Annotated in this window: 48 protein-coding genes, 1 tRNA gene and 1 pseudogene (1 of these 50 cut by a window edge); 16 read left to right on the forward strand and 34 right to left on the reverse strand. The window is 74.0% G+C overall.

All coding sequences use genetic code 11. From position 1 onward, the window contains the following. The 5 genes and pseudogenes from G6R13_RS00005 to G6R13_RS00025 form a co-directional block, all read right to left on the reverse strand. A pseudogene (locus G6R13_RS00005) lies at positions 1–531 on the reverse strand (IS21 family transposase); the annotation flags it as partial. A gap of 773 nt (positions 532–1,304) precedes the next feature. Next, positions 1,305–2,999 carry a cytochrome bc complex cytochrome b subunit gene (locus tag G6R13_RS00010; protein ID WP_069941591.1) on the reverse strand — a complete coding sequence of 565 codons (1,695 nt, stop codon included), beginning with the start codon at positions 2,997–2,999 and terminating at the stop codon, positions 1,305–1,307. Positions 3,000–3,004: 5 nt separating this feature from the next. After that, the gene (locus tag G6R13_RS00015) at positions 3,005–4,081 is read right to left on the reverse strand and encodes a Rieske 2Fe-2S domain-containing protein (RefSeq protein WP_069941590.1); all 1,077 of its coding nucleotides are present in this window, start codon (positions 4,079–4,081) and stop codon (positions 3,005–3,007) included. 69 nt (positions 4,082–4,150) lie between these two features. Continuing rightward, on the reverse strand, positions 4,151–4,957 hold the full coding sequence (locus G6R13_RS00020) for a cytochrome c (RefSeq protein ID WP_095695739.1): 807 nt from the start codon (positions 4,955–4,957) through the stop codon (positions 4,151–4,153). A gap of 85 nt (positions 4,958–5,042) precedes the next feature. Next, a complete protein-coding gene (locus G6R13_RS00025) occupies positions 5,043–5,621 on the reverse strand; it encodes a cytochrome c oxidase subunit 3 (protein ID WP_020625607.1) in 579 nt (192 codons plus the stop codon). Positions 5,622–5,871: 250 nt separating this feature from the next. On the opposite strand from G6R13_RS00025, the gene trpD reads away from it, so the two are divergent. Then, a complete protein-coding gene (trpD, locus tag G6R13_RS00030; RefSeq protein WP_101962912.1) occupies positions 5,872–6,930 on the forward strand; it encodes an anthranilate phosphoribosyltransferase in 1,059 nt (352 codons plus the stop codon). Positions 6,931–6,984: 54 nt separating this feature from the next. Here the strand turns inward: trpD and G6R13_RS00035 are convergent, their stop codons facing one another. Together G6R13_RS00035 and G6R13_RS00040 are read right to left on the reverse strand one after the other, a co-directional pair. Then, the gene (locus tag G6R13_RS00035; RefSeq protein WP_002854527.1) at positions 6,985–7,266 is read right to left on the reverse strand and encodes an Lrp/AsnC ligand binding domain-containing protein; all 282 of its coding nucleotides are present in this window, start codon (positions 7,264–7,266) and stop codon (positions 6,985–6,987) included. A gap of 68 nt (positions 7,267–7,334) precedes the next feature. After that, positions 7,335–7,751, reverse strand: coding sequence for a DUF3054 domain-containing protein (locus G6R13_RS00040; protein ID WP_041103767.1), 417 nt, complete (start codon positions 7,749–7,751; stop codon positions 7,335–7,337). A gap of 109 nt (positions 7,752–7,860) precedes the next feature. Here G6R13_RS00040 and G6R13_RS00045 point away from each other — a divergent pair, with 109 nt between their 5' ends. Beyond that, the gene (locus G6R13_RS00045; RefSeq protein WP_141842875.1) at positions 7,861–8,511 is read left to right on the forward strand and encodes a hypothetical protein; all 651 of its coding nucleotides are present in this window, start codon (positions 7,861–7,863) and stop codon (positions 8,509–8,511) included. Positions 8,512–8,702: 191 nt separating this feature from the next. Then, a complete protein-coding gene (locus G6R13_RS00050) occupies positions 8,703–8,948 on the forward strand; it encodes a superinfection immunity protein (protein WP_002854519.1) in 246 nt (81 codons plus the stop codon). A gap of 16 nt (positions 8,949–8,964) precedes the next feature. On the opposite strand, the gene G6R13_RS00055 is transcribed toward G6R13_RS00050, so the two are convergent. After that, entirely contained in the window at positions 8,965–9,513 is a 549-nt protein-coding gene (locus tag G6R13_RS00055) for a hypothetical protein (protein WP_049147365.1), read from the reverse strand. Positions 9,514–9,572: 59 nt separating this feature from the next. Continuing rightward, a complete protein-coding gene (locus G6R13_RS00060; protein WP_049147364.1) occupies positions 9,573–11,678 on the reverse strand; it encodes an NADPH-dependent 2,4-dienoyl-CoA reductase in 2,106 nt (701 codons plus the stop codon). A gap of 149 nt (positions 11,679–11,827) precedes the next feature. Here G6R13_RS00060 and G6R13_RS00065 point away from each other — a divergent pair, with 149 nt between their 5' ends. The 3 genes from G6R13_RS00065 (at position 11,828) to G6R13_RS00075 (ending at position 14,000) form a co-directional block, all read left to right on the forward strand. Beyond that, positions 11,828–12,304, forward strand: a complete 477-nt coding sequence (locus G6R13_RS00065; protein WP_061867282.1) for an NfeD family protein — start codon at positions 11,828–11,830, stop codon at positions 12,302–12,304. A 70-nt stretch (positions 12,305–12,374) separates the two neighbouring features. Continuing rightward, positions 12,375–13,565, forward strand: coding sequence for an SPFH domain-containing protein (locus G6R13_RS00070; protein WP_036315078.1), 1,191 nt, complete (start codon positions 12,375–12,377; stop codon positions 13,563–13,565). 87 nt (positions 13,566–13,652) lie between these two features. Next, the gene (locus G6R13_RS00075) at positions 13,653–14,000 is read left to right on the forward strand and encodes an RNA polymerase-binding protein RbpA (RefSeq protein WP_012750883.1); all 348 of its coding nucleotides are present in this window, start codon (positions 13,653–13,655) and stop codon (positions 13,998–14,000) included. Between the two features lie 76 nt (positions 14,001–14,076). Here G6R13_RS00075 and G6R13_RS00080 read toward each other — a convergent pair whose 3' ends face one another. The 10 genes from G6R13_RS00080 to G6R13_RS00125 form a co-directional block, all read right to left on the reverse strand. Next, complete coding sequence (locus G6R13_RS00080) at positions 14,077–14,808, reverse strand: polyprenol monophosphomannose synthase (protein WP_049147360.1); 732 nt, start codon at positions 14,806–14,808, stop codon at positions 14,077–14,079. 90 nt (positions 14,809–14,898) lie between these two features. After that, entirely contained in the window at positions 14,899–15,993 is a 1,095-nt protein-coding gene (locus G6R13_RS00085) for a hypothetical protein (RefSeq protein ID WP_049147358.1), read from the reverse strand. Between the two features lie 19 nt (positions 15,994–16,012). Continuing rightward, positions 16,013–19,003, reverse strand: a complete 2,991-nt coding sequence (locus G6R13_RS00090) for a DEAD/DEAH box helicase (RefSeq protein ID WP_159833167.1) — start codon at positions 19,001–19,003, stop codon at positions 16,013–16,015. Between the two features lie 74 nt (positions 19,004–19,077). Continuing rightward, the gene (gene tatC / locus G6R13_RS00095) at positions 19,078–19,935 is read right to left on the reverse strand and encodes a twin-arginine translocase subunit TatC (protein WP_061873143.1); all 858 of its coding nucleotides are present in this window, start codon (positions 19,933–19,935) and stop codon (positions 19,078–19,080) included. A gap of 20 nt (positions 19,936–19,955) precedes the next feature. Next, positions 19,956–20,213, reverse strand: a complete 258-nt coding sequence (locus G6R13_RS00100; RefSeq protein WP_002855080.1) for a twin-arginine translocase TatA/TatE family subunit — start codon at positions 20,211–20,213, stop codon at positions 19,956–19,958. A gap of 37 nt (positions 20,214–20,250) precedes the next feature. Then, on the reverse strand, positions 20,251–22,359 hold the full coding sequence (locus tag G6R13_RS00105) for a WYL domain-containing protein (RefSeq protein ID WP_134416993.1): 2,109 nt from the start codon (positions 22,357–22,359) through the stop codon (positions 20,251–20,253). Between the two features lie 11 nt (positions 22,360–22,370). After that, a complete protein-coding gene (locus G6R13_RS00110) occupies positions 22,371–22,766 on the reverse strand; it encodes an FKBP-type peptidyl-prolyl cis-trans isomerase (RefSeq protein ID WP_010078659.1) in 396 nt (131 codons plus the stop codon). 32 nt (positions 22,767–22,798) lie between these two features. Continuing rightward, the gene (locus tag G6R13_RS00115) at positions 22,799–23,890 is read right to left on the reverse strand and encodes an FKBP-type peptidyl-prolyl cis-trans isomerase (RefSeq protein WP_159833165.1); all 1,092 of its coding nucleotides are present in this window, start codon (positions 23,888–23,890) and stop codon (positions 22,799–22,801) included. Between the two features lie 37 nt (positions 23,891–23,927). Next, positions 23,928–25,322 (reverse strand): Pup--protein ligase, encoded by a 1,395-nt coding sequence (gene pafA, locus G6R13_RS00120; protein WP_134416991.1) that lies wholly within the window; start codon positions 25,320–25,322, stop codon positions 23,928–23,930. Then, positions 25,319–25,510 carry a ubiquitin-like protein Pup gene (locus tag G6R13_RS00125; protein ID WP_061867274.1) on the reverse strand — a complete coding sequence of 64 codons (192 nt, stop codon included), beginning with the start codon at positions 25,508–25,510 and terminating at the stop codon, positions 25,319–25,321. Before G6R13_RS00125 ends, pafA begins: the two co-directional genes overlap by 4 nt. Before the next feature lie 124 nt (positions 25,511–25,634). Here G6R13_RS00125 and G6R13_RS00130 point away from each other — a divergent pair, with 124 nt between their 5' ends. Further along, positions 25,635–26,099 carry a pyrimidine dimer DNA glycosylase/endonuclease V gene (locus G6R13_RS00130; protein WP_036336875.1) on the forward strand — a complete coding sequence of 155 codons (465 nt, stop codon included), beginning with the start codon at positions 25,635–25,637 and terminating at the stop codon, positions 26,097–26,099. Between the two features lie 40 nt (positions 26,100–26,139). Continuing rightward, complete coding sequence (locus tag G6R13_RS00135; protein ID WP_159833163.1) at positions 26,140–26,733, forward strand: cyclodeaminase/cyclohydrolase family protein; 594 nt, start codon at positions 26,140–26,142, stop codon at positions 26,731–26,733. 15 nt (positions 26,734–26,748) lie between these two features. On the opposite strand, the gene dop is transcribed toward G6R13_RS00135, so the two are convergent. The 5 genes from dop to G6R13_RS00160 are packed head-to-tail and all read right to left on the reverse strand — an operon-like array spanning position 26,749 to position 33,173. Next, a complete protein-coding gene (dop, locus tag G6R13_RS00140) occupies positions 26,749–28,476 on the reverse strand; it encodes a depupylase/deamidase Dop (RefSeq protein ID WP_061873144.1) in 1,728 nt (575 codons plus the stop codon). After that, entirely contained in the window at positions 28,473–30,227 is a 1,755-nt protein-coding gene (arc, locus tag G6R13_RS00145; protein ID WP_159833161.1) for a proteasome ATPase, read from the reverse strand. Before arc ends, dop begins: the two co-directional genes overlap by 4 nt. Beyond that, positions 30,228–31,292, reverse strand: coding sequence for a tRNA (adenine-N1)-methyltransferase (locus G6R13_RS00150; protein WP_159833159.1), 1,065 nt, complete (start codon positions 31,290–31,292; stop codon positions 30,228–30,230). Positions 31,293–31,308: 16 nt separating this feature from the next. Further along, entirely contained in the window at positions 31,309–32,436 is a 1,128-nt protein-coding gene (locus tag G6R13_RS00155) for a site-2 protease family protein (RefSeq protein ID WP_163720858.1), read from the reverse strand. Beyond that, a complete protein-coding gene (locus G6R13_RS00160) occupies positions 32,433–33,173 on the reverse strand; it encodes an HAD family phosphatase (protein WP_051995261.1) in 741 nt (246 codons plus the stop codon). Before G6R13_RS00160 ends, G6R13_RS00155 begins: the two co-directional genes overlap by 4 nt. 91 nt (positions 33,174–33,264) lie before the next feature. Here G6R13_RS00160 and G6R13_RS00165 point away from each other — a divergent pair, with 91 nt between their 5' ends. Beyond that, on the forward strand, positions 33,265–34,215 hold the full coding sequence (locus G6R13_RS00165; RefSeq protein ID WP_036315178.1) for a PAC2 family protein: 951 nt from the start codon (positions 33,265–33,267) through the stop codon (positions 34,213–34,215). 22 nt (positions 34,216–34,237) lie between these two features. Here G6R13_RS00165 and mshC read toward each other — a convergent pair whose 3' ends face one another. The 3 genes from mshC to G6R13_RS00180 form a co-directional block, all read right to left on the reverse strand. Beyond that, on the reverse strand, positions 34,238–35,506 hold the full coding sequence (gene mshC, locus G6R13_RS00170) for a cysteine--1-D-myo-inosityl 2-amino-2-deoxy-alpha-D-glucopyranoside ligase (protein WP_159833157.1): 1,269 nt from the start codon (positions 35,504–35,506) through the stop codon (positions 34,238–34,240). 64 nt (positions 35,507–35,570) lie between these two features. Beyond that, positions 35,571–36,404, reverse strand: coding sequence for an undecaprenyl-diphosphate phosphatase (locus G6R13_RS00175; protein ID WP_159833155.1), 834 nt, complete (start codon positions 36,402–36,404; stop codon positions 35,571–35,573). A gap of 69 nt (positions 36,405–36,473) precedes the next feature. Next, the gene (locus tag G6R13_RS00180) at positions 36,474–36,692 is read right to left on the reverse strand and encodes a hypothetical protein (protein WP_036315190.1); all 219 of its coding nucleotides are present in this window, start codon (positions 36,690–36,692) and stop codon (positions 36,474–36,476) included. Between the two features lie 93 nt (positions 36,693–36,785). On the opposite strand from G6R13_RS00180, the gene G6R13_RS00185 reads away from it, so the two are divergent. Then, positions 36,786–37,025 carry a DUF5703 family protein gene (locus G6R13_RS00185; protein ID WP_036315193.1) on the forward strand — a complete coding sequence of 80 codons (240 nt, stop codon included), beginning with the start codon at positions 36,786–36,788 and terminating at the stop codon, positions 37,023–37,025. A 52-nt stretch (positions 37,026–37,077) separates the two neighbouring features. Here the strand turns inward: G6R13_RS00185 and G6R13_RS00190 are convergent, their stop codons facing one another. Continuing rightward, positions 37,078–38,403, reverse strand: a complete 1,326-nt coding sequence (locus tag G6R13_RS00190) for a M20/M25/M40 family metallo-hydrolase (protein ID WP_102708390.1) — start codon at positions 38,401–38,403, stop codon at positions 37,078–37,080. A gap of 116 nt (positions 38,404–38,519) precedes the next feature. On the opposite strand from G6R13_RS00190, the gene G6R13_RS00195 reads away from it, so the two are divergent. Continuing rightward, a tRNA-Leu gene (locus G6R13_RS00195) sits at positions 38,520–38,603 on the forward strand. A gap of 124 nt (positions 38,604–38,727) precedes the next feature. Beyond that, positions 38,728–42,198 (forward strand): 4-alpha-glucanotransferase, encoded by a 3,471-nt coding sequence (gene malQ / locus G6R13_RS00200; RefSeq protein ID WP_311768744.1) that lies wholly within the window; start codon positions 38,728–38,730, stop codon positions 42,196–42,198. Between the two features lie 67 nt (positions 42,199–42,265). Here the strand turns inward: malQ and G6R13_RS00205 are convergent, their stop codons facing one another. Genes G6R13_RS00205 through G6R13_RS00215 form a run of 3 tightly spaced genes read right to left on the reverse strand, consistent with a single transcriptional unit; the run spans position 42,266 to position 45,887 of the window. After that, the gene (locus G6R13_RS00205) at positions 42,266–43,159 is read right to left on the reverse strand and encodes a MaoC/PaaZ C-terminal domain-containing protein (RefSeq protein WP_044658921.1); all 894 of its coding nucleotides are present in this window, start codon (positions 43,157–43,159) and stop codon (positions 42,266–42,268) included. Positions 43,160–43,161: 2 nt separating this feature from the next. Then, positions 43,162–44,511 carry a 3-oxoacyl-ACP reductase gene (locus G6R13_RS00210; protein ID WP_036383386.1) on the reverse strand — a complete coding sequence of 450 codons (1,350 nt, stop codon included), beginning with the start codon at positions 44,509–44,511 and terminating at the stop codon, positions 43,162–43,164. Between the two features lie 32 nt (positions 44,512–44,543). After that, positions 44,544–45,887: an acetyl-CoA C-acetyltransferase gene (locus G6R13_RS00215; protein ID WP_061867265.1), complete on the reverse strand. Its 1,344-nt coding sequence runs from the start codon at positions 45,885–45,887 to the stop codon at positions 44,544–44,546. A 118-nt stretch (positions 45,888–46,005) separates the two neighbouring features. Here G6R13_RS00215 and G6R13_RS00220 point away from each other — a divergent pair, with 118 nt between their 5' ends. Continuing rightward, positions 46,006–46,719, forward strand: coding sequence for a TetR/AcrR family transcriptional regulator (locus G6R13_RS00220; protein ID WP_036383382.1), 714 nt, complete (start codon positions 46,006–46,008; stop codon positions 46,717–46,719). Beyond that, positions 46,716–48,839, forward strand: a complete 2,124-nt coding sequence (locus tag G6R13_RS00225) for an acyl-CoA dehydrogenase (protein WP_134416990.1) — start codon at positions 46,716–46,718, stop codon at positions 48,837–48,839. Before G6R13_RS00220 ends, G6R13_RS00225 begins: the two co-directional genes overlap by 4 nt. 79 nt (positions 48,840–48,918) lie before the next feature. Here G6R13_RS00225 and glgA read toward each other — a convergent pair whose 3' ends face one another. After that, positions 48,919–50,115: a glycogen synthase gene (glgA, locus tag G6R13_RS00230; protein ID WP_002855046.1), complete on the reverse strand. Its 1,197-nt coding sequence runs from the start codon at positions 50,113–50,115 to the stop codon at positions 48,919–48,921. 113 nt (positions 50,116–50,228) lie between these two features. Between glgA and glgC the strand changes: the two genes are divergently transcribed. Continuing rightward, positions 50,229–51,473: a glucose-1-phosphate adenylyltransferase gene (gene glgC / locus G6R13_RS00235; RefSeq protein WP_061867262.1), complete on the forward strand. Its 1,245-nt coding sequence runs from the start codon at positions 50,229–50,231 to the stop codon at positions 51,471–51,473. 103 nt (positions 51,474–51,576) lie between these two features. Then, positions 51,577–54,225, forward strand: a complete 2,649-nt coding sequence (gene pepN / locus G6R13_RS00240) for an aminopeptidase N (protein ID WP_159833151.1) — start codon at positions 51,577–51,579, stop codon at positions 54,223–54,225. Between the two features lie 79 nt (positions 54,226–54,304). Here pepN and G6R13_RS00245 read toward each other — a convergent pair whose 3' ends face one another. After that, positions 54,305–54,934: a hypothetical protein gene (locus G6R13_RS00245; protein WP_230277982.1), complete on the reverse strand. Its 630-nt coding sequence runs from the start codon at positions 54,932–54,934 to the stop codon at positions 54,305–54,307. A gap of 388 nt (positions 54,935–55,322) precedes the next feature. Beyond that, positions 55,323–56,281 carry the 3' portion of a biotin/lipoate A/B protein ligase family protein gene (locus G6R13_RS00250; protein ID WP_159833149.1) on the reverse strand. It continues 100 nt past the right edge of the window, so 959 of the gene's 1,059 nt are visible here — the last part of the coding sequence; the start codon falls outside the window, past its right edge; the stop codon is at positions 55,323–55,325.

Genomic DNA, 56,281 nt, shown 5'->3' on the forward strand with positions numbered 1-56,281 from the left:
CAGCCGGAAGCACCGGTCCAGGGCGGCGAACACACTCGGAGCCGTCCTATCACGCAGGGCGATGACGATCCGGTAGCGGGACCAGGCCAGCCAGGCCACGAACAGCACCGTCTTGGCCCCGTCGATCGCCGGCCCATCGCCGAAGTCGTACTGCAGCCATGCGCCCGGCTCGGTGATCCAGGGCCGGTGCACCCGGCGCTTCCCGGCCCGCCAGGCGGCCTTCACCTCGGCCACCGCCCGCCGGGTGGAGCGCTCAGAGCCGGTGTAGCCCATTGCGGTGAGCTTGGCGTGCACGACATCGGCGCGGATCCTGCCCGTGGAGGCCTCGACCCATTCCTCGATCTTGGGCAGCCAGACATCGGTGACCTTCGGGCGGCTGGCTCCGGATCCAGGGGTCTGGCCGGCGTCGCGGGCCCGCACCAGCCGGGCCACGGTGTGATGGGAGCAACCGGCCAGCTCGGCGGCGCCCCGCAATGACTTGGTCAGGTCATAGGCACTGAGTATTTTCATGGTTTCTGCGGCATCCTTCATTCAGGGCCTCTTCCTCGCTGGATTCGATTCGACACCGATATCCAACCCGGGGAGGAGGCCCCCGCCGGCTCACGACGCGGCGGGCAACGAGCAACGCGGGCAAACCAGATGGCCAGCACCGGGCAGTTCCCGTGGCCATCACTGGGCAGTCCTCATGGCCGTCAGCGGGTCATTCCCTGGCCACCTATGGGCAGCTTTTCATGGCCGCTTACAGAGCCCGTGGCCGCGTCCGCACGGGCACCTGCCACGCACTGTCGACAGCTCCTCGGTCAGGAAGAAAGGGCTGGCCGGTGGTTGCGGCGATGGGCCTCATCATCACCATCGGTGCATCGGTGCATCGGTGCATCGGTGCAGCGGAGTACGGCTTGGCTCTGCACCGGTGCCCACCATGTTGACCGTGACGCCGTGGCCTGCATCCGGGCCGTCGTCCATCTCGGGGCCCAGGGGTGGCGGATGGCCACCCTGCCGGGACAGCCCCCGCCGCCAGGACACACCGTCGGGCACGGGCCCGCGGCACCTGGGAGTCCGGAACCGGGCACGTGGCCGTCAGCAGGGGCCGGGCACGTCCCAGGCTGGCGGGAAACGCTGGGCAGGCCCACGGGGGTGGCCCGGGACCGGCGGGCCTGAACCCTTCGCCGTCCATGCGGGCCGATGCGCGCCGCGGCGTCGGGGCTGCTCAGGGCAGCGCGTCCTCGAGGTCACCCTGGGAACGTCGAAGGGCCCCACGCACCATGGTGCGTGGGGCCCTTCGTCAGGGAATCAGCCGCTCGGGATCAGCGATCCAGGTGAGGGGCGTGCGAGCCGTGCTCGAGCTCGACGGGGTGCTCCTCGTGGCCGTGCTGGCCGTGGGTGCGGGCCTCCACCAGCTCCTCGCGGGAGACCGGGGCGACGCGATCCTGGTAGAACATGCGGTTCAGGCCGGCACGGGCCTTCTCCAGCATGCCCACCTTGCCGTTGCGGCCGGGGATGGCCGGCACCGGGCGACGATCCTCGAAGGACACCAGGCGGTACAGCTCGTAGTCGGTGAGCTGACGGTGCCGCTCGTGGAAGCCGCCCTCGGGGGACATCTCGATGACACCGGCCTCGTGGCCGTGGAGCACGAGCTCACGGTCCTTGCGCTGCAGGGAGAGGCAGATGCGGCGGGTGACGATGAAGGCGATCACCGGGCCGAGGAAGAACAGCGCGCGCAGCACGTACAGCACGTCGTTCAGGGAGAGGCGGAAGTGGGTGGCGATGAGGTCCGAGGACGCGGCCGCCCACATGACGCAGTACCAGACGACGGCGGCCACGCCGATGCCCGTGCGGGCCGGGGCGTTGCGCGGACGGTCGAGCAGGTGGTGCTCAGTGTTGTCCTTGGTGATCCACCGCTCGATCCAGGGCCAGGTGCACATGCCGACGAGCAGGACGCCGACCGGGATCAGCGGCACGAGCACGCCCATGGGCAGGGACACCGAGGAGCCCCACGGCATCGGGATGTTCCAGAGGAAGGAGTAGTCGCCGATCATGCCCGGCATGAGGCGCAGGGCGCCGTCGAACACGCCGATGTACCAGTCGGGCTGGGTGCCGGCCTGCACCGGGGACGGATCGTACGGGCCGTAGTTCCAGTTGGCGTTGATCGTCACCGTGGAGGCGATGAGCGCGAGCACACCGAACACGATGAAGAAGAAGCCGCCGGCCTTGGCCGCGTACACGGGGCCCACCGGGTAGCCGACCACGTTGTCCTCGGTGCGGCCCGGGCCCGGGTACTGGGTGTGCTTGTGCACGACGACCATGAACAGGTGGATGCCGATCAGCAGCAGGATGGCGGCCGGCACGATCATGATGTGCAGGGCGTACAGGCGGCCGATGACCGAGTGGCCGGGGAACTCGCCGCCGAAGAAGAAGGCGGAGAGGTACGTGCCCACCAGCGGCAGCGACTTCAGGATGCCGTCGATGATGCGCAGGCCGTTGCCGGAGAGCACCTCGTCGGGCAGGGAGTAGCCGGTGAAGCCGGCGGCCCAGCCGGCCATCAGCAGGAAGCAGCCGACCAGCCAGTTCAGCTCACGCGGGCGACGGAACGCGCCGGTGAAGAACACGCGCAGCATGTGGACGGACATGGCCGCCACGAACATCAGCGCCGCCCAGTGGTGCAGCTGGCGCATGAACAGGCCGCCGCGCACGTCGAACGAGATGTCCAGGGTCGAGGCGTAGGCCGCGGACATCTCGATGCCGCGCAGCGGGGCGTAGGCCCCGTCGTAGACGACCTCCGACATGGAGGGGTCGAAGAAGAGGGTGAGGAACGCGCCGGACAGCAGCAGGATGACGAAGCTGTACAGGGCGACCTCGCCGAACATGAACGTCCAGTGGTCCGGGAAGATCTTGCGGCCGAAGAACTTCACGATCGGCGACATGCCCATGCGGGTGTCGACGAAGTTGGCGATGCGGCCGGTCGTGGTCGCCGGCTGGAACTCATTCACGGTGGTGCTCATAGGTGTCAGCCACGCTCCCAGTAGACAGGCCCGACGGGCTCATGGAAATCGCTCTGGGCCACGAGGTAGCCCTCGTCGTCCACGGTGATCGGCAGCTGCGGCAGCGCGTGGCTGGCCGGGCCGAAGATGACCTTGCACTCCTGCGTCAGGTCGAAGGTCGACTGGTGGCAGGGGCAGAGCAGGTGGTGGGTGTGCTGCTCGTACAGGGCGATCGGGCAGCCCACGTGCGTGCAGACCTTGGAGTAGGCGAAGATCCCGTCCACGTTCCAGTCCTCGCGACCCGGGGTGATCTTCACCTTGGCCGGGTCGAGGCGCATGAGCAGGACGACGGCCTTGGCCTTCTGGTTGAGCTTGTCAGGGCCCAGGTCGTTCAGGCCGTCGGGGATGACGTGCACGGCGGAGCCGAGCGTGACGTCCGAGGCCTTGATGGGGGAGCCGGTGGGGTCGCGCACGAGGCGCACGCCCTCGGCCCACATGGTGTGGCGCAGACGCTCAGGGCCGAAGTTGTGAGCCTCCTGGTCCGAGAAATTGTCCGAGTCGTCCAGATCGCGGAACACGGCGATGAACGGCAGGGGGGCCAGCAGGGCGGCGCCGATCAGGGTGTTGCGCAGCAGGGGGCGGCGCTTGATCTGCGACTCGTCCAGGATCTCGGAGATCATCCCGGTGGCGGCCACGCGGTCGTCCTCCGAGCGGATCTCGTGACGGTCCTCCACGGTCTCGTGGTCCGGCATCAGGGTCTTGGCCCAGTGCACCACGCCGATGCCGATGCCGAACATGGCGAGGGCGGTGCCCAGGCCGAGCAGCAGGTTCTGCAGGTAGATCTTGCTGAACGCCTCACCGTTGCCGATCTGCCCCACACCGAAGTAGCCGATGAAGAAGAGCACCGTGCCCACGATGGAGATGAGGAACATGACCGAGACCTGACGCTCGGCGCGCTTCGCGGCCTTCGGATCCTCATCGGCCAGGCGCGGACGGTGCGGAGGCAGGCCCGGGTTGTCGATCGCGTACCGGGGCGCGTCCTCGCCGGCGTGCTCGAGGGAACCCGAGCGGTGCTCGGTCCCTTCAAAGCCTTTCTCGCCCATATGTCCTGTTTCCTTTACTCGAGTGATGAATGTCGATGACGGGTGGTCGGCGCGCCTGCGCCGATGGGATCAGGAGGATCGGCTGGTGAGCCAGACCATGAAGCCGATGATCAGCGCCAGGCCCGCGGTCCAGATGAACAGGCCCTCGGAGACGGGGCCGAGCGAGCCGAGGGTGAGGCCGCCGGGGGAGCCCTGGTTCTCGATGGTCTTGAGGTAGGCGATGATGTCGCGCTTGTCCTCGGGCTTGATGTTCGAGTCGGAGAACACCGGCATGTTCTGCGGGCCGGTCTCCATGGCCTCGTAGATGTGCTTCTCGTCCACGCCCTGCAGAGACGGGGCGTACTTGCCGCGGGTGAGCGCACCGCCGGCCGCAGCCGCGTTGTGGCACATGGCGCAGTTGATGCGGAACAGGTCGCCGCCACGGGTGATGTCCACGTCCTCGTGGTTCACATCCAGGTACTCGTCCTCTGGGATGGCCGGGCCGGCGCCGAGGGAGGCGACGTAGGCGGCGAGCTGCGCCGTCTGCTCGTCGTTGAACTGGTTCGGCTTGACCTGGGCCTGCGGGCCGTTCATCTGCATCGGCATGCGGCCGGTGCCCACCTGGAAGTCGACGGAGGCGGCGCCGACACCGATCAGGGACGGACCGGAGGGACCCCCCGCGGCACCCGTGCCGTGGCACGAGGCGCAGTTCGCGTTGAAGAGCTTCTCGCCCTCGGAGATGTCATCAGCCGAGGCGGCCGCGGTGACCTGCGTGGCCGCCTGCGCCTGGTTCACGGTGCTCGCGACGGAGTACAGTCCGCCGGTCACCAGGAGTCCCAGCAGGAGGAGCGCCAGCCCCATCAGGGGATGGCGTCGGTTCTGCGAAAGTGCCTTCACGGGGGTTTCCTATCGTTCTCTTCCCGGGCGGGCCGCTCATGCTGCCGGCCCGGGCCTGAAGTCGGTGCGGGGAGTGGGGGTCGTCTTACTTCAGGAAGTAGACGATGAAGAACAGGGCGATCCAGACGACGTCCACGAAGTGCCAGTAGTAGGACACGACGATCGCCGACGTCGCCTCGTGGTGGCCGAAGCGGCGGGCCATGTAGGCGCGGCCGATGATGAAGAGGAACGCGATCAGGCCGCCGGTCACGTGGATGGCGTGGAAGCCGGTGGTGATGTAGAACGCCGAGCCGTACGCGTTCGCCGCGACGGTCACACCCTCGGAGACGAGAACCGCGTACTCGTAGGACTGCACCGCCACGAAGATCGAGCCCATGATGAAGGTCAGGATGAACCACTCGACCATGCCCCACTTCCCGAACTGCAGGAAGCCGCCGGTGCGGCGGGGCTGAAGGCGCTCGGCGGCGAGGACGCCGAACTGGGCGGTGACGGAGGAGAGCACCAGGATCGTCGTGTTCACCGCGGCGAGCGGGACGTTGAGGATCGCGGTGTGCTCGGCCCAGAGCTCCGGAGACGTGGAGCGCAGGGTGAAGTACATGGCGAAGAGCCCACCGAAGAACATGAGCTCGCTGGCAAGCCACACCATGGTCCCGACCTGCACCATGTTCGGCCGGCTCGGGAGCCCCGTGGTGGGCTGATGGAGAGTGGGGTTAGCTGTGGTCACCCAGCCATTATGGCCCCAAACACCGCCCGGGCGGTAAATCGAACCTACCGTGTCGCAGGACAGGTCGTCAGCACCGTCGGGGGGTTTCAGTGACAGTCGGGGGCTGGCGTCCAGGGGATGTTCAGGTTCGCGGTGCGCGGCGCATGACACGACGCGGTGCCGGGTGCGGCCGGGCCGCTAGGCTCAGTGCGTGAGCACCCCCGAGAACACCGCAGCAGTCCTTGGGACCTCCTGGCCGGAGGTCTTCCGCGCCCTCACCGTCGGTGAGGACCTCAGCGACGACGTCGCCGCGTGGGCCATGGGGGAGATGATGGCCGGCGACGCCACCGAGGGGCAGGTGGGCGGATTCCTCCTCGCCCTGGCCGCCAAGGGGGTGACGGTGCCGGAGCTGCGCGGCCTGACCGAGGCGATGGTCCAGGCGGCGAACCCGGTGCACGTGCCGGGGGAGACCCTCGACGTCGTGGGCACGGGCGGCGACCGCCTGGGGACCGTGAACCTCTCCACGATGTCCTCGCTCGTGGCCGCAGGTGCGGGCGCGCGGATCGTCAAGCACGGGAACCGCGGCGCCTCGTCCACCGCCGGCGCGGCCGACGTGATCGAGGCCCTCGGCGTGGACCTGTCCATGCCGGCCCGGAAGGCCGAGGAGTGCGCCGAGGCCGTGGGCATCACGTTCCTCTTCGCCCAGAACTACCACCCGTCCATGAAGTATGTGGCCCCGGTGCGCAAGCAGCTCGGCGTGCCCACCGTGTTCAACTTCCTCGGCCCCCTGAGCAATCCGGCCCAGGTCACCGCCCAGGCCCTGGGCTGCTCGAGTGAGGCCATGGTCCCGCTGCTCGCCCAGGTGCTCGCGGACCGAGGGGTGCGCGGCTTCGTCTTCCGCGGGGCGGACGGCCGGGACAAGATCACGACGTCGGGGCCGTCGACCGTCATGGAGGTCCGGGACGGTGTGAGCACCCACGAGCTCGACCCCCGCGAGCTGGGCATCGACCTGGCCCCCGTTCAGGCCCTGGCCGGGCGGGACGGCGCCTACAACGCGACCCTCGTCCGCGCTCTGCTGGCGGGGGAGAAGGGTCCGATCCGCGACGCCGTCCTCCTCAACGCGGCCGCGGGCCTGACGGCCTGGGACCGCGACGCGGACGCGCCGCTGATGGAGCGACTGGCGGCCAACATGACGCGGGCCGCCGAGTCGATCGACTCCGGCGCCGCGCGTGACGTCCTGGACCGCTGGGTCGCCTTCTCCCGGTCCTGATGGTGCGACGACGAACCCTCACCGGCGAGGTGGGGCCCGTCGTCGAGAAGACGCTCAGGAGTCGAAGCCGAGCGCCCATCCCTCGCCGAGGTCCTCGGACGAGTAGGTCCGGAAGGCCAGCATGGTCTCGGTGTCCTGGATCCCGTCGACCTTGGAGAGGTGGTCGGCGATCACGTCGGCGAGGTCCTCGTAGCGGCGCACCTTGACCATCGCCACCAGGTCCCACGCGCCGGTCACGGAGTAGACCGACCCGACCCCCTCGAGGGCGGCGAGGGTCTCGGCGGTCTCCGGGATGCTGGATTTGTCGGTCTTGATCAAGACGATGGCGGTGACCACGGGCGGTCCTCATTTCCTCGATGCTGTGGGTCCGGTGTCCCCGACGATCCTAGCTGCGCGCCGGGCCCTCACCTCCGGGTGCGGCGCACCAGCCAGGCGGTCACGGCCCGGCGGCCCAGGAGCAGGACGCCCAGCACCCCGAGCGCCACGAGCACGAAGGACACGGGTGCGCCACCGAGGCCGAAGGCCACGCGTAGGACCATCCCGACGGCGACGGTCCCCAGCCACACGATCACGCCGTGGGGCCACACGCGGGCCCAGGTCCGGTGTCCGGCGGTCAGCCCGGTCATGACCAGGAGACCCGCGAGGAACGGCGCCGCCGTGACCAGCAGCCCCAGCGGCCCGCGCTCTGTCGCGTGCTGCCCCTGGCCCAGAGCCACGAAGAGGAGGGTGAGGAGGAGGTCGACGGCAAGTGCCGGCTGGGCGCCGCGCGGGTCACGGTGCTCGGCGGGCACGGCACGACGGGCGGTGGGGGAGGACGTCATGCATCCAGTCTGGCCCACCGCAAGGTCGAGGCGGCGCGTCCAGCCACAGGTGACTCGGTGGACGGGGCCTATGACAAGATGCCAATGTTGTCAGAGGTAGGCTCACTGCATGGTGTCCGTGCATCTGGTGCCCATCCGACCGACCGCCGCCACCGCTGACGACGCGCGGCGTCTGGCAGCCGCGCTGCTCGACGATCCTCGCCCGGACGCGGCTGTGACCGCGGCGGCGTGGCTTCTCGACGAATCCGGCCCGGGCACCGATGCGGCGTCGCACGACGGCGAGCTGGCCGTCGTCGTCGACGGCATGGCGGCCGCGGTCGGCTTGGCGCTGTGGGCCGTGCGGACCGGGTCCTGGGCGGTGCTGTTGGATCCCGAGGATGCCCTCGACAAGGATTCATCATTGTCGTACCTGACAACAGCCGAGCGGCGGCGGGCCCGGCGGGCACCGGGCCGACTCGTGCTGCCGGGCGGAGGTCGCGCGGACCGCGCCTCGGATGCCGGCCGAGAGGCTGATCTGCGCTGTGCGGAGGCCACCCTGCAGCTGGTCGCCGCGGTGGAACGGCGCCGGTCCGCTGATCAGCACGCGGCGGGACGGCTGGTCGAAGCCGGCGCCAGTCAGCGAGAGGCGGCGGCCGAACTCGGGATCAGCCAGCAGGCCGTCCATTCCCGGTTGCGACACGGGCTCTGGCACGAGAGCCGGACGGCGGTGGCGGCTGTCCTGCCGTTGCTGGAGCGGCTGTCCGCAGACCCGGGGGAGTGAACCCCGGCACGCGGTGTCGGTGCCGCCCGGCGCGGCCACCTGGGCCAGTTCACGACGCGGCGCGTGCCGTGTAGGCGGCCTCCGAAGGGGAGGCGAAGAACAGGCTAGTTGACATAATGTACATTATCGGCGCACTGCGGAACGGTGGACAGGGCGCCCTCCGCGGCGGGTCTCGCGCGTAGCCTGGACCCATGACGATCATGACCGACCAGCGCGACCGCCCCCTGCACGCGACGATCGCCGTCGTCCTGGCCATCGCCACGGCGGGCTACCTGGCTCCATGGGCCGTCGCCGCCGTCCGTGGCCGTTCCAACGTGTGGGCGGTGTTCTGGGTGAACCTGCTCACCGGGTGGACCGTCCTCGGCTGGTGCATCGCGCTGTACATGTCGCTCACCAGCCATCGCCGGCTGCGGTCCTGGGGTCCGCGCGGCCTCTGACCGCGCGGACCGCCCCTCAGGTAAGACGCGCGACGACGGCCCGCACACCGTCTCCCTCGGCGATGAGGCACCGCGGGCCGTCGACGTCCGCCTCGCCCGTCTCCGACAGCTCGACCGGCACCTCGAGCTCCCCCGTCGCATCGGCGCCGATCACGCGGAGGGTGAGATCCGGGGCGCGCGTCTCGAGGTAGGTCCCGGACTCGTCATGCATCTCGAGCCGGGCCTGCGGGATCTCGCCGCGCACGGCGGCCGCGAGGATACGGCGCGCGTCCGGGTCGGTGGCGGCGTCCACGACCCAGCGGTGTCCCAGGACGGAGTGCTCCACCTCGGCCACGACGTCCCCCTCGGCGGGTGCGTCGCCTCGGTAGGCGAACGCAGTCTGGTAGAGCCGGTCCCCCACGCGCACGAGCATCGACTCGACGCCGATCTCGCCGGTGGGATCGTCGAACCGGTACGAGCCGACCTTCTCGGCGGTCACGTCCTCGGGCAGTCCGTGCGCCACGAGGCGGCGGCGGATCCATTCGGGCTTGTCCGGGTCCAGGCGTGCGGTGTAGATGAGAGCCATGCCCCGACCGTAGCCCCGACGTCGTCCGCCCGGGAGGGCCCGCCGGCCGGCGGCGCGGCTCAGCCCTGCACGGCCCGCACGGCGTGGTCCATGGCCCGGTAGGCGTCGAGCTCGCGGGCTTCGGCCGCCCCGCCGATCAGGCGCACCGCCTCCGGCGCGTAGCCCGCGGCCACGAGGTCCTCGACGAGATCCGTCTCGGACACCTGCCCGGCGCACACGACGACGTCCGTCACGTCCAGGGTCAGCGCCACGCGGGCCTCGGGGTCCTCCGGCGACGGCGCGGTCACGCGCAGACCGTCGGGGCCGACGCCCTCGTAGGTCACACCGGAGTGCAGCTGGACCCCGTGCTGCCGCAGCTCGGCGCGGTGCACCCAGCCGGTGGTGGGGCGCAGTCGGGCGCCGATCGGTCCGGGGCTGCGCTGGAGCAGGTGGACCTCGCGTCCCGGGTGGGCCGCGGCTGGCTTCGCCAGCTGGCCCGGCGTCTCCGAGGTCAGGGCCACGCCCCAGCGGGCCCGCCAGTGCTCCTGTGTCTCGGGTGTCCCGTCCGGCCGTTCCGTGCCGGCCGCCAGGGCCTCGGCGACATCCACGCCCACGCCGCCGGCGCCGATCACCGCGACGCGCGGGCCGACGTCGACATGTCCCAGGACCACGTCGTCGTACGCGTGGACGGCGGGCGCGCCCGGCTCCCCCGCCCCGGGCAGAGCGACGGGCCGCGGCCGCACGCCGGTGGTGAGGAGCACCTCGTCGTAGCCCGGCCGCCCATCGTCCGTGAGGAGTGTCTGTGCGGACACCTCCTCCCCGGTCACGAGCGTCACCCCGGATGCCGCCGCGCGGGCCGCCAGGTGCTCCAGCGCGGGACCGAACTCCTCCTTGCCGGGGATGCGCCGGGCGAGCCGGAACTGCCCGCCGGGCTCGGCGTGCCGGTCGAACAGGGTGACCTCGTGCCCGAACCGGGCCGCACGCTCCGCGGCCGTGAGGCCCGCCGGCCCGGCACCGACCACGGCGATCCGGCGCCGGCGGCCCAGGGCCACCGGGACGGGCGCGGCGTACTCCGGCTCCGTCTCCCGCCCGGCGCGGGGGTTCATCAGGCACGAGACCTTGGCCCCGGTGAACACGTGGTCGAGGCAGGCCTGGTTGCAGGCGATGCACGGGGTCAGGGTCCGAGCGCGCGGGTCGCTGATCGCGGCCATCCACTCGGGGTCCGCCAGCAGGGGCCGGGCCAGCCCGACGAGCGCGGCGGCCCCGGACGTCAGCGCCTCCTCCGCCTCGGCGGGGGTGGTCAGCCGGTTGGAGGCGATCACGGGGATGTCGACGGCGGCGGTCAGGTCAGCCGAGGCGGCGAGGAACGCGGCGCGCGGCACGGAGGTCACGATGGTCGGCACACGCGACTCGTGCCACCCGATGCCGGTCATCAGGACGTCCGCTCCGGCGGCCTCGAAGGCCCGGGCGGTGTCCGCGATCTCCGCGCGCGTCTGCCCGTCGGGGACCAGGTCCGCTGCCGAGGTGCGCACCGAGAGCACGCCGCGCTCCCCCAGCGCCTCGCGCACGGCCGCGACCACCGCCACCGGGAACCGGCGTCGGCGCTCGGCGTCACCCCCGTACTCGTCCGCGCGTCGGTTCGTCGCCGGGGCGAGGAACTGGTTGAGGAGGTAGCCCTCCGAGGCCATGATCTCCACGCCGTCGTATCCGGCCTCCAGGGCCAACGTGGCCGCGCGTGCGAACGCGTTCACGGTCCGCTCGATGTCCGCGGCCGTCATCTCCCGGGGCGTGTGCCGCGAGATCGGCGCTCGCACCGCGGAGGCCGAGACCAGGTCGGGGCTGGGGGCGTAGCGTCCCGCGTGCAGCAGCTGGGCGAGGATCCTGCCCCCGGCGGCGTGGACGGCGTCCGTGACGACGCGATGGGCGCGCGCGTCCTCCTCGCTGGCGAGCATCCCCCCGCCCAGCGTCACCGTGCCCTCCGGGACCACACCCAGGCCGCCGGTGACGATGAGCCCGACGCCGCCGCGTGCCCGCTCCGCGTAGAACGCCGCCAGCTGCGGCAGGTCGTCGTGCCGATCCTCCAGTCCCATGTGCATCGAGGCCATGACCACCCGGTTGGGCAGCCGGAGGGGGCCCAGAGTGATCGGCTGGAGCAGGGGCGAGACCGCGACGGGTGAAGATGTCATGCAGCTCACATTACCGGGCGGTAGCCCCCTCCTTCCAGGACCGCCTGGGGACACGCTGTGTCCAACGCCACTGCGTAGGGCAGGATGGGGATCACATGTCGACGCGCGGCAGACCCGTCCGCGCACCCGACACGGAGGGGAGCGCACGCATGGAGTGGATCGAGGCGAACGCGGGCTGGCTGTGGCTGGTGCTGGCCGCCGGCCTGGCCGGCGTCGAGCTGCTGACCCTCGACCTCGTCTTCCTGATGATCGCCGCCGGGGCCGGCGCGGCGGGAGTGGTCGCGCTCGTGGGCGGCCCGCTGGCGCTCCAGCTCGCGGCGTTCGCCGCCGTCGCCCTGCTGATGCTCGCCGCCGTGCGCCCCGTCGCCCTGCGCCACCTGCGCAAGGACACCGGCGCCGGCGCCTCCTACCTGGACACGCTCCCGGGGCGCCGCGTCGCGGCCCAGGGCGCGATCACCGGCGACGCCGGCACGCTCGCCGTCGACGGCGACACCTGGTCCGCCCGCGTCGAGCCCGGGGCGCCCGACGTCGCCCCCGGCGACGAGGTGACCGTCCTGCGCATCGACGGGGCCACCCTGGTGGTCCGCCCGCTCCCCCGCATCGACTGGGAGGCGGACGGCGCCTGAACCGCCCCACGTCCTTGTTCCGACCGCACCGACCGCACCGACAGCACCGACCCCAGAAGAAGGGACCCCGATGGAAACCCTCATCGTCCTCGTCGTCCTCGCCGTCCTCGCGGCGGTGATCGTGGCCTCCTCGGTCAAGATCATCCCGCAGGCGCGGACGGCCAACATCGAACGCCTCGGCAAGTACAACCGCACGGCCGGCGCCGGGCTGACCCTGATCATCCCGTTCGTGGACCGCATGCTCCCGATGGTGGACATGCGCGAGCAGGTCGTCTCCTTCCCGCCCCAGCCGGTGATCACCGAGGACAACCTCGTCGTCTCCATCGACACGGTCGTCTACTTCCAGGTCACGGACGCCAAGGCCGCGACCTATGAGATCGCCAACTACATCCACGCGGTGGAGCAGCTCACCACCACCACCCTGCGCAACGTCGTGGGCGGCATGAACCTCGAGGAGGCGCTGACCTCTCGCGACTCCATCAACTCCCAGCTGCGCGGCGTGCTGGACGACGCCACCACGCGCTGGGGCCTGCGGGTCTCGCGGGTGGAGCTCAAGGCCATCGACCCGCCCATGTCCATCCAGGACTCGATGGAGAAGCAGATGCGCGCCGAGCGCGACCGCCGCGCCGCCATCCTCACCGCCGAGGGCACGAAGCAGGCCGCCATCCTCACGGCCGAGGGCGAGCGCCAGTCCCAGATCCTCTCCGCCGAGGGCGAGGCTCAGGCACGCGTGCTGCGCGCCAACGCCGAGGCCGAGGCGATCGAGGTGGTCTTCGACGCCATCCACTCCGGCGGCGCCGACTCCGAGGTCCTGGCCTACCAGTACCTGCAGTCCCTGCCCAAGATCGCCGACGGCCAGGCCACCACCATGTTCGTGGTCCCCGCCGAGCTCACCCGCGCCCTGCAGGGCCTCGGTGAGGCGTTCGCCCCCGGCGACGGCGACCGCCCCACCCCGGAGCGCGCACCCCGGCGTCGGGACTCCGGGGACCGCGCGGGCGAGCCGGGCGCCGAGCACGTCGGCGTCACCCCGGAGCGCGCGCGTCGGCCGCGTGGGTCCCGCCCCACCACCGCGGACGCCCTGCGCGCCAGCGGCGTCATGGACGCGATGACCGCCGGCGCGGTGACGGCGGAGGACATGCCGCAGACCTCGCTCGACGAGGCCCTGGCCACGCCGCAGGAGATTGAGCCCGACCCGTCGGCCGGCCGCACCCCCGGCACCCGCCCGGCCGGCGAGGCCGACGGGAATGCTGTGGGACACTGAATGGTTCCATCAGTGAGGACGACCCGCCGCGCCTCGATCGGCCCGCGCCCCCGCGCGGGCCTCGGCGCGGCCTGACGAGGAGGAAACGTGAGCGATCGCAGCCTGCGGGGCATGCGCCTGGGCGCGCAGTCCCTGGAGTCCGAGGCCGGCGTCGAGCCCGCCGCCCGGCAGCGGGTGGAGTACCGCACGGAGGACGGCGAGCAGGTGTTCGTGACCTTCTCCGTGGAGGCGGACGTGCCGGCCACCTGGACCTCGAAGACCGGCAAGGAGGCGTTCCTCGTCAGCGGCGAGAAGCCGGCTGAGACCGAGGGCAAGCCCGTGCGCACCCACTGGGACATGCTGCGCGAGCGCCGCAGCCTCGAGGAGCTGGAGGAGACCTACAAGATCCAGCTCAACAAGCTGCGCGCCAGCCGCGGCGAGGACGTCGACGCCTGACCCGCCGCTCCCCCATGCATGACGGGGCCGGATCCGCCATGGATCCGGCCCCGTCGTCGTTCGGGGGCTGTGCGCCTCAGAGGCCGAGGCGGGCGCGCAGGCCCTCCCAGCGCGCGGCCAGGCCCCACCGGGTCACGTTGACCACGGCCTCGCCGATGATGCCGCCGCTCATCTTGGACTCGCCGAGCTCACGCTCCACGAACGTGATCGGGACCTCGACGATCCGCTTGCCGAGGCGGGCCGTGCGGAAGGTCATGTCCACCTGGAACCCGTAGCCCTTGGACTCGATCGCGTCCAGGTCGATCGCACGGAGCGTGTCGGCCCGGTAGGCGCGGTAGCCCGCCGTGATGTCCGTCAGGTCGAGGCCGAGCATGATCTGCGGGTACAGGGACCCGGCCCACGAGATCATCTTGCGGGAGGTCGGCCAGTTCACCATCTTGCCGCCCGGCACGCGGCGCGAGCCGATCACCAGGTCCGCGGTGCGGACGGCCTCCAGCAGGCGCGGCAGCTGCTCGGGCTGGTGCGAGCCGTCCGCGTCCATCTCGACCAGGACGTCGTAGCCGCGCTCCAGGCCCCAGCGGAACCCGGCGATGTAGGCGCCGCCCAGGCCGTCCTTGGTGGTGCGGTGCAGCACGTGCACGGAGGGGTCCTCGGCGGCGCGGGCGTCGGCCCAGTCGCCGGTGCCGTCCGGGGAGGCGTCGTCCACCACGAGAACGTCGGACTCCGGGACGGAGTCACGGAGCCGGCCGAGGGTCAGCGGCAGCGACTCGATCTCGTTGTACGTGGGGATGATGGTCAGCACGCGCATGTGCGGTTCTCGCCTTCCGGCCGGGGTCGTTGGGGCGGCCCGCCGGTCGGACGGGCCATCGCATCCGTTCGAGTATAGGAAGCGGAGGTCTCAGGCCGGCGTCGCGCCATCGCGCGCGTCGCGGGCCACGTCCTCCGCGGCGATCCGGCCGTCCACCCAGGTGGCCCGCCAGCGGGGCAGGGCGGTCTCGGCGTCGAGGGCCGGCAGCAGCGGCGTGCCGGCCCGGGTGTCCGTGCTCCACGCCGCCACCCGGCCGTCCGGCGACTGCACGGCCACCGCGTCCGCGTCCCAGACGCCGAACACGGCCGGGGCCGACACGCTCAGGCGCGGGGCGACGGACAGGCCTGCCGCCGGAGCGTCGGGCAGCGCGCGCAGCGGGGTGCGGGTCGCGGCGGCGAAGGCGGAGCGGGCGGAGATGCGCTCGTCCGGGTCGGGGTGGGACAGCGCCGACCGGACGGCGGCCCACGGGTCCCCGGCCGGGCCGGCGCCCAGGCACACGGAGACGGCGTCGGCCAGCAGGCTCGCCACCGGGGCGTGCAGCACGCCGTCCGCGTCGGGGACGACGGTGGCGCTGACCCCGGCGGCGGCCAGGAAGGCGCGGTCCACGGCGGTGACGGAGTGGGTGACCACGAGCCGATGGCGCACGCGGCCCAGGGCGGCGGTGCCGAGTTCCTCCGCGACCGAGCGCAGGGCGGTCAGGGCCACGTCCTGGGCGGCAGGCCCGGCGTCCGCACCGCCGTCGGGGACGAGGTAGGCCTGCTCCCCCGCCTGGGTCGAGGCCGTCAGGAGACCGGCGAGCGTGGCGGGGTCGGTGTCGGCCCCGACGGGCAGCCACACCCCGGCCGCCTCGGCGTCCACGCGGTCCGCGTGCCGGTAGACGACCGTCTGGACGTCCTCGTCGGCGGGCGCGGCGCCCGTGTCCTCGGGCCCGGCCAGGACCGTCACGACGGCGGTGCCGCGGCTCAGCGCGTCACGCGCGTCCGCGGGCCGCGCCAGCGGCTCGACGAACACGGGCACGACGACGGCGCCGTCGAGGTCCCGCCGTTCGTCACCCGGATCGGCCACGCGGTCCGCGGAGTCGTCCGCGCCGAGCCAGGCGATCATCCCGTCCCGGACCAGCAGCGCCTGTGCGTACGGGTCCGTCGTCGAGTGGATGATGCCGCGGGTCAACAGGTGTGCGCTCACCCGCCCACCCTAGCCCGTGTCAGTCCTCGTCCGTGCGGGGCGCCGAGGCCGCCGGCAGCGAGGTGGCCACGACGCCGCGGGAGACGAGGTCCGCGGCCCGGCGGCAGGCCCGGCTGCGACGGGCGTCCCCGGGGACGTTGGCCAGCTGGTCCAGCACGTCGATGACCTGCCGCGCCCAGCGGACGAAGTCGCCCGCGGCGAGGTCCGCGCCCTCGAGGGTGCGGCGCAGGGTGGCCCCCCGCACCCAGCGATGCATGGGCGCCACCAGGCCGGGGTCCGTCCGGGGCGTGGGCTCGAGCCGTGCCTGGGCCTCGTCCGTGCGCAGGCGCTCCTCGATGCGCTCGGCGGCCTCCGCGACCCGTCCGAGCCGGGGGGTCGGCATCGGGACCAGTCCGGGCTCGGTCTCCCCCTTGCCCTGGTACACGAGCAGCGCGGCGACGGCGGCCCACTCCTCCGGCGTCAGGCCGTCCGTGGCCGGATCCTGCAGCACCAGCGAGGTGAACAGGTCCCGCTCGCCGTAGATCCGGCGCAGGGCCTCGCCGCGCTCCGTGAGCGCCGCACGGGGCGAGGACGCGTCCTCCTGGACGTAGCCGTAGGCGCGCAGCAGAGCGACCACGCGGTCGAACGTGCGGGCGATGGTGTTGGTGCGGCCCGCGATGCGCTCCCGCAGGACGGAGACCTCCCGCCGCATGGCCCACCAGCGGTCGCCCCAGCGGGCGTGCTCCTCGCGGTCCTGGCAGCCGTGGCACGGGTGGCGGCGCAGCGCCCGGCGCAGCTCCTCGACCCGGGGCGCGGCCGGGTCCTCCCGGAGGCGGAAGCCCGCCGTGCGGCGGCCTCCGGCGGGCGGGCGGCCCGTGCGCACGGCCTCGCGCATGAGCGCGGCGACGTCCTTGCGCTGCGCGGGCGTCTTCACCTGCACCACCTGGGGCAGGGCGGCGCCCGCCACCGGCTCGACCGGCCCGGCGACGTCGTCCACCGTGATGCGGCGCAGCTGCGCCTTGTCCGTGACGACGCCGACGCGCGGGTTCTGGGGGTTGCCGGCGGGGAACACGACGACGGCCCGTCCGAGCGAGCGGCCGGCGTCGAGCTCGACGACGTCCCCGACCGCGAGGTTCGCGAGCGAGTCCTTCACGGCTGCCAGGTGGGCTCGACGGCGTCCCTGCGAGCCGGACTTCTCCGCGGCAGCGAGCTCCTTGCGCAGGGTGAGGTATTCGGCGAAGTCGCCGAGGTGACACTGCATGGCCTCCTCGTACTTCTCGAGGCTGGCCTGCTTCGAGCGGACTTCGCGGGCCAGCCCCACCACGGAGCGGTCCGCCTGGAACTGGGCGAACGAGGACTCGAGGATGCCCCGCGCCCGCTCCGCGCCGACCTGCGCCAGCAGGTTCGCGGACATGTTGTAGGTGGGCCGGAACGAGGAGTGCAGCGGGTAGGTGCGGCGCGAGGCCAGGCCCGCGACGGCGGCCGGGTCCAGCCCGGGACGCCACATCACCACGGCGTGGCCCTCGACGTCGATGCCGCGGCGGCCCGCCCGGCCCGTCAGCTGGGTGTACTCCCCCGGCGTGATGTCGACGTGGTTCTCGCCGTTGAACTTGACCAGCTTCTCGATCACGACGGAGCGGGCCGGCATGTTGATGCCGAGGGCGAGGGTCTCCGTGGCGAACACGGCCTTGAGCGCGCCGGCGGCGAACAGGTCCTCGACGGCCTCCTTGAACGGGGGCAGCATGCCGGCGTGGTGGGCCGCGAAGCCCCGGGACAGGCCGTCCCGCCACGCCCAGAACCCGAGGATCTCCAGGTCCTCGACGGGCAGCAGACGCGCCGCCTCCTCGACCCGCTCGGCCACGAGCGCCTTCTCCCGCGCCGTGGTGAGGTCGAGCCCGGCCCGGAGGCACTGTTCCACGGCGGCGTCGCAGCCGGTCCGGGAGAAGATGAAGGTGATGCACGGCAGCAGCCCGTCGCGGTCGAGGGCCCGGATCATCTCCGGGCGCGACGTGGACAGCCGCGGTCCGCGCCGCTGGCCGCCGTCGTGACCGCCCGGCCGACCGGAGACCGGCCGCTCCCGGTCCAGCGCGGAGGAGCCGGTCCGGCCTCGGCCGCCGTCGCGACCCGTGCGCCGACCGCCCCTGGCCCGCCCCTTCGGGACGCCCCCGCGCCCGTCGCGGTGCTGCTGCCGCCCGGGGCGCCCCCAGTCGGCGCGCTGGAACCGGCGCTCGGCCTCCTCCCCCAGGCGCTTGAGCTCGGGGTTGAGCAGGGCCTCCCCGTCCCGGTCCGCGGTGTCCTCGAAGGCGATGTCCTCGGCGAACAGGTCGTAGAGCCGGCCCCCGGCCATGACGTGCTGCCACAGCGGCACCGGCCGGTGTTCGGAGACGATCACGGTGGTGGCGCCCCGGACCGTGTCGAGCCAGGCGCCGAACTCCTCGGCGTTGGACACCGTGGCGGACAGGGAGATCAGCTGCACGTGCTCGGGCAGGTGGATGATGACCTCCTCCCACACCGGGCCCCGGAACCGGTCGGCGAGGTAGTGGACCTCGTCCATGACGACGAAGCCGAGGTCGATGAGGGTGTCCGACTGCGCGTACAGCATGTTGCGCAGCACCTCGGTGGTCATCACGACGACGGGCGCGTCCGGATTGATGGAGGTGTCCCCCGTGAGCAGGCCGACGTTCTCCGCGCCGTGCACGCGGGCGAGGTCCGCGTGCTTCTGGTTGCTGAGGGCCTTGATGGGGGTGGTGTAGAACGCCTTCGTGCCGCGGGCCAGGGCCAGATGGACGGCGAACTCGCCGACCACTGTCTTTCCGGCGCCGGTGGGCGCCGCGACGAGGACGCCGTGGCCGTCCTCGACCTCGGCGCACGCGCGGCGTTGGAAGTCGTCGAGGGGGAAGCCCACGCGTGCGGCGAACCGGCCGAGCTCGGAGCCGGCGTGGTGCCGGGCCGCCCGGGCACGGGCGTAGCGCTCCGCCGGGCTCAGCTCGGGCTCGTCGTGCGGGGTCGCGGACGCGGGATGGTGGGCCATGGCCCCACCCTACTGGCGGGTCCGGACACCGTCGTGCTCGTGCGTCCGGGCGCGAGGGCTGCGGCGGGCGCCGCTCAGATCTGATCGAGCGGCTTCGGGCCTGCGGCGAGCTCCGCCTCGACGTCCATCTCGCGCTGGCCCTGCCGACGGTCGCGACGCCGGTCGCCCCACAGGCACAGGACGATGGCCACGCCGAAGAGGACGACGAGCGGGATCGCCATGTAGAACATGGAGATGGCGTCCGCACCGGGGGCGGCGATCGCGGCGATCAGCATGATCACGAAGACGGTGATGCGCCAGTGGTGGACGATCGTGCGGCCCGGCAGGATGCCGAGCATGTTCAGTCCCACCAGCAGCACCGGCAGCACCATGGCCACGCCGAACGCGAGGTAGAGACGCGTGACGAAGCTGATGTACACCGACGCCGTCGGGAGGTTCGCGCCGCCCTCGGGAGTGAAGCCCACGAAGAACTGGACGGCCTGCGGCATCACGAGCCACCCCAGCGCGATGCCGAAGATGAACAGGGGCACGGCCGCGGCGATGAAGCCCAGGGCGTACTTCTTCTCGGCCTTCTTCAGACCCGGCACGATGAATGCCCAGATCTGGTAGAGCCAGACCGGGCTGGACAGGATGAGCCCGATGAACAGGCTGACCTTGAGCATGAGGTCGAACGGCGAGGCCACCGTGTCATAGGCGACGGCCGCCGTGTGTCCCTGGCTGGCGATCTCCTTGACCGGGCGGAACAGCTCCGCCATGACCGGCTGGTAGACGAGGAAGCCGACCACCATGCCGACCGCGACGGCGAGTCCCGACTTCAGCAGTCGGTTGCGCAGCTCCGTGAGGTGCTCGCGCAGCGGCATCTCGCCGGTGGGGTTGTCCCGCCGCTTCCGGCGGCGCCGGGTGCGGCGGGCGACCTCGTCGACCTCGGTCATCGGGTGGGGGTCCTTCCGGCTCAGCGCGGGTCGCGCGGGTCGGTCTCGTCACGCTCGACGACGCGGCCCTCGACCGGCTCGTCCGCGGCGGTGGAGCCGGCGCCGGAGCGCTCGTCCGTGGTGCCCTTGCCCTCGGTGCGCATCTGCTTCACCTCGGAGGAGAAGATGCGCATCGACTGGCCGAGGTTGCGGGCCATCGCGGGCAGCTTCGGCGCCGCGAAGAGCAGGATCGCGAGCAGGATGATGATGACGAGCTGCCAGCCCTGGAGTCCAGCCATGATGAGGGGTCCTTTCGATGGGGTTCCGGGGTCAAGGCTACCGCGCCGGCAGGGCCGCGAGGGCATCGCCCAGCGCGTCCGCCACGGACGTCCGGAGGTCGGCGGGGGCCAGCACCTGGACGGCTCCGCCGTGGCGTCCGACCAGCGCGGCGGCCACGCCGGCGTCGGTCAGATGCACCCGGGTGAGCCGGTCGCCGTCGGGCAGGTCGGCCTGGGCGTCCGGGCGGTAGCCGGCGGCCGCGTCGCGGACGGGATGGGCCCAGCGCAGCAGCACGGGCACCCCCGCGGCGTCGTCGGGGTGGACCCGCCAGCGTGCGGGCCGGGCCCGGGGCGCGAACGTCTCCCCCGTGGGTGCGGGCGCGCTGATCCGGTCCACCCGGAACACCCGGTGGTCCTCGGCGCGACGACACCACGCCTGCAGGTAGAGGCGCGCCCCGTCCTGCACCAGGGCCAGCGGCTCCACGTCCCGCTCGGTGAGGGCGTCGGCATGCACGGAGCGGTAGGTCAGGTGGACGACGGTCCGCTCCGCCACGGCGGCCAGCAGGGTGCGCACCGTCGCGGGGTCCACGGCCACGTCCCAGTGGGCGGCGACGGCGACCGGGGGCTCGCCGGCGGTGTGCGCCTCGGCCTCCCGGAGCGCGGCGTCGTCCGCGTCGTCCGCGTCGTCCGCGTCCGGGGCCCCCGCGTCCAGGACCGCGGCGCGGATCCGGCGCTGAGCGGAGCGGGCGGCCTCGCGGTCGGCCTCGTCCAGCACCGGCAGGTCCGCGACCGTCTGCAGGGCGGCGACGAGGCTGTGCGCCTCGGGGCGCGTCAGCCGCACGGGACCGGCCAGGTCGGCGGCGCGCTCCACGTGGACGCGGCCGGCCACCTCCGCCACCTCGAACTGGAAGCCGGGGAAGTCGCGCTCGGGCATGCCGCAGTAGCGCAGCGTCTCGAGGTCGGCGTCGAGGCGTTCGTCGGTGATCCCGAGACGCGCGCGCAGCTCCGCCCGGTCCACCCCGCCGGCCCGGTTGGCCAGCCCCACGATGTCCAGCAGGCGGCCCACGAGGTCCTCGCTCGAGTCGCGGGCGCGACGTCGGACGGGCGCGGCGAGCGCCACCTCGAGCAGGGCCGGGTCGGCGGGGCCGGCGTGGGCGGCCACCGCGGCGGCCAGGCCCGCGCGGACGCGGTCCGTCAGGTCCGGGTGCGCGGCCGAGGGCACGGCGAGGCCCAGCAGGCCGCCGATCTCCGCGGCGAGGCCGTCCTCGCGCGGTCCGGCCGGGGCCTCCCAGAGCTCCCAGCCGGGTCCCGGTGCGGCGCCGTCCTCGGCGCGGGGCTCGGCGGGCTCACCGACCGCGCGGACGCCCTGACCCCGGCCGGGCGCGAGCCACACCCGGACCCGCTCGGCGTCGGCCTGCCCGGCCAGGCGCGCCACGAGGCCGGCGTGGTCGTGGTCCTCGGGACGGCCGGGGGCGTCCGTCGCCCGCTCGAGGCGGCGCGGCTCCCCCTCCATCCGGGTGAGCCGGAAGCTGCGCTCGGCGCCGCGGTCGAGGTCCCAGCCGGTGAGGTACCAGCGGCCGCGCACGAGGGTGAGGAACCAGGCCCGCACGGTGCGCCGGGTGGCCCGCCCCCGCGCGTCGCGGTAGGGGAAGCGCAGCACGGCCTCGTCGGCCACGGCCTGGGTGAGGGCCTCGAGCCGGGGGTCGGCCCGGGGCATGAGGGTGTGGTACCCGGCCAGCTCGTCGTCGCCCGTGAGGTCGGTGGCCGGCTGGAACAGCAGGCCCACGGCGCGGACGACGTCGGCGCGCAGCGGCGAGTCGCCCCACAGGCGCCGCGCCCGCACGAGGGCGCGGCGCTCGTCCACGGTCAGGTCGAGGTCGCGCAGCAGCAGCGCGTCGCGGACGACGCGGTGCCGCACCCCCGCCTCGTCCTCGTCGAAGCCGGCGGGTTCGAGGGTCTCCAGCGGGACCCCCACGGCGCGCAGCACGCGGCGGTCCCGCTGGAAGAGCTTCTCGAAGGCGGCGTCCGTGAGCCCCTCGTAGCCGACGACCTGCCGTCGGATCCGGTCACGCTCGAGGCCGTGCGGTGCCGAGAGCAGCAGCCACAGCAGCGAGATGATGCGCTCGGCGGCCTCGTCGCCGGCGCGCCGCGGGGCGGGTGGGGTCACGGGGCCCGGGGTCAGTCGACCGAGACGAGGTCGCAGACGAAGATGAGCGTCTCGTTCGGCCCGATCGCGGAGCCGGCGCCGCGGGCGCCGTAGCCCAGGTGCGGCGGGATCTCGAGGCGGCGGCGGCCGCCGACCTTCATGCCGAGCAGGCCCTGGTCCCAGCCGGCGATGACCTGGCCGACGCCGACGGTCAGGGGCAGCGGGGTGCCGCGGTTCCACGAGGCGTCGAACTCCTCGCCGGTGGACCAGGCCACGCCCACGTAGTGGACCTGCACGCGGGAGCCGGCCTCGACGGCCGGGCCGGAGCCCTCGATCAGGTCCTCCACCACGAGCTCGGTGGGCGGGGTCTCGCCCGGGAAGTCGATCTCGGGCTTGGTGCGGTCGTAGTCGCGCTGTCCGAAGGACACGGTGCTCTCCTCTTGGGTTCTCGTGGACGGGGTCAGTTCGCCGACGGGGTGGCGGACACCTGGGCGTCCAGGATGTCCACGACGAACAGCAGGGGCTCGTTCTCGCCGATGGCCGGCGGGCTGCCCTGCTCACCGTAGGCCTTCTCGGCCGGGATCGACAGGAGGACGCGCGAGCCCACCTTCTGGCCGGCCAGACCCTCCTTCCAGCCCTCGATGACCTGGTTGAGGGAGAACGTGATGGCCTGGCCCGTCTCCCAGGACGAGTCGAAGACCTCGCCGTCGGACCACGTCACGCCCTCGTACTGCACGGTCACGGTGTCGTCCGCGCCGACCTCGCGGCCCTCGCCCTCGATCAGGGGCTGGACCACCAGCTCCTGGGGCGCCTCGCCGTCGGGCTTCGCGATGCTCGGCCGGCCGCTCTGCTCGTCCACGGTGACGTCGGGCAGGCGCTCGTCCCGCTCGGTCACCTCCTCGCCCTCGGCCTGCTTCGGCAGGATGGCGTCGATCTTGTAGACGAACAGCTGGGCGGGCTGCGTCTGGGTGGGGGGGGAGGCGCTCGGCGACGCGCTCTCGGTCTGCGGGACGGGGACGTCGTACTCGGGGCTGTACGCGGCGACGATCGTGCCGGCGCCGTTGCCCACCAGCATCTCGTGGATCTCCGGGTTCATGGACTTGAGCTGGTCGTCCACGGGCACGGCCTCCGGTTCGCCGCTGAAGTTCTCGGCGACCACCTCGCCGCTGGCCGGATCGACGACGGCGATCGACATCTTCAGGACGTCGCCCTCCTGCACCTGCTCCCCCTCGCCGGCGGTCAGCACGCGCGTGGTGGGCTGGTCGGTGTCGATCTCCCCGTCGATCTCGACCGTCGGCGCCCCGCTGTCGCCCTCCGTGAAGGTGACACCCGTCAGGGCGTCCGGCTCCCCCTGGCCCTCGCCGACGGCCGCCCGCTCGGGGGCGGCCGACGTGGAGGCCGACGCGGTGTCGCTGTGGGGCTGGTCCGCGCCGTCGTCGCCGGTGGCGCAGGCGGTGGCCAGCATCAGGCCCGCGGCGCCGAGGGACAGCAGCGGCAGCAGGCGGCGACGGCGGCGGGCCGTCGGGGGCTGGGGGGTCTGGAACGAACTCATGCGGGTCACCCTAACGGCGCGTCCTGGGCGTGCGCTGTCAGGCGATTCGCCCGAACAGCCGGTCGACGGCGGCCGACGACGTGTCGAACGGGTCCTTCGTCACGATCGCGTGCAGCGGATGGTCGGTGAGCTTCAGGGTCGTCCAGTCGACGGCGTAGTCCAGGCCGCGCTCCCGGGCGCGGGCCACGAAGTCCGCGCGCACGCGGGCCCGGGTGGTGGGCGGGGCGGTCTCCACGGCGGACCGGGCGGCGTCCTCGGGCAGCAGGCGCGCGACGGCGCCGCGCCGCAGCAGCATGCGGAACAGCCCCCGGTCGGGGTCGATGTCGTGGAAGGCCAGGTCCAGCTGGGCGAGGCGGGGCGCGTCCCAGCCCAGGTCGTGGTGGGCCCGGTAGTCCTCCAGCAGGCGCAGCTTGATCGCCCAGTCGATGCGGTCCTCGATGCGGGACCGGTCACCGGTGCGGACGGCGTCGAGCACCTCGCCCCACAGGGTGAGGATCTCCCCCACCCGGTCGTGGTGGGCACCCTCCGCGGCGACGAAGGCGCGGGCCCGCTCGAGGTAGTGCTCCTGCAGCTCGAGGGCGGAGGCCTCCCCCTCCCGGAGCGCGATGCGGGCCGTGCCGGTGAGGTCGTGGGAGATCTGCCGCACCGCACGGGTGGGGTGGGCGACGACGCGGTCCCCGAGCGGGAAGCCCGCCTCGATCATCCGCAGCAGCAGGTCGGTGGTGCCGAAGCGCAGCAGGTGGGTGTGCTCGGAGAGGTTCGTGTCCCCCACGATCACGTGGAGGCGCCGGTACTCGGAGGCGTCCGCGTGCGGCTCGTCCCGCGTGTTGATGATCGGCCGGGACCGCGTGGTGGAGGAGGACACGCCGTCCTGCACGAAGTCGGCGCGCTGGGAGAACGCGAAGTGGGCCGGGCCCTCGCCCTCGGGCCACGTGCCGGCGGGCACGACGCGGCCCGCGCCCACGAGGATCTGCCGGGAGACGAGGAACGGGACGAGCGCCTCGGTGAGCCGCCGGTACTCGGTGCGCCGGCGCAGCAGGTAGTTCTCGTGGGAGCCGTAGGAGCTGCCCGAGGAGTCGGCGTTGTTGCGGTAGAGGTGGATCCGGCCGCCGACCCCGTCCGCGGCCATGCGCTCCTCGGCCTGGACCACGAGGTCGTGCAGCAGCAGGTCCCCCGCCCCGTCCGAGGCGATGAGCTCGTCGAGCGTCGAGCACTCGGCGGTCGCGTACTCGGGGTGGGACCCGACGTCGAGATAGAGCCGGGAGCCGTTGGACACGAACACGTTCGAGGACCGCCCCCACTCGACCACGGGCCGGAAGAGGTAGCGGACGACCTCTTCGGGGCTGAGCGGGCGCCCCTGCGGGTTCCAATGCTGGACGCCGTACTCCGTCTCCAGCCCGAAGATCCGGCGGGCGCGGTCCGCGTCGGTCACTGGCCGCCCTTCTGGACGAAGCCCTTGACGAACTCCTCGGCGTTGGACTCCAGCACCGAGTCGATCTCGTCCAGCAGGCTGTCCAGGCCCTGGTCCTGGGCCGCGGGCTTCACGTGCGCCTGGCCCGCCGCGGCGCCGGTCTCGTCGTCGCCGCCGGACGGGCGTGGGCGGATCTGCTCCCGGGACATGGTGGCCTCCTCGTGCGTCGACGCGGGTCGGTGTGCTCCGTCCGCGTCCACCCATCCTGCCCCACGCGCGGGCCACGTTTCAGCCCCACGTCCCCGGGTTGCCCCGCGCTGGCAGGATGGGGGCATGCGTCTGTGGACCCTTCACCCCCGCCACCTCGACCGTCAGGGCCTGACGGGCGCCTGGCGCGAGGCCCTGCTCGCGCAGGCCGTCCTGGCCGGCCGCACGCGCGGGTATCGGGACCACCCGCAGCTGCTGAGGTTCCGGGAGCACCCGGACCCGTCCGGCGCGATCGGCGCGTTCCTCTCCGGCCTCGAGGCCGAGGCCACGGCGCGCGGCTATCGCTTCGACCACTCCCGGATCGACCGGCCGTGCCCCGCCCCCGACGGCGCGGTGCGCATCCCGCCCGCCGGTCTCGCACCGATCCCGGCCACCACGGGCCAGCGCGACCTGGAGTGGCGTCACCTGTGCGCCAAGCTGGCCGCGCGCAGCCCCGCCTGGCTCGAACGGTGGTCGGACACGCCCGTCCCCGACGTGCACCCGCTGTTCACGATCGTCCCGGGGCCGGTCGCCTCCTGGGAGCGCGCCTGAGGGCGGGCCGCGGTCGGGCCCGGTCTGGCACGGTGGGCGCATGATCCGCGACGAGAGCATCGAGAGCTATCTGGGGCGCCTCGCCTCCGGCGAGCCCACCCCCGGCGGCGGCGCGACGGGCGCGCTCGCGGTCGCCGAGGGCGCCGGACTGCTGGCCATGGCGGCCCGGTTCAGCGCGGCCGAGGAGGACGCTCGGGCATCGGAGGGCCTGATCGCGGCGTGCCTCGGCCTCGCCGACGGCGACGAGCGGGGCTTCGGCGCCGTGGCCGAGGCGTTCGGGCTGCCCCGCGACACCCCGGAGGACCGGGCCCGGCGCTCGGCCGCGATCCAGGCCGCCCTGGCCGAGGCCGTCCGGCCGCCCCGCGGGATCGTCGACGTCGCCGAGCGTGCGCTGGACCTGGCCGAGCGTGTGCTGGACGCGGCGAACCCGAACGTGCTCTCCGACGTCGGTGCGGCGCTCGGCTGCGTCCGGGGCGGCCTCACCGCCGCCGCGGTCACCCTCGAGACCAACCTGGGCCCCCTCCGCGACGAGGGCCTGGAGGGCGTCCTGCGCACCGACGTCGACCGGGCGGGCCGTCTCGTCGCGCGGGCGGACGCCCTGCTGGGCCGCGTGCGCGCGGCCGTCGCGGGCTGAGCGCCCGCCCTCGCCTCAGGCCCGCGCGCCGAACAGCGGCGGCAGCGTGGCCACGAGCGCCTCGTCGTCGGGCCGGGGCGCGGCGGCGTCCTCCCACCAGCCGGGCAGGTCCACGGCGGCGCCGACCAGCGGCTCGGCCAGGTGCAGCCGGTGCACCCGCTCCCCCGCCCCGCGCAGCAGCAGCGTCTCCCACGCGGCGCCGGCCACGCGGTCACCGTGGCGGCCCACGAGGTTGCCGCGGGTCCACGCGCGGGTGGCCCGCGGCGGCGTGGCGACGGCGGCACGGATCTCCGCCTCGTCGGCGAGCGTCCGGAGGGCGCCGGCGGCCACGAGGCGGCGGTGCAGGGAGCGGGCCGGGCGCAGGTCGGCGTACTGCAGGTCCACCATCGCGAGGCGGGGGTCGGTCCAGTCCGCGCCCGTGCGGGCCCGCAGGCCCTCGAGGACGCGCAGCTTGGCCGCCCAGTCGGCGCGGTCGCTCAGGGACAGCGGATCCGCGGTGGCGTCGTCGAGGTCGATGGCCCAGGCCTCCAGCACCTCGCGCGTCTGCGGATCCGTCACCCCGAAGGCGGCGCAGTGGGCGCGGGCCGCGTCCAGGTAGGACCGCAGGATCTGCAGCCCGGTCCAGTGCCGGCGCACGGGGCCGTCCGCGGTGCGTTCGAGCAGCGGCACCGTGGCCCGCAGGCCCGGGTCGTGGCTGATCGTCTGCAACGCGGCCACCGGGTCGTCCAGGGTGAGCCGGGGCGCGGTCCCGGCCTCGGCCATCGCGAGGACGAGCGCGGTCATGCCCATCCGCAGCCACGTGGCGTGCTGGCTCAGCGTCGCGTCGCCGATGATCACGTGGAGCCGGCGGTAGGCCTCGGGACGGGCGTGCGGCTCATCCCGCGTGTTGACGATCGGCCGGTGGATCGTGGTCTCCAGCCCCACGGGCTCCTCGAAGTAGTCGGCCCGCTGGGACAGCTGGAAGCCCGGCCGCTCCCCCGCCGGGCCGAGTCCCACGCGGCCCGCGCCCACGAGCACCTGCCGTGCCGCGAAGAACGGCAGCAGGACGGCGGTGAGCTCCTCGAAGTCGAGGGACCGGGCCACGAGGTAGTTCTCGTGCGCGCCGTAGGACTGGCCCTTGCCGTCCACGTTGTTCTTGTAGACCAGCACCTCCGGGGCGCCGTCGGCCTGGCCGATGTGCTCGGCCGCCGCCTGGGCGACCAGGTCCCCGGCGGCGTCCCAGACCATGGCATCCCGCGGGGTGGTCGTCTCCGGCGACGAGTACTCCGGGTGGGCGTGGTCCACGTACCAGCGCGCGCCGTTGGCCAGCACGGTGGACAGCAGCAGGTGCACGGGCTCCCCGTCCGGGCCCACGAGCGCCTCGTCGGTCAGCTGCGAGGGATGCGCCGCCGAACGCGGCAGCCGCCAGCCGCGCGCGTCCACGAGCGGCGACTCCCCCGTGTAGTCCCACTCCGTGCCGGCCACCGTCGAGCCGGACCGGGTCACCAGGTCCGCGTACGCGTTCACGAGCTCGACCGAGAGCACGCTGTGGTGCGCCCCCGGGTTGGCCGGCGCGTGGATGCCGAACTCGGTCTCCGTGCCCATCACCCGGTGCACGCCCCAGCCGGCGGCGTCCCGCCCGTTCGGGGGCACGGCCGCGCCGTGGAACAGCCGGCGCTGGCCCTCGAAGGCGGGGGTCGGGCCGACGTCGACGGCGACGGCCCGGGTGAAGCCGTCCGCGGCCCCGCGGCCGAACGCGCTCATGCCCCGACCCCCCGGACCATGCGCAGCGAGCGCAGCCGAGGACCGCGCCAGCCGGAGGTGCGCGCCCACTCGGCGGGCGCGACCGTGGCCAGCAGGTCCGTCTGGTCCTCCAGCACCGCGGCCACGGCCTCGCGCAGGTGGCCCTCGCGGACGCCGAGCGCGGCCGGGGCCTGGCCGGCGGCCAGGTAGTCGCGCACCGCGTGCCGCTTGGCGCGGTCCACGACGTCGGCCACCACGGCGCCCGAGACGAGGTCGGCCAGGTGCAGGGCGTGGGTCGTGCCGGACACGTCCGTCAGCTCCGCCAGCGCGGTGTCCGCGCCGCGGTCGTAGAGGGCGGCGACCGTCCGGGCGATGAGCGTCGCGCGGGCCGCGTCCGCGGAGCCGGCCGCGACGACGTCGTCGGCGTGCAGGGGCACGTCTACGGTGAGGTGCTTGGCCATGATCTCCGCGGCGCCGTCGGCGTCGGGACGGTCCACGCGGATCTTCACGTCCAGTCGGCCGGGGCGGAGCACGGCCGGGTCGATCATGTCCTCGCGGTTGGAGGCGCCGATGACGATCACGTTCTCGAGGGCCTCGACGCCGTCGATCTCGGTGAGCAGCTGCGGGACGATCGTGGTCTCCACGTCCGAGGAGACGCCGGAGCCGCGCGTGCGGAACAGCGACTCCATCTCGTCGAAGAAGATGACCACGGGGAAGCCGGCGTCGGCCTTCTCGCGGGCCCGGTCGAAGATGACGCGGATCTGCCGCTCGGTCTCGCCCACGTACTTGTTCAGCAGCTCGGGTCCCTTGACGTTGAGGAAGAACGAGCGCTCGCCGTCCGCGCTGCGGGCCGAGAGGGCGTTGGCCACGGCCTTGGCGAGCATGGTCTTGCCGGTGCCGGGCGGGCCGTACAGCATGATCCCCTTGGGGGCGCGCAGGCCGTGCTCGCGGTAGACCTCGGGGTGCAGGAACGGGATCTCGACGGCCTCGCGGATCCGGTCGATCTGCGGGCCGAGGCCGCCGATGTCCTCGAATGTGACGTCCGGGACCTCTTCCAGCAGCACCTCGTCCACCTCGGACAGCTCGACCCGCCGCAGCGCCCATTCGACGCGGGCGTCCACGGTGACGGCGTCCCCGTGGCGCAGCTCGACACCCTCCAGCGCGGGCGCGCGTCGCACCACGCGCTCCTCGTCCGCCGTGCCGGCCAGGACGAGGCCGCCGTCGGGCAGCGCCTCCTTGACGCGCAGCAGCTGACCCGACCCCGTGCCCGGGGCGACGCCGACGATCGAGCTGGACTCATCCAGCAGCACCTGGGCGCCGGGGGTGAGGCGGGCGGCGTCGAGCAGCGGGGAGACCGTCACGCGCAGCCGCCGGCCGTTCTGCACGACGTCCGCTCCCCCGCGCACCACGGCGCCGGTCTCCACGCCCTCCTCGGGCTCGCGCGGGGCGTGGACGGCCTCGAGGGTGGCGAAGGTGAACGGCGGATGCGTGACGGCGTCCAGGTTCTCCTTGAGCGTCGTGATCTCGGCGCGCGTGGCCTCGAGCAGCTCGACCATGCGCCGGTTGTTGCGGGCGGCCGTCTGCGTCTGGGCCTCGGCGGCCCGACGGCGTTCGCTCAGGCCGGCGGCGTGCCGCTGGGCGGACTGCAGCTGGTGCCGCAGCCGTTCGGCCTCGGCCTGGGACTGCCGCAGCAGCTCCCGTGCCTCGGCGAGGCGCTGCTCGGCGTGCTCCGTGCCTGATTGCGCGTGGTGGTCCACCGGTGCTCCGTCCACTCAGTCCTGCTCCCCGGTCGGGGTCCTCCCACCGTACGCGTCCACGCCCTGCTCGGCGGCGCGTGACCGCGCGGCCATGAGGCGGGCCTCCTTCGCCGCCTTGCGCGCCTTCTTGTCCGTGACCGGCCGTTCGCCGAGGGCCTCGGGCGTCCACCGGGCCTCGTCGGCCGGCTGCCAGGCCTCGACGTCCTCGGCCCTGAACTCGGAGACCTTGGAGCGCTTCTTCAGGCGCAGCGCCTCCTCGCCCGAGGCCAGGCGGCGGGCCGTGAGGAGGAAGCCGGTGTGCGCGACCATGCGGTGGTCGGGGCGCACGGCGAGCCCGTCCAGGTGCCAGCCGCGCACGAGGGTCTCGTTGGCCTCGACCTGCGTGAAGCGGCCCGAGTCCCGGATGGCCTCGGCCACGCGGGAGAGCTGGGTGGCGGTGGCCACGTAGTTCAGCCACACACCGCCGGGGGCCAGGACCTCGGCGACGGCGTCGAGGCATTCCCAGGGGGCCAGCATGTCCAGGACCACCCGGTCCACGGAGCCCGGCTCGTGGACCTTGGGCATCTCCTCCTGCGCGTCGCCGAGGTGCACCGACCAGGCGGGGTGCTCGGCGCCGAAGAAGGCCTCCACATTGGCCCGGGCGACGTCCGCGAACTCCGGGCGGCGCTCGTAGGAGTGCAGGCGACCGTGGTCGCCCACGGCGCGCAGCAGGGACATGGACAGGGCGCCGGAGCCCACGCCGGCCTCGACCACGACGGCGCCCGGGAAGATGTCCGCCTGCTGCACGATCTGCGCCGCGTCCTTCGGGTAGACCACCGTGGCGCCGCGGGGCATGGACAGGACGAAGTCGTTCAGCAGGGGGCGCAGCACCTGGTACGGCTGGCCGGCCGAGTTCTCGACCACGACGCCCTCGAAGCCGCCGATCAGGTCGTCGTGCCGCAGCACGCCCTGGTAGCTGTGGAACTCCCCGCCGGGCAGCAGGGTGATCGTGTTGAGGCGGCCCTTCGCGTCCTTGATCTGCACGCGCTGGCCGGCCCGCAGGGGGCCGCGGCGCGCGCTCACGCCGGTGGGTTCGGTCATGGGGGGCTCCTTCGGTTCAGGGACGCCGCGTCGCGTCGACGGCGGCGAGGATCGTCTCGCGGGGCACCACGGAGCGCACGAGGCCGTGCGCGTCGGTCAGCACCCACACGGGGGTCTGGGGGTCGGCCAGGCGGGCGGCCAGGTCGGGACCGGCGGCGGGGACGTCGTCGCGGACGAGGACGGCCTCCGGAGCCAGGGCGACGGCGACCGCGGCCAGGGCGGTGGTCGTGCGGCGCGCCGGGGTCAGGCCCGCCGCGGCCGTGAGGTCCAGCACGCCGCGGGGCCGACCGGCCCCGTCCACGGCCACGACGGCGCGGCGGCCGCCGTCCGCCTGGGCCAGGGCCTCGGCGAAGCTGAGGTGCTCGGGCAGGGCGATGGCGGGCGCCTCGACCTGCTCGAGCCGCAGGGTCTCCAGCCGGCGGCTCCAGCGCCCGTGGCGCACGGCGTCGTCGGCGCCCCGCCACAGCGTGAGGGCGACCCAGGCCGCCAGGACGACGACGAACAGGTCCGGCGCGCGGCCCGCGAGGGTCGGGGGGCCGAGCACCGCCGCGAGGACGCCCACCGCGACGACGCGCCCGGCCCAGCCGGCCGCCTCGACGCCACGGGCCCGGGAGCCGGTGGCGGCCCAGACGGCGGACTCGACCATGCGGCCGCCGTCGAGCGGGGTGCCCGGCAGCGCGTTGAACGCGGCCAGGAGGAGGTTGGCCCACACCGTGACCTCGAGCAGCAGGGCGGGAACGGACGGGCCGGGCACGGCGCGGGCCGCCAGATGGGCGAGGCCCGCGAGCACGAGGTTCGCGGCGGGGCCGGCCATCGCGGTGAGGACCGTGTCCAGCGGTCGAGCGGACGGGCTGCGGAACTGGGTGTGCCCGCCCCACAGGGTGAGCGCGATCTCCTCGGTGCGCTGGCCGAAGGCGCGGCCGGTGAGGGCGTGGGCGGCCTCGTGGACCAGGACGGAGAGGGCCAGGAGCACGGCGTACCCCAGGGCGACCGCGTAGGCGCCGCCGCCGATCGCGGGCAGCGCGCGCTGGATCTGCGGGCCGAACGCGAGGGTGATGACCGCGGCGATCAGGAGCCAGGACCAGGACAGGCGCACCGGCGCGCCGGCGATCGTGCCCAGCCGGACGGAGGCGGGCCCGCTCATCCGGCCCCGTCCGCCCCGGGCCCGCGCGCGGCGGCGATCCGGCGGACCGCGGCGAGGTCGGCCGGCGTGCGGCCGGCGAGCGTCGTCCACTCGACGGTCGCGAGCCCCGCCGGCAGCGGCAGCACGCTGGGCACGCCGACCGTCGGCAGGCCCGCGGCCACGGCCGCGCCGACGCCCACCGGGGAGTCCTCGACCGCCACACAGTCGGCGGCCGTCAGCCCCGGTGTCCGCTCGGCCAGCAGCTGCAGGCCCAGCTGGTACGCCTCCGGGTCGGGCTTGCCCCGGGAGACCATGTCCCCCGAGACGACGACGTCCAGCGTGCCCGCCGGCGCCCGCTCGGCCAGTGCGCGGGCCAGTGGGGCATGGGACATCGTCACGAGGGCGCCCGGCACGCCGGCCTCGGCGAGCGCGACGAGCAGCTCCCGGGCACCCGGCCGCCATGGCACCCCACGGACGACCCCCTGGACGACCTCGTCCATCGTCAGGTCGATGATCCGCTGCACGGGCAGGTCCAGCCCGGCCTCCTGCAGGCGGCGCGCTCCCTCGTCGAGGGGGCGTCCCACGAGGGAGGCGGCCAGGTCATCCGACCAGGTGCCGCCGTGCTCGACCACCAGGCGGCGCTGGACGGCGTTCCACAGGGGCTCCGTGTCCACGAGGGTGCCGTCCATGTCCCACAGGACGGCGCGTGGCAGGCGGCGGGCACGGTCGTCCGGGGCGGGCGCGGGGTGGCGGGGCATGGAGTGCATCCTATCGAGCGCCGCCGCCGGGGTGTGCCGGGCGGGTCGCGGGCCGTGGCCCCGTCGTCGGGCCGTGTCTAGGCTGGCCGCCATGACCGACGCTACCTCCGAGGACCAGCCGGACGACGTCCTGGGCCCGCTGCGGACCCACCTGACGGCGACCGTGGACGAGCTCGAGGCCGGGCGGCGGGCCCCCACGGTCCTGTTGCTGGCCTTCGAGGGGTGGAACGACGCCGGGGAGGCCGCGACCGGGGCCCTGGGCGCGCTGCGGGAGCAGTGGGACGCGGCGGACGCGGGACGGGTGTGCGACGGCGAGTTCTACGACTACCAGGTCACTCGACCCCTGGTCCGGCGCGACGCCGACGGGCTGGGGACGCTGGACTGGCCGGCGGTCACCCTGCACGAGGCGCTCCTGGACCGTGAGGGTCGGCCCGTCGCGGGCGAGGCCGCCCCGCCGGACGGGGTGCGTGTGCTCCTCGCCGTCGGCGTGGAGCCGAACGTGCGGTGGCGCGCGTTCCTCGAGGAGCTGTTCACGGCGGCCGACGCGCGTGACGTGGACGCCGTCGTGACGCTGGGCGCGCTGCTGGCGGACGTGCCCCACACCCGGCCCCTGCGCGCCCGCCCGACCTCGCCGCTCGTGGACGTGCGGGTGGCCGTCGGCGCGGACCGTCCGGTCTACGAGGGGCCCACCGGGATCATCGGCGTCATCGCGGACGAGGCCGCGCGCCGCGGCCTGCCGAGCCTCTCGCTGTGGGGGACGGTGCCCCACTACGTGGCCCAGGCGCCCTCCCCCAAGACGCTGCTCGGGCTGGTCGAGGCGGTCGAGGACCTGCTGCACGTGAGCGTGTCCACGCGCGGGCTCGAGGACGACGCGAGGGCCTGGCAGCGCGGCGTGGACGAGCTGGCCGCCGAGGACCCCGACGTCGCCGCCTACGTCCGGCAGCTCGAGGAGGCCCAGGACACCCAGCAGCTGCCGGAGGCCTCGGGCGAGTCGATCGCGCGGGAGTTCGAGCGCTATCTGCGCGGGCGCGGCGGACGCTGACGCCCGGCCGCGCCCGGCGGGGTCAGCGCAGGCGCAGACCCAGCAGCGCCGCCACGACGTCGACCACCGACACCGGGTCGGCGGCGGCCTCGGCCAGGCCCGGCAGGGTGCCGGCCGCCCATGCGTCGAGGGCCTCCAGCGCGCGGGGGGCGTCGAGGTCGTCCGAGAGCGCCGCGTGCACCGCGTCCAGCACGGCGACGCCGGCGGCGGCATGCGGTCCGTCCAGGGCGGCGCGCCAACGGGCCACCCGCGCCTGGGCGTCGGCCAGCACCTGCTCGGACCACTCCCAGTCCGACCGGTAGTGGTGCGCGAGGATCGCCGCGCGGACGGCCACCGGCTCGACGCCCCGCGCCCGCAGGCGGGAGACGAGTTCGAGGTTGCCGAGGGACTTGGACATCTTCTCGCCGTCCAGGGCCACCATGCCGGTGTGCGCGTAGGTGTGCGCGAGCGGCAGGCCGTCGACGGCGGTGGCGTGCGCGGCGGAGAACTCGTGGTGCGGGAACCGCAGGTCGGAGCCGCCGCCCTGCACCGTGAACGGAGCCGGCAGGTGGGCCCGGGAGATCACGGAGCACTCGATGTGCCAGCCGGGCCGGCCGGAGCCGAGCGACCGCCCGTCCCAGGCCGGCTCGCCCTCGCGGTGCACACGCCACAGCAGCGGGTCCAGCGGGTCGCGCTTGCCGGGGCGGTCGGGATCGCCTCCCCGCTCCGGGAACACCGCGGCCATCTCGTCCAGGCCCATCGCGGAGACCTGCCCGAGACGCCAGTCGGTCGCGGACTGGGCCGCGCGGACGTCGAAATAGACGTCCCCGTCGGGCTCGCCGTCGCCGCCCGGCACGCGGTAGGCCCGGCCCGCCGCCAGCATCGTCTCGACGGCGTCCACCACCAGGCCCACCGCCTCGGTCGCGCCGACGTAGTGGTCCGGGGCGAGCACCTCGAGGGCGGCCATGTCCGCACGGAACAGGTCGGTCTGCTCCTCGGCGAGCGCGCGCCAGTCGACGCCGGTCGCCTCGGCCCGCTCGAGCAGGGGGTCGTCCACGTCGGTCACGTTCTGGACGTAGGCGACCTCGAGACCGGCCGCGCGCCAGTAGCGGTGCAGCAGGTCGAAGGCCACGTAGGTGCTCGCGTGGCCGAGGTGCGTCGCGTCGTACGGGGTGATCCCGCAGACGTACAGCGAGGCGCGCTGGGCGTCGTTGCCCGGATGCCGGGTCCGTCCCGTGGCGGTGTCGTGCAGCCGCAGCCGGTCGGGGCGGCTCGGCACGGCGGGCGGGGCGGGGGTGCTCCAGGACTTCACGGGACTCCTCACATCGGGGTGGTTCGGCGGTGCCGGGCCGTCATGCCCGGCGGCGGGAGCGGGCTCAGGCGTTGATGACGCCCGCACCCAGCAGGGCGAACAGGACGCCGCCCAGGAGGATGCGGTACCAGACGAACGGCAGGAACGAGTTGGTGCTGATGAAGCGCATGAGCCAGGCGATGACCGCGTAGGCCACCACGAAGGCGATCGCGGTCGCGACCAGCGTCTCCCCCATGCCGTACGGGCCCTGCGTGCCGGGATCGGTGAGCGAGGTGTACAGCTTGTACAGGCCGGAGGCGAACACGGCGGGCACCGCCAGCAGGAACGCGTAGCGGGTGGCGGCGGGCCGGGTGTAGCCCATGGCCAGGCCGGCCGCGATGGTGCCGCCGGAGCGCGAGACGCCCGGGATCAGCGCGAGGGCCTGGGCCAGGCCGTAGAGGACGCCGTCCCGCACGGTGAGCTTCTCGAGCGGCTTGGTCTGACGGCCGAGCCGGTCCGCCAGGGCGAGCAGGACGCCGAACACGATGAGCATGGTCGCCGTGATCCACAGCGACCGGAACTCCGTGTCGATCCAGTCCTCCAGCAGCAGGCCCAGGACCGCGATCGGGATCGAGCCCACGATGATCAGCCAGCCCATGCGCGCATCGGGGTCCGAGTGCGGGATCCGCCCCGTGACCGCGGCGCACCACCGGCCGATGATGCGGGTGATGTCGCGCCAGAAGTAGATGAGGACCGCCAGCTCCGTGCCGAGCTGCGTGATGGCCGTGAAGGCCGCCCCCGGGTCGGTCGCGGAGGGCAGGAACTCGCCCACGATGCGGATGTGGGCGGAGGAGGAGATGGGCAGGAACTCCGTGAGGCCCTGCACCAGGCCCAGGATGATGGCTTCGATCCACGTCACGGAGGGTCACTGTACGCCACGGCCCCGGGTGGGAACCCGGGGCCGTGCGGTCCGTCACGAGCGGGACGGTCAGTCGTCGTCGTCCTCGTCGTCGAAGAGGTCGAGCGGGGTGACCTCCTCGGTGTCCGCGTACAGGGCGTCCTCGTAGGCCTCGAAGGCGTCGGCCACGGCGAAGAAGGCGGCTTCGACGGCGGGGTCGTCCTCGCCCCGCTTGTTCTGCGCGGCCACGAGGTGTTCGTTCAGGGCGGTGGTGAGGGCCTCGAGGGCCATGCGGGCGTCAGAGCTCATGGGTGAACGGTAACCCGGTGGCCGGTGACGCGGCCAGGGGTGGGCCGTGCGGGACCGGCCGCCGGACCCGACGCCGTCTGCCAGGATGGGCGGGTGCGTGAACAGCTGATGTCCTCGACCCTCGACGCGATCTCCCGCGGACAGAAGTGGGAGTACCTGGTGATGACGGTCGCCGCCCACGAGTCCCTCGCCGACGCCCGGCGGCGCCTCGTGGAGCACGCGGAGTACGGCCAATGGGAGCTGCAGCGCTCCGTGCACTACCGTGACGGGGCGCGCCGCTACTGGATGCGCCGCCGGGTGATGCGCGTGGCCTCGACCCTGCAGACCCTCTGAGGCGCGGGCGCGACGACGGCGCCCCGGCCGTCGTCGCCGCCCGCTGCCCGGATCAGCGCGGCTCCAGCATCCGCTCGAGCACCCGGCAGCCGAACTCGAGCGCGTCCACGGGCACCCGCTCGTCGATGCCGTGGAACAGGGACGTGAAGGCCAGGTCGGCAGGCAGGCGCATGGGCGCGAAGCCGTAGCCGGTGATGCCCAGCCGGGAGAGGGACTTGTTGTCCGTGCCCCCGCCGAGCATGAACGGCAGCACCTGGGCCTCGGGGTCCTCCGCCTGTAGCGCGGCGATCATCAGCTCCACCAGGTCTCCGGAGAAGGGGGTCTCCAGGGCGACGTCCCGGTGCTCGGGTGCGATGGTCACCTCGGGGCCGGCGAGCTCGGCGATCGTGGCGAGGGCGGACTCCTCCTCCCCGGGGATCAGGCGGACGTCCACGGTGCCGGTGGCCGAGGACGGGATGACGTTGTGCTTGTAGCCGGCGGTCAGCCCCGTCGGGTTGGACGAGGTGCGCAGGGTGCCGGCCACCCAGGAACGGGCCTGCCCGAGCGCGTCGAGCTGGGGCGTCGGGTCCGTCTCATCGAAGTCCACGCCCATGATCTCGGCCACCTGTTCGAGCAGCGCGCGCGTGGTCTTGGTGTACACGAGCGGCCACTCGTGCCCGCCGATGCGGGTCATGGCGCCGGCCAGCCGGGTGACCGCGTTGTCCGGGTGCGGGGCCGAGCCGTGCCCGGGGGCGCCCTCCGCGGTGAGGTTGAGCCAGGCGAGCCCCTTCTCCGCGGTCTGCACGAGGTAGGCGCGCGAGCCGTGCACCTCGGTGGAGAAGCCCCCCACCTCCGAGATCGCCTCGGTGCACCCGTCGAACACCTCGGGGTGGTGATCCACGACCCAGCGTGCGCCGTAGACGCCGCCGGCCTCCTCGTCGGCGAAGAACGCGACCGTCAGGGGTCGCCGCGGCCGGCGGCCCGTGCGGGCCAGGTGCAGCAGCACCGCGAGCACCATGGCGTCCATGCCCTTCATGTCCACGGCGCCGCGCCCCCAGATCATGCCGTCCTTGAGCTCGGCGCCGAACGGGTCCACGCTCCACTCGTCCGCCTCGGCGGGGACCACGTCCGTGTGCCCGTGGATGACGAGCCCCGGCGCCTCCGGATCCCAGCCCGGCAGGTGTCCGACGACGGAGACCCGGCCCGGCGCCGACTCGAAGAAGCGGGGGGTCATCCCCGCCTCGGTCATGAGCCGGGCGCAGTACTCCGCGGCCTCGGGCTCACCGACGGAGACGTTGCCCCCGCGGTTGGTCGTGTCGATCCGGATGAGGTCGCGGCAGATCTCCACGACGCGGTCCTCGGGGCGCGAGCGGGCGGGGTTCTCGATGTTCTCGACCATGGTTTTGAGCCTAGCCCGAACCCGTGCTATCTTTCTCGAGTTGCCTGGAGCGGGACGGACCGGACAGGACCGGAGTGCGGTGGGCGACGGAGCCTCTCCCAGGGCTCCACCGATGAGCGCGAGTGGCGGAATTGGTAGACGCGCAGCGTTGAGGTCGCTGTGTCCGCAAGGACGTGGGGGTTCAAGTCCCCCCTCGCGCACCGCTCGTCGAGCAGCAGGGCCCCGGTCGTCACGACCGGGGCCCTGCGTGTTCCCCGGCCCGGCGTCCCCTCTAGAGTGGTGTCCGTGCGACGGCAGGCGCCGTCGGTGGAACCGCACGACGGCATGGAGGACCCGATGGCCCTGGAAGCCCCCGCACTGCTGCATCGGCTCGCGCGAGCCCACGGGGTGCAGCCCGAGTACGTCGGGCAGGACGGCTCGGCCCAGACCGTGCCGGACGAGGCCCTCGTGAAGGTGCTCGCCGCTCTCGGGGTGTCGGTCCGTCCGGACGGGGTCGCCGCTCTGGCCGAGGCGCTGGAGGAGGCGGAGACGGCCCCCTGGCGGGACGTGCTCCCGCCCACCGTGGCCGCCCGGTCCGGCCACCGCCTGTCCGTGCCGTGCCACGTGGCCGCGGGCGAGCCGGTCGTGGCCCGCGTGCGCACGGAGGACGGGCGGACCCTCGAGGTGAGCGTGAGCGAGCCGGTGTCCGAGGTCCGCCTCGTGGACGGCGTCGAGCGCGAGCGCGTCCACGTGCAGATCCCCGCCGACCTCGCCCCGGGCTGGCACCGGCTGGAGGTGACCAGCGGCTCCGGCTCCACCGCCTCCGCGGTCCTGGTCTGCGCCCCGTCCCGGCTGAGCACGGCGCGTCCCTTCCTCGAGCGCCGCGGCTGGGGCGCGGCCGCGCAGGGCTACTCGGTGACCTCGGCGGACTCGTGGGGCATCGGCGACGCGGCGGACATGGCGTCCCTGGCCGAGATCGTCGCCCGGCACGGCGCCGACTTCCTGCTGCTGCACCCCCTGCACGCGGTCGAGCCCGGCCCCCATCCGGCGGACTCCCCCTACTCCCCCGTCTCCCGTCGGTTCCTCTCGGCGCTGATCGTGCACGTGCCCTCGATCCCCGAGTTCGCCGACCTGCCCGCCGCGGAGCAGGCGGAGCTGCGGTCGGCCGGCGCCCGCGTCCAGGCGGAGCTGGAGCGCACCGGCCGGATCGATCGGGCCGCCGTCGCCGCCGTCCTGTGGCCCGCGCTGCGCCGCGTGCACGAGGTGCCCCGCTCCCCCGAGCGCGAGGCCGCCTACGCGCGGTTCCGCGCCGAGGCCGGCCCGGGCCTGGACGACTTCGCCCTCTGGTCCGTCCTGCGCCTGGACGGCGACGGCACCGGGCCCGATCTCGCCGACCCGGCCTGGGCGCCGGGCGGGGTCGAGGCCGAGCGGGTCCGCGTCGAACGCGCGACCGACGTCGACCTGCACCGCTGGGTGCAGTGGATCGCCGCCGAGCAGCTCGCCGGCGTGCACCAGCGGGCCCGGGCGGCCGGCATGCGCATGGGCGTCATGGTGGACCTGGCGGTCGGGGCGACCGGCGAGACCGCGGACGCGTGGATGCTCGGGGACGTGCTGGTGCCGACCATGTCCGTCGGCGCGCCGCCCGAGCTGTTCAACCAGCTGGGCCAGGACTGGTCACAGCACCCCTGGCATCCGCGCCGCCTGGCCGAGACCGGCTACGCCGCGTTCCGGGACATGCTGCGCACGGTGCTGCGCGGCGCGGGCGGCATCCGCATGGACCACGTCCTGGGGCTGTTCCGCCTGTGGTGGATCCCGGAGGGCGCCGGTGCCACCCAGGGCGCGTACGTCGAGTACGACCACGAGGCGATGCTCGCCGTGCTCACGCTCGAGGCCGAGCGGGCCGGCGTCGTCGTGGTGGGCGAGGACCTCGGCACGTTCGAGCCGTGGGTGCAGCGCCGCCTGGCCGAGGCCGGCGTGCTCGGCACGTCGATCCTCTGGTTCGAGCAGGAGGACGGCGAGCCCACCCCGCCGGAGCGCTACCGGCGGCTGGCCATGGCGGCGGTGAACACGCACGACCTGCCGCCCACGGCCGGCTACCTCGAGGGCGTCCAGGTGGACCTGCGCGAACGGCTGGGCCTCTACACCGTGGACGTCGCCCAGGAACGCCGCCGGTCGGCGGAGGAGGTGCGCGCGTTCCTCGCCGCCGCGGCCCGGCGCGGGCTGCTCGCCGAGGCGGACGTGGACGTCCCCGACGCCGGCCCCGAGGTGCGCGAACGCCAGATCGTGGCCCTGCACCGCCTGCTCGCGCAGGCGCCCTCGGCCCTGCACAGCGTGGCGCTCGTGGACGCCGTGGGCGAGCGGCGCATCCAGAACCAGCCCGGCACCCTCCAGGACCAGTACCCGAACTGGACCGTGCCGCTCGGCGACGGCGCCGGACGGATGGTCTCCGTCGAGGACCTGGCGGACTCGGCGTCGGCGGCCCGACTGTTCGACGCCGTGGACGCCGAACTGCGGTCGTCCGTGCCGGTGGGGATCGGGGTCAGCCTGCACACCTCCCCCCTGGCCCAGCCCGGCCGCGGCGACGCCGGCGGCATGAACGTCTACGTGCGGCAGGCCGCCGTCGCCCTGGCCCGCCGGGGCGTGCGGATGATCCTGCTGACCCGGGCGGAGGAGCCGGTGGGAGCGGACGGCGCACGGGTCCGGATGGTGGACGCCGGCGGGCAGGCCCCGCCGGTCACGGTCGTGGACCTCGCCGCCGGGCCGTCCGCTCCCGTGCCCAAGGAGGAGCTGGCGGGACTCGGCGCCGAGTTCACCCGCGCGGCCCTGGACTGGCTCGCCTCGGACGCCGTGCCGGGCGGCCCCGTCCTCGGTGGCGCGGACGCCCCGCCCGTCGCGTTCGTGCACGGCCACTACTGGCTCTCCGGGTCCACCGCCGCGGCGCTGGCGCGGGCGGCCCACGCCCCGTACCTGCAGACCATGCACACCACGGCGGCGGCGAAGATGCTCGAGGACCCCGAGCTGCGCGAGCCGGACGCCCGGGTCGAGGCCGAACGCGGAATCGTCGAGCGGGCCGACCTGCTCGTGGTCAACTCCGCCGCCGAGGTCGCCGACCTGCGCGAGCTGCTGGACGTGCCCCGCGCCCGCACCCGGGTGCTGCCCCCCGGGGCCGACCTCGAGACGTTCACGCCGGACGGCGCCGCGCAGTGGCCGGGCGCGCCGGAGGACGACGGGGCCCTGCGCGTCCTGTTCGCCGGTCGCGTGCAGCGTCACAAGGGCCCGCACCTGCTCGTGTCCGCCCTCGGGGTGCTGCGCGAGCGGGCCGGTGGCGCGGGCGTCGACCCGGGCGTGCGCCTGCATGTGAACGGGGCCGCCTCGGGGGACAACGGACTGGACCTGGCGGGACTGGCCGCGCGGGAGGGGGTCGCCGACCTGGTGACGTTCTCCGGGCCGGTGCCCGCGCCTGCCCTGGCCGCCCAGTTCCGGGCGGCGGACGTCGTGGCGATGCCGAGCGCGTCCGAGACCTACGGCCTGGTCGCCCTCGAGGCACAGGCCTGCGGCACGCCCGTGCTGGCGCACCGGGTCGGCGGACTGGTCTACGCGGTCCTCGACGGCGTGTCCGGCCGCCACGTGACGGCGGGCACCCCCGAGGCGTGGGCCGAGGCCCTGGCCGAGATCCTGGCGGATCGTGATGCCTGGGCGGCACTGGGGACCGGCGCCGTGCGCCACGCCGCCGGTCACTCGTGGGAGGCCTACGCGGACGGGCTGCTCGAGGCCGTCGCCGCCGTGCCGCGGCGGTCGCCCGGGCTGGACGCCTGACCGCCCGAACGCACCGGCCCGCCGAGACAGCGAGTCTCGGCGGGCCGGTGCGCGGGCCCGGGGGCCGTCAGGACTCGAGCGGAGTGATCTCCCCGGAGAAGTGCGGGCGCCGGCGCCGCGCATCCCAGCCGTACACGCGCGTGCCGCCGTCAGGCCCGGGCTCGTAGCGGACGGCCACGGTGGTCGGCAGCACGACGGGCGCCTCGAAGTCGATGTGCCAGCGGAACCCGGCGCCGGCCGGCTCACGGCCCTCGAGCATCCGGGCGGCCAGGAACATCCCGTGGGCGATCGCGCCCTTCATGCCGAACAGTCGAGCCGAGACGCCCGTCAGGTGGATCGGGTTCCAGTCCCCGGAGACGCCCGCGTACCGGCGTCCGGCCCCCGTCCCGAAGCGCCACTGGGCGGTCGGCGTCGGGGGCACGAAGTCCGGGCGGGCGGGCCGCTCGGGACGCAGGCCGGAGAGGTGGACGCCCTTGGCGAGGTACCGGGAGACGCCCTCCCACAGCAGTGCCTCCCCGCCGTCGTCGCCGGGCCCCTCGACGGTCACGACGACGTCCACGGCGGTACCCGCGTGGTGCGGGACGAGACCCACCGCACGCGCGGTGACGCGCAGGGCGGTCTCAGCCGGGACGGGCCGGTGGTGCAGGACGGTGTTGCTCAGGTGCACCAGCCCGGGCAGGGGCAGCGGGAACTCGGGGTCGGCCATCAGCTCCATCGCCGCGCCGAACACCTGGGTGTGCACCAGGACCGAGGGCAGGTCCGCCGGATCCGCGGACCCGACGGCCCCGCGCCACGCGGTCACGGCCTCGGCCGGGATGCGGTGGCCGGTCACGACCACCTGACGGTCCGGGAGCTCGCGGGGACGGCGCCGACGGACGACGGCGTCCGTGGCGGCCCGCCCCGCGGCGCGGACGTAGAGCCGGCCGAGGGAGGGCGGGGCGGACAGCTGCGTGGTCTGCATCCTCACGCCCCCAGCTTCGACTGGCCGCAGACCCGCAGCGTGGCCCCGTTGGTGCCTCCGGCGGCGTCCGAGGCGAGCCAGGCCACCGTCTCGGCCACGTCCTGCGGCAGACCGCCCTGCTGCAGCGCGTTGAGCCGCCGGCCCACCTCGCGCGTGGCGAGCGGGATCTTCGCGGTCATCTCGGTCTCGATGAAGCCCGGGGCCACCGCGTTGATCGTGCCCCCGCGGGCCGCGAGGACCGGGGCGGACGCCGCCGTCAGGCCGATGACCCCGGCCTTCGAGGCCGCGTAGTTCGTCTGGCCGCGGTTGCCCGCGATGCCGGAGATGGAGGCCAGGCCCACGATGCGCAGCCCCTGACCCGCCACGTCCCGGGCGTCCTCGGCGAGGAACGCCTCGTTCATGGCCAGCTGGGCCGTGGTGTTCACGGCGAGGACGGAGTCCCAGCGCGCGGCGTCCATGTTGGCCAGCATCCGGTCCCGGGTGATCCCGGCGTTGTGCACCACCACGTCCATCCGGCCGTGCCGGGTGCGGCAGTGCTCGAGGATGCGAGCGCCCGCGTCCGGCGCCGTGATGTCCAGGGCGAGCGCCGTGCCGCCGACCTCGTTCACGACCTCGGCCAGCGCCTCGCCCGCCGCCGGGACGTCCACGCCGACGACCACGGCCCCGTCGCGGGCGAGCGTCCGCACGATGGCGGCGCCGATGCCGCGGGCGGCACCGGTGACCACGGCGACCTTGCCGGCCAGCGGGCGCGCCGCGTCGGCGGGGACAGCGCCGTCGGCGGTGGCGACGGGCACGAACTGGCCGGAGACGTACGCCGCGCGGCCGGAGAGCAGGAACGCGAGCGCGCCGGCCGCACCGGGGGCGGTGAGCGGCACGCCCTCGCCCAGGACCAGGCCGTTGGCCGTGCCGCCGCGGCGCATCTCGTGCGCGATGGAGCGGGTCAGGCCCGTCACGCCCTGGCGGGCGGCGCGCAGGGTCGGGTCCGTGGCGGCCTCGGGGTCCTCGAACACCGTCACCACGCGCGAGGAGGAGCCCAGCGAGCGCAGCGCGCCGCCGATCTCCAGCGCCACCGCGCCGAGGTCCGCGGGCGTGGCGACCCCGTCGAAGCACGCGACGATCGCCGCGTGGCGGGCGCCCTCCCGGGGGGCGTCGGCGACCTCGAGGCCCCACGAGGCCAAGAGGGTGCGGGCGTCCGCGGCTGCGGGGGTCGCGCCCAAGACGAGCACGGAGCCGGGCAGCACGGGGTCGCCGGGGGTGTGCCGGCGCAGCTCGACGGGCTGAGGCAGGCCCAGGGCGCCGGTGAGGCGGCGGCCCAGGGGCGAGGCGACGAAGGTGCCGTAACGGTCGGTCATGGTCGGTCCTCTCGGGTCGGGTCGGTCGGGGCTCAGCGGCCGCGGAGCAGGGCGACGATGCCCTGGCCGCCGGCGGCACAGACGGAGATGAGGCCGAGGGAGCCCTCCCCCTTCTCATGCAGCATCTTGGCCAGCAGGGCGACGATGCGGCCGCCGGTGGCGGCGAAGGGGTGACCGGCCGCCAACGAGGAGCCGTGCACGTTGAGCCGGGCGCGGTCCACCGAGCCCAGCGCACCCGGCAGCCCGAGGCGCTCGCGGCAGTACTCCTCGTCCTCCCAGGCGGCGAGCGTGGACAGGACGGTGCCGGCGAACGCCTCGTGGATCTCCACGAAGTCGAGGTCGTCGAGGGTGAGCCCGTGCCGGGCCAGCAGGCGCGGGACGGCGTAGGCGGGGGCCATGAGCAGGCCCTCGTGTCCGTCGACGAAGTCCACGGCGGCGTTCTCCATGTCCACGAACTCGGCGAGCACGGGCAGTCCGCGCTCGGCGGCCCACTCCTCGGAGGAGAGCAGCACCGCGGAGGCGCCGTCGGTGAGCGGGGTGGAGTTGCCGGCCGTCATGGTCGCCTCGTCCCCCAGCTGGCGGCCGAACGCGGGCTTCAGGCCGGCCAGCTTCTCCGGCGTGGAGTCGGGGCGGAGGTTGTTGTCGCGGGCCAGGCCGTGGAACGGGGTCACCAGATCGTCCATGTACCCGGCGGCGTAGGCGGCGCCGAGGTTCCGGTGGGAGGCCGCGGCGAGCTCGTCCTGGGCCTGACGGGTGATGCCCCACTTGTGGGTGGTCAGGGCCTGGTGCTCGCCCATGGACATGCCGGTGCGCGGCTCGCCCGCGCCGGCCGGCTCGGGCACGAGCTGCCCGGGGCGCAGCTGGGCGAGGGCGCGCAGGCGGTCCTTCGTGGTCTTGGCGGTGTTGAGCTGCAGCAGCACGCGGCGCGCGCCGTCCGAGAGCGAGACGGGCGCGTCCGAGATCGAGTCCACGCCGCCGCCGATGGCGGAGTCGAGCTGGCCGAGCCGGATCTTGTTGGCGAGGGTGCCCAGGGCCTCCATGCCGGTGGCGCAGGCCACCTGGACGTCGGCGGCCGGGGTGGCGGCGGAGAGCGCGGAGCCCAGGACGGCCTCGCGGGTGAGGTTGAAGTTGCGCGGGTGCTTGAGGACGGCGCCGGCGGTGACCTGGCCGATGCGCTCGCCCTGGAGCCCGAACCGCGCGACGAGGCCGTCGAGCGTGGCCGTGAGCATCTCCTGGTTCCCGGCCTCGGCGTAGGCGGTGTTGGCACGGGCGAAGGGGATGCGGTTGCCGCCCAGGATGACGGCGGGGCGCAGCGCTCCACCGGCGACGGCGGGGCGGGAGGCGGTCTCGGACGCGGGGGTCTCGTGGTGGGTCATGACGGTCCTCTCGACGGCGGGCCCACCGCCGACGCGGCGGGGGCGTTTCCACCCCGGACGATACGGACATCGGCGGGGTGGGTGACTGTGACCCACAGTACCTGATACGCTCGGTTTCGTGAACCCCGTTACGTCCACCGCCCGGGACGGTCGCAGCGTCCGCTGGGACCGGCACCGCGCCGAGCGCCGTCTGGAACTGGTCCGGGCCGCCCGGTCGGCCGTGCACGCCCTGGGCGCACACGCCTCGATGGAGGAGATCGCGTCCCACGCGGGCACCTCCAAGACCGTCTACTACCGCTATTTCGGCGACCGCGAGGGCCTGCGCCTGGCGGTGTCCGAGCGGGTCACCGCCCACATGGAGCGCCGCCTGCTCGAGGTCGCGGACGAACCGGTCTCCGAACCCGAGGCGCTGCGTCGCATGGTCGAGGTGTACCTCACGGTCGCGGCGACGTCGCCCGAGGTGTACGCGTTCGCCGTCGCCCCGCCCCCCGCCGCGGCCGAGGCCCCTGTGCTGGGCCCGTTCCTCGAGCGCGTCTACGCCGTGCTCGAGTCGGGCCTGGCGCGCGGGATGGCCGCGCGGGGCCACGCCCCGGCGCCGGCGGACCCGCTCGCCCTGTGGCCGCGCGCCGCCGTCGGCCTCGTCCGGGCCGCCGCCGAGACCTGGCTGCGGACCCCGGCCGCCGGTCGCATCCCGGTCGAGGCGATGGCCCGCGCCATCGCCGACTGGCTGCTCACCGGCCTCATCGGCGCCGCGCCCGGCGCCTCCCTCGAACCCGCGGCGGCGGACGCCGACCGCGCCCGCCCCCACTCACGAACAGGAGCATCGTCATGACCGTCCACGAGAAGCTCGCCCCCCAGTCCTCGACGCCCAGCACCGAGGTTCCCTCCGACGTCGCCGAGATCGCGCCCGAGCGGCCGACGCCCGGCTCCCTCGACGCCGCGGCCCTCGAGGAGGCCCTCCTCGGCCGTTGGGCCGCGGAGCGCCGCGAATCCCGCGAACTCGCCAAGGACCCCGCCCTGTGGCGCGACCCGCTGCTCGGCATGGACGAGCACCGCGCCCGCGTCCTGCGGCAGCTGGGCGTCCTCGTGGAGCGCAACGCGGTCCACCGCGCCTTCCCGCGCGAGTTCGGCGGCGAGGACAACCACGGCGGCAACCTCGCCGCCTTCGGTGACCTCGTGCTCGCCGACCCCTCCCTGCAGATCAAGGCCGGTGTGCAGTGGGGCCTGTTCAGCTCGGCGATCCTGCACCTGGGCACCGCGGAGCACCACCGTCGGTGGCTGCCGGGCGCGATGGACCTGAGCGTCCCGGGCGCCTTCGCCATGACCGAGATCGGGCACGGCTCGGACGTCGCCTCGATCGCCACGACCGCCACGTACGACGAGGCGACCCAGGAGTTCGTCATCCACACCCCGTTCAAGGGCGCCTGGAAGGACTACCTCGGCAACGCCGCGCTGCACGGCAGGGCGGCCACGGTCTTCGCGCAGCTGATCACCCGGGGCGTCAACCACGGCGTGCACTGCTTCTACGTCCCCATCCGGGACGAGGAGGGTGCCTTCCTGCCCGGCGTGGGTGGCGAGGACGACGGCCTCAAGGGCGGACTGAACGGCATCGACAACGGCCGTCTGCACTTCACCCAGGTCCGCATCCCGCGCACCAACCTCCTCAACCGCTACGGCGACGTGGCCGAGGACGGTACCTACTCCTCGCCCATCGCCTCCCCCGGGCGTCGCTTCTTCACGATGCTCGGCACGCTCGTCCAGGGCCGCGTCTCCCTGTCCCTCGCCGCCACCACGGCCTCCTTCCTCGGCCTGCACGGTGCGCTGGCCTACGCGGAGCAGCGCCGCCAGTTCAACGCCTCCGACCCGCAGCGGGAGGAGGTGCTGCTGGACTACCAGAACCACCAGCGCCGCCTCATCGACCGCCTGGCCCGCGCCTACGCGGACGCCTTCGCCTCGAACGAGCTCGTCGAGAAGTTCGACGACGTCTTCTCCGGCCGCTCCGACACGGACGTGGACCGGCAGGAGCTCGAGACGCTCGCCGCGGCCGTCAAGCCGCTGACCACGTGGCACGCCCTGGACACCCTGCAGGAGGCCCGCGAGGCGTGCGGCGGCGCCGGATTCCTCGCCGAGAACCGGGTGGCCCAGATGCGTGCCGACCTGGACGTGTACGTCACGTTCGAGGGCGACAACACGGTGCTCCTGCAGCTGGTGGGCAAGCGTCTGCTGACCGACTACTCGAAGGAGTTCGGACGTCTCAGTGTGGGCGCCGTCTCCCGCTACGTGGTCCATCAGGCCTCGGACGCCCTCCACCGTGCGGGCCTGCACAAGGCCGTCCAGTCCGTGGCCGACGGCGGGTCCGAGCGCCGCTCCGCGAACTGGTTCAAGGACCCCGCCGTGCAGCATGAGCTGCTCACCGAGCGCGTCCGCGCCAAGACCGCCGACGTCGCCGGCACCCTCTCGGGGGCCCGGGGCAAGGGCCAGGCGGCGCAGGCGGAGGCGTTCAACACGCGCCAGCACGAGCTCATCGAGGCCGCCCGCAACCACGGCGAGCTGCTGCAGTGGGAGGCCTTCACCCGCGCCCTGGAGGGCATCACGGATGAGACCACGAAGACCGTCCTGACGTGGTTGCGCGACCTCTTCGCGCTGCGCCTCATCGAGGACGACCTCGGCTGGTTCGTGGCCCACGGCCGCGTCTCGAGCCAGCGCGCCCGGGCCCTGCGCGGCTACGTCAACCGGCTGGCCGAGCGGCTGCGCCCCTTCGCCCTCGAGCTCGTCGAGGCGTTCGGCCTCGAGCCCGAGCACCTGCGCATGGCGGTGGCCACGGACGCCGAGACCCAGCGCCAGGAGGAGGCCCACGCCTGGTTCACGGCCCGCCGGGCCGCCGGCGAGGAGCCGGAGGACGAGAAGGCCGTGCGCGCCCGCGAGAAGGCGGCGCGGGGTCGCCGCGGCTGACCGCGTCCGTCCCCGGACGCACCGGGCCCCCGTCACCTCGCGGTGGCGGGGGCCCGTCTGCGTGGTCGGCCGGGCGGGCTCAGCGCAGCACGGCCTCGTAGACCTCGATCGTGCGCTCCGCGATGGTCTCCCACGAGAAGTGCTCGATCGCGCGGGCCCGGCCGGCCTCACCCATCGCGCGGGCGCGCTCCGGGTCCTCCACGACGCGGGTGAGCGCGGCCGCGAAGTCGGCGGCGAACCCCTCCTCGTCCACGGGCGCCCCCGTGCCGTCGTCGACCTGCTCGAAGGGGACGAGCAGGCCGGTCTCGCCGTCCTGCACGACCTCCGGGATGCCGCCCACGGCGGAGGCGACGACGGCGGTGCCGCACGCCATCGCCTCGAGGTTGACGATGCCCAGCGGCTCGTAGACCGAGGGGCAGGCGAACACGGTGGCGGCCGTGAGGATCTCCATCACCTCGTGGCGCGGGATCATCCCCTCGATCACGACGACGCCCTGGCGGGTGCGCCGCAGCTCGGCGATCAACCCGTTCACCTCGTGCGCCAGCTCCGCGGTGTCCGGGGCGCCCACGCACAGCACGAGCTGGACGTCCTCCGGCAGCCGCAGGGCCGCACGGAGCAGGTGGGGCACGCCCTTCTGGCGCGTGATGCGGCCGACGAACGCGACGGAGGGCTTGTCCGGGTCGATTCCGTACTTCTCCAGTGCGGCGGTGCCGGTCTGCGGGGTCCAGACCTGTGTGTCGATGCCGTTGTGGACCGTGTGCACCTTTGCCGGGTCCACGTCCGGGTAGCAGGCCAGGATGTCCCGACGCATGCCGTCCGAGACCGCGATGACCGCGTCCGCCCCGAGGTAGGCCGTGCGCTCGGCCCAGCTGGACAGGGCGTAGCCGCCGCCGAGCTGCTCCGCCTTCCAGGGGCGCAGCGGCTCGAGGGAGTGCGCGGAGAGGACGTGGGGGGCCTCGTGCAGGAGCTTGCCGAGGTGGCCGGCCAGGTTGGCGTACCAGGTGTGGGAGTGGATGACGTCGGCGCCCTCGAGGTCCCCGAGGATCGTGAGGTCGGTGGCCAGGGTCTGCACGGCCCCGTTGGCGGCGTCGAACCCGGGCGGGTTCGGGTACGTCAGGACGCGGGCCCCGTGGTAGTCCGGGTCGCGCGGCTCGCCGAAGGCATGGACGCGGACGTCGACGCGGGAGGCGAGGACGCGGGTCAGCTCGGCGACGTGGACGCCGGCACCGCCGTAGATGGACGGGGGGAACTCTTTGCTCACGATGTCGATGCGCACGCCCCCAACCTAGTTCAGCCCGGCGGGGGTCGATAGTCTGGCGGCACGGATGCCCCGCACGCCCAGAGCACGCGTGCGGGTCGCGACGACCCGGCTCATGAGGAGTGACGCAGATGGTGCAGAAGAAGGTCCTCTCGGTCGTGCTGGCGGGCGGTGAGGGCAAGCGTCTGATGCCGCTGACGGCCGACCGTGCCAAGCCGGCCGTCCCGTTCGGCGGCACGTACCGCCTCATCGACTTCGCGCTGTCCAACCTGGTCAACAGCCGGTACCGCGAGATCGTCGTGCTGACGCAGTACAAGTCGCACTCGCTGGACCGCCACATCTCCGAGACGTGGCGGATGTCCACGCTGCTGAACAACTACGTGGCCTCCGTGCCGGCGCAGCAGCGCCGGGGCAAGGACTGGTTCACGGGCAGCGCGAACGCCATCTACCAGTCCATGAACCTGATCCACGACGCACGGCCGGACATCGTCGTCGTCATCGGCGCGGACCACGTCTACCACATGGACTTCCAGCAGATGGTGGACCAGCACATCGCCTCGGGCGCCAAGGCGACCGTGGCCGCGGTGCGCCAGCCCCTCGAGCTGGCCTCCTCGTTCGGGGTGATCGAGACGGACCCGCAGGACAGGACGCGGATCTCGGCGTTCGTGGAGAAGCCGAAGACGACCCCCGGCCTGCCGGACGACCCCACGCAGTTCCTGGCCTCGATGGGCAACTACGTGTTCGACACGGACGCCCTCGTGGCGGCGCTGAACCAGGACGAGGAGAACCCCGAGTCGAACAACGACATGGGCGGGGACATCATCCCGCTGTTCGTGGAGCGCGGCGAGGCCGGGGTGTACGACTTCACCTCCAACGAGGTGCCCGGCGGCACGGCCGGCAAGCACTACTGGCGGGACGTCGGCACCCTGGACTCCTACTACGACGCGCACATGGACCTGGTGCAGCCGTGGCCGGAGTTCAACCTCTACAACCGCGAGTGGCCGCTCTACACCCGCCAGTCCGTCTCCCCGCCCGCCAAGCTCGTGCGCTCGTCCACCCGCCGCCCCGGCTCGGCGAACGACTCGATCCTCTCCCAGGGCGTGGTCATCTCCGGCGGCACCGTGGCCCAGTCCGTGCTCTCCACGGACGTGCGCGTGCACAACGAGGCGTGGGTGGAGCAGTCGGTGCTGCTGGACTCCGTCGTGATCGGCGAGGGGGCCCACGTGCGCAACGCGATCCTGGACAAGAACGTGGTCGTGCCCCCGGGCGCGCGCATCGGCTTCGACCGGGCGGAGGACGAGGCGAACGGCTACACCGTGACAGAATCCGGCCTGACGGTGCTCTCCAAGGGCCAGCCCGTCCCGAAGCCGCACTGACGCGGCCCCGGGCCGCCGGTCCCGGACCACCGCCGACGCGCGGGCACGCCCCGGTGTGTCCGCGCGTCGCCGTCCCCGCTGGATCCCCGACCGGAGGCTCGCCTTGACCGACACCACCCCCGACCTCGACGCCACCAACGTCACCCGCGCTGAGGCCGCGGAACGCTCCCGCCTGCTCACGGTGCAGGACTACGCCGTGGACGTGGACCTCTCCGACGCCCGGGACGCCGCGACCGACACCTATCCGGTCCGCACCGTGATCCGCTTCGCGTGCGCCGAGCCGGGCGCGCAGACCCACCTGGACTGGATCCACGGGGGCGTGGAGTCGGTGACCCTCAACGGCACGGCGCTGGACGTGGCCGAGGTCGTGGGCGGGGCCCGGGTGCTGCTGCCCGATCTGGCGGCGCAGAACGTGGTCGAGCTGGTCGGCCGGTCCGTGTACTCCCGGTCGGGCGAGGGCCTGCACCGCTTCACGGACCCCGCCGACGGCGAGGTCTACCTCTACACCCAGTACGAGCCCGCCGACGCGCGCCGCGTGTTCCCGGACTTCGAGCAGCCGGACCTCAAGGCCGCCTTCACCTTCTCCCTCACCGGACCCGAGGACTGGGTGCTGGCCTCGAACCGGCCCGAGGTGTCCCGGACGCGGGCCGGGGACGGCGTCGTCCGGGCGGAGTTCGCCCCGACGCTCCCCCAGTCCACCTACATCACGACGCTGCTCGCCGGCCCCTATGCGCAGTGGGAGGACGCCTGGGACGGTCACCCGGCCAGCGGTGCGCAGGCCGTGCCGCTGCGGCTGTTCACCCGGCGCACGATGGCCGACGCGTTCGACCCCGAGGCCGTGTTCGACGTGACGAAGCGGGGGCTGACGTTCTTCCACGACCTCTTCGGCGTCGCGTACCCGTGGGGCAAGTACGACCAGGCGTTCGTGCCCGAGTACAACCTCGGCGCCATGGAGAACCCGGGCCTCGTGACCTTCACCGAGGACTTCGTGTTCACCTCGCGGGCCACCGCGGTCCAGTACGAGGGCCGGGCCAACGTGATCCTGCACGAGATGGCGCACATGTGGTTCGGCGACCTCGTGACGATGCACTGGTGGGACGACCTGTGGCTCAAGGAGTCGTTCGCGGACTACATGGGCGCCCTCGGCGTGGACGAGGCCACCGACTTCCGGACCGCGTGGGTGACCTTCGCGTCCCGCCGCAAGGCCTGGGCGTACGTGCAGGACCAGATGCCGACGACGCACCCCATCGTCGCGGACATCGTCGACCTCGAGGCCGCCCGTCAGAACTTCGACGGCATCACCTACGCCAAGGGCGCCTCCGTGCTCAAGCAGCTGGCCGCCTACGTGGGCCGGGACGCGTTCCTCGACGCCGCGCACCGCTACTTCGCCGCCCACGCGTGGGGCAACGCCTCCCTCGCCGACTTCATGGCCGCGCTCGAGGCCGCCTCTGGGCGGGACATGCGCGCGTGGGCGGACGCGTGGCTGCACACCTCCGGCGTGCCCCGGCTGCGGGTCGACGTCGACGGCGACGCCCCGGTGCTGCGCCAGGAGGGCACGGACCCGGTCACGGGCGGGCCGATCCTCCGCCCGCACGTGCTGAAGGTCGGCCTCTTCACGCCCGGGCAGGACGGCGTCCTGCGCCGCACCGCCCAGGTCACCGCCGACGTGCCGGGCGGGGCGGAGGGCGCGGCCGTGCCCCTGCCGGACCTCGAGGTCCCCGGGGGCGTCCGCCTCGTGCTGCCCAACGACGAGGACCTCACCTACGCCGCCGTCGCGCTCGACGCGGGCTCGCTGCGCGCGGCCCTGACGCACCCCATCGCGGACCCGCTCGCGGAGGCCACCGTGTGGGCCGCCCTGTGGTCGATGACCCGCGACGGCGAGCTGCCGGTCGCCCGGTTCCTGGACGCGGTGGCGACGCTGTCCGCGCGGATCGCGACCGTGGGCGTGCACGCGCAGGTGCTGACGCAGGCCGCCGCGGCCGTGGGCCAGTACGCCCGCGCCGAGGACCGGGACGCGCTGCGGGCCCGGCTGGGCGAGGTCCTGGCCGAGCAGACCCGCACGCTCGAGGCCGGCTCCGACCGCCAGCGCACCGCGGCCCGCACGTGGGCGACGCTGGCGCGCGCCGACGTCGGGATGGCCGCGGCCCTCGAGGCCGCCCTGCTCGGCGAGGACGCGGCGACGTCGGCGCCGGGCCTGGCGATCGACGCGGAGCTGCGCTGGCTCGTGCTCCAGGCCCTCGCCGCGACCGGCCGGGCCGGCCAGGACCGCCTGGACGCGGAGCTCGAGGCCGGCCGCACCGCCCAGACGGTCACGTGGCACCGCCTCGCCGCGGCCGCCCGCCCCGAGGCCGAGGTCAAGGCCGCGGCGTGGGAGGCGGTCATGTCCGGCCGCACGGCCACCGGCACGGAGCTGTCCAACGACCTGCTCTCGGCCACGGCGGCCGGCTTCGCGGCGGGCGAGGTCGAGCTCCTCGCCCCCTACGAGTCCGGCTTCTGGCCGCGCCTGACCTCGGTGTGGGCCTCGCGGTCCAACGGGCTGGCCTCGCGCGCGATCGGCGGGCTGTTCCCGGGCCGCCAGGATGCGGTGGCCGGCGGCGTCGACGCGCAGGAGTCGCACCCGACGCTGGCCGCGGCCCAGCGCTGGCTGGACGAGCACCGCGACGCCCCGGGGGCCCTGCGGCGCCTGGTCGTGGAGCACACGGACGCCCTGCGGCGGTCCCTGCGCGTGCAGGCGGTGCAGCCGGCGGGCTGAGCGGTAAGCCCTCCCGCGCAGAGTGTTCACGACACGCCGCCTCCCCTCGGGCGAGGCGGCGTGTCGTGACCATTCCAGCTCAGGGCGCGGCGACGCGGAGCACGCGTTCCCGGCCCACCCGGCGCAGGCCCACGGCGTCGGCGGCGCGCTGGGCGTCCCGGTCGCGCATCCCCACCCGCTCGACGACGACGGGCCGCGTCTCCAGCACGGCCGTCAGTTCGGCGTGGCGCGCCACGTGCGCGGCCCCGCCGTCCGGGTCGAGGGACAGCGCCTGCCGGTCGGCCGCGTGGAGCCAGGCCGCCGACACGTCCTCCACCGGGCGGCGCAGGTGCGCGCCGAGGGAGGCGTCGTCGAGCAGGTCGGAGACGTCGGCGTCCGCGAGGCGGGCCACGAGTGCGGGTGGCCCGGCGACCACCGCGGTCGTGTGCAGCAGGACCACGTGCAGCAGCTCCGGGTCGGCGTCCGCGGCGGGCGCGAGCACGACGCCCGGGTCCTCCCACGCCGTCGGCGCGACGCCGAGTCCCGCGGCCAGCCCGGTCCGCAGCGCGGCGGTCGCGTCGGCGCCCAGCACGTCGGCCGGCGCGACCGTGCCGAGGGCCAGCGGGTGGACGCCGAGCAGCCGGTTCAGGGCGCGGGCCTCGCGGTGCGCCCGGTCCACGAGGGCGGCCAGCTCGGGCGAGGTCTCCCCCACGAGCGGCAGCTCGCGCAACGTTGCGGCCCCCACCGGCACCCCGGCCTCGGCCGCGACCGCTGCCAGCGCGTCCCAGTGTCGCGTCTCCTCCTGGGCAGGCGTGCGGCCGCCGCCCGGCTCGTCCAGCCGCGGTCCGTGAGCAGAGGCACGCGGCGGCCGGAGGCCAGCTCCAGCTCGAGGGCGCAGTGGACGTCCACGGTCGACCGTGGGCGCCCCGGGGCGTCGGAGCGGGCGATCAGGCGGACGGGGGCGTCGTCGTCGGGGGTCATGGTCCGATCCTGACAGAGCCGCCCCGCCACACCTCGACGCGTCGGGGGCGGTTTCGGGCGGTACTCACGTCGAATACCACCGCAAACCGCCCCCGGACGGAAGCGTGCCGGACGGTGCCGGGACGCCGTCAGGCGGCTCAGGGCACCCGCGCGGTCCACTCGGGGGTCGTGAACTTGGTGCGGGCCAGCTGCTCGGCCTCCTCACGGGTGGCCTCGTCCAGCTCGACGCGGCGGGCGCCGTAGCGCTCCTCGAAGGTGGTCATCATGGTCTCCCAGATCTCGGCGCGGGAGACGCCGGTCTGGCGCCGGAGCGGGTCCACGCGCTTCTTCGCCGAGGTCACGCCCTTGCCGCGCAGCTTCTCCCGGCCGATGCGCAGCACCTCGAGCATCTTGTCCGCGTCGATGTCGTAGCTCATCGTCACGTGGTGCAGGAGCCCGGCCGTGCCCACCCGCTTCTGCGCGGCGCCGCCGATCTTCCCCTGGTCCGTGGCGATGTCGTTGAGCGGTTGGTAGAACGCGTGCACGCCGAGTCGGGAAAGCGCGTCCATGGTCCACTCGTCCAGGAACGGGTAGGTCTCCGCCGTCTCCAGCCCGTCGACCAGCGACGACGGCACGTGCATCGAGTACGTGACGCAGTTGTCCGCCTCCATGAACATCGCGCCGCCGCCGGAGATCCGCCGCACCACGTTGATGCCGTGCCGCCGCGCCCCCTCGGGGTCCACCTCGTTGGCGAGCGACTGGAAGGCGCCGATCACCACGGCCGGCTCGTTCCACTGCCACAGGCGCATGGTCGGCTTGCGACGTCCCTCGGCCACCTGCCGGGTGAGCACCTCGTCCAGGGCCACGGTCAGCGCGATCGGCATCGGCTCCGGCCCGATGACCTCCCACTCGTGGTCCCCCCACGTGGTCGCCTTGCCGAGGGCCCGACGCACGGCCGAGGCGACCGCGAAGGCGTCCACGCCGAACAGCTCGGCCTCGGAGCGCAGCCCCCGCTCGACGGCCTCCCGGATGACCCGGTGCTCGGCGTCCGCGGACAGCCCGGTGACCGCCGCGTTGAGGTCCTCGAGCGCCTCGTCCGGCTCGAGGAAGAAGTCGC

The organism is Micrococcus sp. Alg238-R198 (assembly GCF_900537135.1).
Lineage (GTDB): Bacteria > Actinomycetota > Actinomycetes > Actinomycetales > Micrococcaceae > Micrococcus > Micrococcus luteus.

Excerpts from the sequence above, each read along its gene's own strand:
- G6R13_RS00045 (WP_141842875.1), top strand. The coding sequence starts at position 7,861 with ATGGTGTCCGTGCATCTGGTGCCCATCCGACCGACCGCCGCCACCGCT.
- G6R13_RS00025 (WP_020625607.1), bottom strand. The coding sequence starts at position 5,621 with ATGGTGCAGGTCGGGACCATGGTGTGGCTTGCCAGCGAGCTCATGTTC.
- glgC (WP_061867262.1), top strand. The coding sequence starts at position 50,229 with ATGGTGCAGAAGAAGGTCCTCTCGGTCGTGCTGGCGGGCGGTGAGGGC.
- G6R13_RS00155 (WP_163720858.1), bottom strand. The coding sequence starts at position 32,436 with ATGAGCGGGCCCGCCTCCGTCCGGCTGGGCACGATCGCCGGCGCGCCG.
- G6R13_RS00125 (WP_061867274.1), bottom strand. The coding sequence starts at position 25,510 with ATGTCCCGGGAGCAGATCCGCCCACGCCCGTCCGGCGGCGACGACGAG.
- G6R13_RS00070 (WP_036315078.1), top strand. The coding sequence starts at position 12,375 with ATGGAAACCCTCATCGTCCTCGTCGTCCTCGCCGTCCTCGCGGCGGTG.
- G6R13_RS00165 (WP_036315178.1), top strand. The coding sequence starts at position 33,265 with ATGACCGACGCTACCTCCGAGGACCAGCCGGACGACGTCCTGGGCCCG.
- G6R13_RS00160 (WP_051995261.1), bottom strand. The coding sequence starts at position 33,173 with ATGCCCCGCCACCCCGCGCCCGCCCCGGACGACCGTGCCCGCCGCCTG.
- G6R13_RS00080 (WP_049147360.1), bottom strand. The coding sequence starts at position 14,808 with ATGCGCGTGCTGACCATCATCCCCACGTACAACGAGATCGAGTCGCTG.
- G6R13_RS00015 (WP_069941590.1), bottom strand. The coding sequence starts at position 4,081 with ATGGGCGAGAAAGGCTTTGAAGGGACCGAGCACCGCTCGGGTTCCCTC.
- G6R13_RS00065 (WP_061867282.1), top strand. The coding sequence starts at position 11,828 with ATGGAGTGGATCGAGGCGAACGCGGGCTGGCTGTGGCTGGTGCTGGCC.
- G6R13_RS00090 (WP_159833167.1), bottom strand. The coding sequence starts at position 19,003 with ATGGCCCACCATCCCGCGTCCGCGACCCCGCACGACGAGCCCGAGCTG.
- tatC (WP_061873143.1), bottom strand. The coding sequence starts at position 19,935 with ATGACCGAGGTCGACGAGGTCGCCCGCCGCACCCGGCGCCGCCGGAAG.
- G6R13_RS00180 (WP_036315190.1), bottom strand. The coding sequence starts at position 36,692 with ATGAGCTCTGACGCCCGCATGGCCCTCGAGGCCCTCACCACCGCCCTG.
- G6R13_RS00215 (WP_061867265.1), bottom strand. The coding sequence starts at position 45,887 with ATGACCCACCACGAGACCCCCGCGTCCGAGACCGCCTCCCGCCCCGCC.
- G6R13_RS00190 (WP_102708390.1), bottom strand. The coding sequence starts at position 38,403 with ATGGTCGAGAACATCGAGAACCCCGCCCGCTCGCGCCCCGAGGACCGC.
- G6R13_RS00210 (WP_036383386.1), bottom strand. The coding sequence starts at position 44,511 with ATGACCGACCGTTACGGCACCTTCGTCGCCTCGCCCCTGGGCCGCCGC.
- G6R13_RS00100 (WP_002855080.1), bottom strand. The coding sequence starts at position 20,213 with ATGGCTGGACTCCAGGGCTGGCAGCTCGTCATCATCATCCTGCTCGCG.
- G6R13_RS00010 (WP_069941591.1), bottom strand. The coding sequence starts at position 2,999 with ATGAGCACCACCGTGAATGAGTTCCAGCCGGCGACCACGACCGGCCGC.
- G6R13_RS00135 (WP_159833163.1), top strand. The coding sequence starts at position 26,140 with ATGATCCGCGACGAGAGCATCGAGAGCTATCTGGGGCGCCTCGCCTCC.
- G6R13_RS00205 (WP_044658921.1), bottom strand. The coding sequence starts at position 43,159 with ATGCAGACCACGCAGCTGTCCGCCCCGCCCTCCCTCGGCCGGCTCTAC.
- G6R13_RS00050 (WP_002854519.1), top strand. The coding sequence starts at position 8,703 with ATGACGATCATGACCGACCAGCGCGACCGCCCCCTGCACGCGACGATC.
- G6R13_RS00055 (WP_049147365.1), bottom strand. The coding sequence starts at position 9,513 with ATGGCTCTCATCTACACCGCACGCCTGGACCCGGACAAGCCCGAATGG.
- G6R13_RS00130 (WP_036336875.1), top strand. The coding sequence starts at position 25,635 with ATGCGTCTGTGGACCCTTCACCCCCGCCACCTCGACCGTCAGGGCCTG.
- G6R13_RS00225 (WP_134416990.1), top strand. The coding sequence starts at position 46,716 with ATGACCGTCCACGAGAAGCTCGCCCCCCAGTCCTCGACGCCCAGCACC.
- malQ (WP_311768744.1), top strand. The coding sequence starts at position 38,728 with ATGGAGGACCCGATGGCCCTGGAAGCCCCCGCACTGCTGCATCGGCTC.
- G6R13_RS00060 (WP_049147364.1), bottom strand. The coding sequence starts at position 11,678 with ATGACATCTTCACCCGTCGCGGTCTCGCCCCTGCTCCAGCCGATCACT.
- G6R13_RS00040 (WP_041103767.1), bottom strand. The coding sequence starts at position 7,751 with ATGACGTCCTCCCCCACCGCCCGTCGTGCCGTGCCCGCCGAGCACCGT.
- dop (WP_061873144.1), bottom strand. The coding sequence starts at position 28,476 with ATGAGCGCGTTCGGCCGCGGGGCCGCGGACGGCTTCACCCGGGCCGTC.
- G6R13_RS00150 (WP_159833159.1), bottom strand. The coding sequence starts at position 31,292 with ATGACCGAACCCACCGGCGTGAGCGCGCGCCGCGGCCCCCTGCGGGCC.
- G6R13_RS00115 (WP_159833165.1), bottom strand. The coding sequence starts at position 23,890 with ATGAGTTCGTTCCAGACCCCCCAGCCCCCGACGGCCCGCCGCCGTCGC.